Source organism: Streptomyces sp. NPDC005774 (assembly GCF_042871645.1).
In the GTDB taxonomy this organism is placed as follows: domain Bacteria; phylum Actinomycetota; class Actinomycetes; order Streptomycetales; family Streptomycetaceae; genus Streptomyces; species Streptomyces pratens.
In genome coordinates this window covers 1-57671 of the sequence record NZ_JBIAIV010000033.1, presented here as the reverse complement: position 1 = coordinate 57671, position 57671 = coordinate 1, and the positions used below count along the sequence as shown (strand labels likewise).

The window sequence follows — 57671 nt, the reverse complement described above, 5'->3', positions numbered from 1 at the left end:
CTTCCGCCCGGACCCGGATCTCCACACCGTCCGACGCGCCCACCCACAGCGGTGCGGTGGCGCCGCGGACCCGGCCCGAGGTGCGTTCGGCGGTCTCGGGGTCGGCCGCGTGGTCGGCGTTGTGGGTCTCGACGTCCTCCCAACCGGACCAGGCGCCGGTGTCCGCCGCGCGGGCGCGGACCTGGACCTGGCCGTGGAGTTCGGCGGTGGGGTCGTCCCAGATGACGCCGACGAGGGAGAAGTGCCGTACGGACTGCGGGGTGAGGCCGAACACGGCGGCGCCGGAGGCGCGGTCGGGGTCGAGGGGCCGCAGGGGCAGCGACTGGGTGCTGCCGGGGGTACCGGACCCGGTCGTCACCGCTGCGCGGGTGGCCGTCGGCACCGTCCCGCCCGGTCCCGCGGCCGCCGCGACGGCGGACGGGGCGAGGGGCAGGGCGAGTGCGGCCGCACAGGTGACGCCGATGGAGGAAGCGAGAGTTCTACGCATGCCCCTGAGCTTGGACATAGTCATACAAATCTGTCCATCGGGGAATTGACGGCCTGTCGGGATCCGTTCCCCCGAACCGGTGCCCCGTGCACTCGGTGCGCGCGGCCGTGCCCGCGTACGCTTGCGCGGGTGAACGCCACCGACCGCACCCCCGCCGACCTGCTGGGTTCCGCTCTCGCCGCGGACCCGGGACGCCCCCTGGTGACCTTCTACGACGACGCCACGGGCGAACGCGTCGAATTGTCCGTGGCCACCTTCGCCAATTGGGTGGCCAAGACCGCGAACCTGCTTCAGGACGAACTGGCCGCCGAGCCCGGTGACCGTGTGGCGCTACTGCTGCCCGCGCACTGGCAGACAGCCGTGTGGCTGCTGGCGTGCGCGTCGGTGGGCGTGGTCGCGGACGTGTCCGGCGACCCGGCGGCGGCCGAGGTCGTGGTGAGCGGGCCGGACACGCTGGAAAAGGCGCGGGCCTGCTCGGGCGCACGGATCGCGCTGGCCCTCAGGCCGCTCGGCGGACGGTTCCCGCAGCCTCCGGAGGGCTTCGCCGACTACGCCGTGGAGGTCCCGGGACAGGGCGACCGATTCGCACCGTACGTGCCGGTCGCCCCCGAGGCCCCGGCCCTGATCGTGGCGGGCCGGGAGTTCACCGGGGCCGAGGTGGTGCAGCGGGCCCGCGCGGAGGCGACGGAACTCGGGCTGACCGGGCCGGCGTCGCGCATCCTGTCGGGGCTGTCGTACGACACCTGGGAGGGTCTCCGCGCAGGCCTGTACGGGCCGCTGGCGACCGGCGGCTCGGTGGTGCTGTGCCGGAACCTGGACCGGGTCGGGGACGACGCCCTGGACAAGCGGGTGGAGAGCGAACGGGTCACCGCCATCGCCCGCTGACGGCCTGCCCGTCCCACCACTCCCCCCACACCCACACCCACCGACGGAACCGGAACAGGACCGGACCGGGGTCGGGTCGGACCGGACCGATCGCCCAAACCGAGCCCGCCGGACCATCCCCCGTCCGGCACACCCCCTCCCCCGTTCGGCTCAGCAGCATCCGCCGCCGCCGCGCATCCGGGTCATCGTCGTATCAGTGGCGTGCCCGGCACGCGGCAGGCGGCGCCTGCCGGGCACGCCGGACACCGCACGCCCCGACGCCCGTACGCCCCGTACACCGTCCCGTATATCCCTACGCCGTCCCGCAGTTCCGTATGCCGCCGCAAGCCGTCCCGTACGCAGTGAGGGGGTGGACCGGTCGTGAACGACACCGCAGGCGCGGACCCCGCGGGCGGGGGCACCCTCGGGCCGGGAGCGGGAGCCTCGGCGAGCGGGGCGGGGCTGCCGCGGCGCAGACGGCGGCGGTGGACGGCCGGCGCCGGGCTCGGTGTCGCGGCGCTGCTCGTCGTGACCGCCGGGGCCGGGTGGGCGGTGTACGTGAAGCTCGAGGGGAACATCACCGCGGACGAGGCGGCCGTGGCCGAGCTCGCGCGGTTCGAGAGGGAGCGGCCCACGGCGCTGGTCGAGGAGGCCCGGAACATCCTGCTGATCGGCTCGGACTCGCGGTCCGGGAACGAGAACGGCCGTTACGGCCGGGACCCGGGGACGGAGCGGTCCGACACCGTGATCCTGCTGCACCTGCCGGCGGGCCGGGGCAGCGCCACCGCGGTGTCCCTGCCCCGAGATCTGATGGTGGACGTGCCGGGTTGTCTGCGCGGGGACGGCACCCGCGCCGAGCCCGTGTTCACAATGTTCAACCAGGCATTCGAGCAGGGCGGTTCCGCCTGCGCCATCCGTACCGTGGAGAAACTCACCGGCATTCGCGTGGACCATCACATCGTCGTGGACTTCCACGGCTTCAAGGAGATGGTCGAGGCGGTCGACGGCGTCGAGGTGTGTCTGCGTGAACCCATTGACGACAAGGCGGCCGAACTGAAGCTGCCCGCGGGCCGGGTGACACTGAACGGGGAACAGGCCCTCGGCTATGTCCGCGCCCGCAAGTCTCTCGGTGACGGCAGCGATACGCACCGTATGGAACGTCAGCAGCGGTTCCTCGGAGCGCTCGTCAACAAGGTGAGTGGCAATGACGTTCTGCTGAATCCGGCCAAGCTGTATCCCGTTCTGCACGCGGCCACTTCGGCGCTGACGACCGACCCGAAATTGGCGAGTCTGCGCGGTTTGTACGAACTCGCCCGCGGGCTCCGCGACATCCCCACGGAACACGTGCAATTTCTCACCGCTCCCCGGGAGCCGTACACGAAAGACGCCAATCGGGACCAGCTTTCGCAGCCCGCGGCGGAGGAGCTGTTCGAGCGGTTGCGCAGGGACGCGCCGGTCACGGTCGCACAGAGCACGGCGCGGAGTTCCGCCACGGAATCCGAGTCCGGTGCTCCACCCGGGAATTCGGACGACATGGCGACGGAGGGTGACGGAAAGGTCACTCGGAATGAATCCGGGGGGCAGTCGGAGGAAGCGGCCGAAGCGGCTTCTCCCGCGCCGACGTTCTCCGGGAACACGGCCGCCGAGGATGCCTGCGCGTAAAGCCGGCTCTCAGGCGACTCCCAGGCTGTGAAGCTATGTCAACAGATATGAGCGAATTGCCCAGTTATATGGATGTGGAATGTGCCACGGGCGTCGCCGAAGGCCGTTCCGTGCCGTTAGTGTGAGCGCTCCCGGTGCGCGCGTTCCTGAGATTCACCCTGTAGTCGCGCACTGTGTGACCGACCGAGCGCCTGGGGGGAAAGGCGCCGCGTGGCACCGACGGAGGATTCAAACGACCGTGGACGCGCAAGGCCGTGGACGGGGCAGCGACATCGACCCCGCAGACCAGTGGGTACTCAATCCGGACACCGGCGATTACGAGCTGCGACTGAGCCATTCCGCACCGCAGCAGCCGGTCCCCTCTCCGCGTGGACCGCGTGCCTCCGGCGCGGCTCCAGGGGGCGGCGCGGCTCCGGGCAAAGGTTCCGGCGCCGACGCCCCGCGCGGTCGTACCGGTGCTCCCGGGCGTACGGCGGAGCGACCCGCCGGCCGCGGGACACCCGAGCCCGGGACACCTGAACGCGGGACACCCGAGCGCGGGGCACCCGAGCGTGAAGGGCCGCCGCGCAGGCGCCGGGACGCGCCCGAGGAGCCGTCGGCAGGCCGGCGCGGACGCCGACCGGTGAAGAAGAAGAAGTCGAAGGCCAAGAAGGCCCTGCTGTGGACCGGCGGGACGATGGCGTTCGTGGTGCTCGCCACCGCCGTGGGCGGCTATCTGTATCTGGAGCACCTCAACGGCAACATCGACTCGATCCCCGACGACGGCGCGAGCACCGGTGGCTTCCAGAAGGACAGGGCCATCAACATCCTGCTGATCGGCACCGACAAGCGCACCGGCGCGGGCAACGAGGGCTACGGTGACAAGAACAGCGCCGGGCACGCCGACACCACGCTCCTGTTGCACGTCTCCAAGGACCGCACGAACGCCACCGCGCTCAGCATCCCGCGCGACCTCATCGTCGACATCCCCGACTGCCCCACGACGATGGAGGACGGAACTGAGAAGACGATCCCGGGCTCCAGGGGCCGCTTCAACACCAGCCTCGGCCAGAACGAGCGCACGCCGAGCTGCACCATGCGGACGGTCACCGAGCTGACCGGGATCACTCCGGACAACTTCATGGTGGCGGACTTCAACGCGGTCAAGACGCTGACCACGGCGGTCGGCGGGGTCGATGTCTGTCTCGCCGAGGACGTCAACGACAAGGACTCCAAGCTCAACCTGTCCGCCGGCACGCACACCATCGAGGGTGAGGAAGCCCTGGCGTTCGTCCGCACCCGGCACGCGTGGGGCAACCAGGGCGACCTCGACCGCATCAAGGTGCAGCAGCAGTTCCTCGGCGCGCTGATGCGGCAGCTGAAGTCCAACGACACACTCACCAGCCCGACGAAGATGGTCAAGCTCGCGGAGGCAGGCACCGAGGCACTCACCGTCGACTCCCAGCTGGACAACATCAACAAGCTGAAGGACCTCGGTCTGGAGCTGGGCAAACTCAACATCAAGAACCTGGCGTTCATCACGCTGCCGGTGAAGGACAACCCCGTGGAGACGGTGAAGGCGACCGTCGTCGTGGACGATTCCAAGGCACCGGAGATATTCGACCTGATCCAGAACGACGTGTCGTTCACCGAGGTCAAGCAGCAGAAGAAGAAGGAGAAGGCCGCCGTCGCCGCCCGCCTCAAGGGCGCCAAGGCACCGGCCTCGGACGTCCGGGTACAGGTCCTCAACGGCGGTGGCCCGTCGGGCAGCGCCCAGGAGACCGTCACCTGGCTCCAGCTCACCGAAGGCGTCAGCAAGTCGGAGAACGCCGGCAACGCCGACGAGACGCTGAAGAAGACCACCCTCGAGTACGCGCCCGAGCAGGCCGACCAGGCCCGCCGCCTCGCCGACATCCTGGGCCTGTCCGGCTCAGGGATGAAGCCCGGCGAGAGCGTCACCAACTCCCAGGGGCTGCCCACGATGACGCTGACCCTCGGCAAGGACTTCAAGGGTGCGGGCGTCTCCCTGACCCCTCCGTCCAAGGCGTCGGACGACATCAAGGAGTCCACGTCCACGGCGGACAAGGTCGAGTGCGCGCAGTGACGCGACGCACATCGCGCATTGCGGTGCCTTGCGGTGCGGTGCCTTGCGGTGCGCGAGTGAAACCTCCGCGGATACGCCGGGTGACCCGACGGGCGGGCCCGTCGGGTGTCCTGCGGGGCGTGTGACGGACCCGTGCGCGGGGCGCCCGGACGGCGTGAGCCCTGCGGAGAACGGTGGCTCCATGACGCCATTTCCCCACCCAATGAGGCGGTTTACCCCTTTTTGTGGACGAGGAATTCGTCACTGACGCCCCGTCCCGCTCAGGTCGGCGGCTAGTGTGAACGCTCCAGTGCCCCGGCCGCGAGGACCGTTCTGGCGTCGCGCGCACGGTGGTGACCAGCACGCGCGGACACCCTCCGGAGGGGGGAGGGTGCCGTGTGGCCCCGACGGAGGATCGGACGAGCGTGGACGCGCAGAGCCGTGGGCGGGCGGACAATGTCGACCCCGCAGACCAATGGGTACTCAATCCGGCCACCGGTGAATACGAACTGCGACTGGGCCCTTCCGCACCGCAGTCACCTGTCCCCGGCCTCCGCAGAGGCTCCCCGTACACCGCGAACCACCCTGCCGGTCCCGGTGGCATGGGCCACCCGTACGGTGCCGTGCCCGGCGGTCCCCCGCGGGCACCCGGCCGCGAGGTCCCGCCGCCGCGGCGGCAAGGCGCCCCCGAGCCGCAGCCCGGACGGCGCTCGGGCCGGTCGGGGCAGCGGAAGCCGAAGGCGAGGAAGGCCCTGCTGTGGACCGGCGGGACGATGGCGTTCGTGGTACTCGCCACCGGCACGGCCGGCTACGTCTATCTGCAGCATCTCGAGGGCAACGTCAACACGACCGACGTCGGTGACGCGGGCTCGGGCAACTTCAGCAAGGACGAGGCCTTCAACATCCTCGTCCTCGGCACCGACAAGCGCACCGGCTCGGGCAACGACGGCTACGGGGACGCGGGCAGCGTGGGGCATGCCGACACCACGATTCTGCTGCACGTCTCCAAGGACCGTACGAACGCCACCGCGCTCAGCATCCCGCGTGACCTGATAGTCGACATCCCCGACTGTCCGACGAAACTGGAGGACGGGACGGAGAAGGTGATCCCGGGGCTGCCGGGCGCCCGCTTCAACCGGAGCCTCGGGGAGGACGGCCGGGATCCGGGCTGCACGATGCGCACGGTGGAGGAGGTCACCGGCATCAAGCCCGACCACTTCATGATGGCCGACTTCAACGCGGTCAAGACCCTCACCTCGGCCGTCGACGGCGTCGATGTGTGCGTGGAACACGCGGTGAACGACAAGCAGTCGAAGCTGGAGCTGCCCGTGGGCACGTCGAAGGTGGCGGGCGAGCAGGCCCTCGCCTTCGTCCGCACCCGGCACAGTTTCGGCAACGAGGGCGACCTCGACCGGATCAAGGTGCAGCAGCTCTTTCTGGCCTCGCTGATGCGCAAGATGTCCTCCAGCGACACCCTCACCAGCCCCACCAAACTGGTGAAACTGGCCGAGGCCGCCACCAACGCGCTGACCGTGGACACCGGCATCGGCAACGTGAGCACGCTCAAGGACGTCGCCCTGGAGCTGAAGAAGGTACCGCCGAAGAACATCTCGTTCACCACGGTGCCGGTGCGCGACAACCCCGCGGAGAAGGTGAAGGCGACCGTCGTCGTGGACGAGTCCAAGGCGCCGCAGCTGTTCGACGCGATCTCCGGCGACGTGTCGCTGACCGAGGTCGAGAAGAAGCGGGACAAGAAGAAGGCAGCCGTCGCCGCCCGCCTCCAGGGCACCAAGGCACCGGCCTCCGAGGTCCGGGTGCAGGTCCTCAACGGCGGTGCCCCGGCGGGCAGTGCGCAGCAGATGCTCAGCCGGCTCCAGCTCGACGAAGGCGTCAGCAAGTCGGAGAACGCCGGCAACGCCGACGAAAAGCTCAAGAGGACCACCCTCGAGTACGCGCCCGACCAGGCCGACCAGGCCCGCCGCCTCGCCACCATTCTGGGTCTGTCCGGTTCTGCGCTGAAGCCCGGCGAGAGCGTCACCAACTCCCAGGGGCTGCCCGCGATGACGCTGACCCTCGGCAAGGACTTCACGGGCGCCGGCTCACCGCTCGACGGCTCCGCGGCGGGGCCTTTGGACGTGGAGAAGTCCACGGCCGACAAGGTCGAATGCGCGAGCTGAGGCTCGACCGGGCCGCGTTCGGGGTCTCCTCAAAAGTTGTTGCCGTGGAATTGCGTTCCCAGGGCAACTGACAGGCCTGTCGTGCGTCTAACAAGAGCAGGACAGGCCAGTTCCATGAGGTGAGGAGTACCAAGGGGTGGGGAGGGCGACGGAAGTGACGCAGAGCGCCGCACGGAAGACGCTCCGCGACGACCGGCGTGACGCGGGCCCGGACGACGCCCCCTCCGGCGTCCCGGACGACGACGGCGGGAACGCGGCGGACGGTGACGACGACGGCGGGACGCCCACGTCGGACGGTGACGACGGCGGCATACCCGCGTCCGACGGCGGCATACCCGCGTCCGGCGATGGCGCGTCCGCCCCCGGTGGAGGCGGCCGTCGCCCGCGGCGCCGGATGCTCAAGTGGGTCGCCGCGGTCCTCGCGCTGTTCCTCTTCGGCGCGGCCGGGGCCGGCTACGTCTACTACCGGCACCTGAACGGCAACATCAAGCAGAACCCCCTGAACCTGGGGGACAACAAGGTCGCCGAGCCCACACCGAACGCCGCCGGGCAGATCCCGCTGAACATCCTGCTGATCGGCTCCGACGCCCGGGACAGCAAGGAGAACCAGGACCTCGGCGGCGCCCGCGAGACGTTCGGCGCGACACCGCTGGCCGATGTGCAGATGCTGCTGCACCTGTCCGCCGACCGGACCAACATGTCCGTGATCAGCATGCCCCGGGACACCCTCGTCCAGATCCCGAAGTGCACCGACCCCGAGGACGGGACGGTGTACGAGGCGAGCAACGGGCGGACGCTGACCAACCAGAGCCTCGGGCACGGCGGTCCGGGCTGCACCGTGGCCACCTGGCAGGAACTCACCGGCATCCACATCGACCACTTCATCATGGTCGACTTCGCCGGTGTGGTCGCCATGGCCGACGCCGTCGGCGGCGTTCCCGTGTGTGTGGACGCCAACATCCTCTCGCGCGACAGCCAGGGCCACGGCTCCGGGCTGAAGCTGCCCGAGGGTACCCACCCGGTCAAGGGCGAGCAGGCCCTGCAGTGGCTGCGTACGCGCTATGGCTTCGAGGACGGCAGCGACCTCGCCCGCGCCAAGGCCCAGCACATCTACATGAACTCGCTGGCCCGCGAGCTGCGCGAGAACGCCGACCTGAGCAACCCCAACACGCTGCGCAGGCTGGCCGAGGAGGCCACCCGGGCGCTCACCGTCGACCCCGGCCTCGACACCGTCAAGAAGCTGTACGACCTCAGCAACGAGCTGGGCGGGGTGGATCCGGAGCGCATCACCATGACCACGATGCCCAACCGGTACGTGGGGGCCCGCGTGGAGCCGACCGAGGACGCCGAGCAGCTGTTCCGGCTGGTCCGCGAGGACATCGCGCTGGACGGCAAGGACGAGAAGCCGGCACAGGCCGGGGAGGCCGCCGCGGAAGCGGCGATGGAGGAGCGGGGGACCTCGTCCGCCGAACCGGCCGCCGACGACGACAGGATCGCGGTCCAGGTCGTCAACGGCACCCGCACCGACACCCTCGGCGCGGCGTCCGGCCGCGCGAGCGCCGTGGCCGGGCTGCTTCAGGAGAAGGGGTTCACCGGCGCGACCGCCGACACCGCCGGCTCCCTGAGCGAGCAGCTGACGCTGGTGCGCTACCCGAGCGCCGACCTGAAGGGCAACGCCCTGCGGGTCGCCGAGTCGCTGGGCGTTCCGGAGAGTGCGGTGCGGCAGTCCACCGACGTCTCCGGTGTCACGCTCGTCGTCGGCGCCGACTGGCGTGAGGGGACGGCGTACAAGGCGCCCGCACAGGATTACACGATGCCCGAGTCGGCCAAGGCCCTCAACGGAGCGGACGACTCCGCCTGCATGGAAGTCAACCCGAACTACACCTGGTCCTGACCACGATCACGTCACGCGTGGCAGAGCGGACTCCGGCCGCCGCCTGCCCCTGCCCCTGCCCCTGCCCGACCTCATCGAACCGGGCCGGGCCCCTGAGGAATCGGCGACGAGGCTCCGTTTCCCATGGAACGCGCAGGTCGGAGCAGGGATCGTTCCTCCTGTGGTGGTCATGGGGCAAGGGGCGTAGGACTGAAGGACGGAGGCCGGTCCGCGGCCCCCGTCGTTTCCCTGGGAGGAATCATGACCCAGCAGTCTGCCGCCACGAGCCCCATGAGCAAGGAGATGCAGGACTGCGTCCAGGCGTGCATGGCCTGCCACAGCACGTGCGAGGAGACCATGAGCTCCTGTCTGCGGATGGGCGGCCAGGCCCCCGCGCAGATCATGGGGGCCCTCATGGACTGCGCCGACATGACCCGCATGTGCGCCGACATGATGATGCGCCGCTCGCCGCTGGCCGCCGAGATGTGCGCGATGTGCGCCGAGGCCTGTGACCTGTGCGCCGAGGCGTGCCTGTCCATGTCGGACGACGCGCAGATGATGCGCTGCGCGGAGTCCTGTCGCCGCTGCGCCGAGTCCTGCCGTGCCATGGCGGGCGCCACGATGTGACGCGCCGGACGCCGACGCCGGACGCCGGACACAGTTGAGGGCACCCCGCGGGGTGCCCTCGGTCGTTCTCCCGCCCCGCCCGCCCGTCCGGCGTCGGCTCCGTGGGGCTCAGTCGCCCTTGACGGTGACCTTCTCGTCGTTGTTCAGCTGGTTCACCAGCTGCTTGACCTTCGCCTTGTCCCAGAGCAGGTTGCCGCCCGAGGAACCCGCGAGGGGCATGTTCAGGGAGGTGCCGTCACCGCCGCTGACGCCCTTCATCGCCCAGAACATGCCGGCCAGGTCGAACAGGCCCATGTCCTCGTCGACGATCAGCGAGTCCAGACCCGCGCCCATGGTCGGGTACAGCTTGAACGGGTTCAGGACCGTGCCCGGCGTTGCCACCTGGCTGGCGAGGGCGGAGAGGAACTTCTGCTGGTTCTTCGTACGGTCCAGGTCGGAACCGGCCAGCGCGTACCGGGTGCGGACGAAGGCGAGGGCCTCCTCGCCGTTCAGCGTCTGCTTGCCCTTCTCGAAGTCGGCGCCGGACTTGGTGTCCTTGATGTCCTGCGGGATGTCCATCTCCACGCCGCCGACCGCGTCCACGATGTTCGCGAAGCCGGCGAAGCCGATCTCCACGTAGTGGTCGATGTGCAGGCCGGTGTTGAACTCGACCGTGCGGACCAGGAGTTCGGGCCCGTCCTCGGCGTAGGCGGCGTTCAGCTTCACCTGTCGGCCCGTGCCCTGGAACGTCTTGCCGGACTCGGAGCCCTTGAAGGTGGGTATCTCCACGTTCGAGTCGCGGGGCAGCGAGATCAGGGTGGGGCCGTTGCTGCCGGTGTGCAGGATCATCATGGAGTCCGTGCGCTTGCCCTCGGCGGACCCGGTGCGCAGCTTCTTCTTCTGCTCGTCGGTCAGCCCGGCCCGGCTGTCGGAGCCGACGATCAGGTAGTTGGTGCCCTCGCCCGCCTCCGGCCGGTCGAGCACGATGGACAGGTCGACCTCGCGGTTGAGCTTCGAGTCGGCCCAGAAGTAGGTGCCCACGGTCGTCACGACCAGCACGACCGCGACCGTGATCGACGTCAGCTTGATCCGGCGGCGCCAGTCCGGCGCGGGACGCTGCGCGTACCGGCCGTCGTCGCCCGGACCGCCGGGACCGCCGCCGCCCGGGGAGCCGTAGACCTGGCCCGTGTTGTAGTCGCTGTAGCCGCCGCCGTGCCCGCTGCCGTCCACGTACGACGGCTGCTGCGGCACCGAGCCGCCGTAGGCTCCCTGGCCGGGCGGGACCCCCGGACCGCGACGGACCTGGCGCATGACGCGGGCGCTCTCGGGCTGTGCGCTCGCACTCCCGCGTCCGTAGCGGGAGCCGCGGTTGTCGTTGGGCCGTGCCTCGGGCCATTCAGTCATGCGCAACAGTGTGCAGGTCCGGGGCGTGCGCCGTACCAGTCCTCGGCAAATAGGGGCAGCGCTGTTGCGAAGCTGACACAAATTCCCCGGCTGCCGCCTCGGCATAAGGTGGAGGCCATGACAGATCAGGCTCCGGCCCCACTCGCGGAGAGTCCCGACATTCCCGACATCCCGGGCAAGCCCGTCTCGGCGTCACGGACGACCCTCAGCCACATCATGACCCACAGCGACACCAACCTCCTGGGTACGGTGCACGGCGGCGTGATCATGAAACTCGTCGACGACGCGGCGGGCGCGGTCGCCGGCCGGCACTCCGGTGGCCCCGCCGTCACCGCCTCGATGGACGAGATGGCCTTCCTCGAACCGGTCCGTGTCGGCGACCTGGTCCATGTGAAGGCACAGGTCAACTGGACCGGCCGGACATCCATGGAGGTCGGTGTGCGGGTCCTGGCCGAGCGGTGGAACGAGTCCGCCCCGGCCACCCAGGTCGGCTCGGCGTACCTCGTCTTCGCGGCCGTCGACGCGGACGGCAAGCCGCGCCGCGTGCCGCCGGTGATATCGGAGAGCGAGCGGGACCGGCGCCGCAACCAGGAAGCCCAGATCCGCCGCACCCACCGCCTGGCCCGCCGCCGGGCGATCATGGAGCTGCGCGAGAAGCGGGCGGCGGACGGAATCGAGGACTGACAGTGAGGATGTGTGGTGGCTTCTCCGGTGGGTCTGACTCACGGACTGACCACTCGGCACCTCTCGCAGCCCCGGCGGTCCCCGCGGCCGCCGCGACCCCCACGGGGCCAGGATCCTTCCTCCGGACCGGGCCGGACCCCATGAGCCCGGCACGATCCGAACGTAGGGCCCCGGGCCCCGGGCCCTACGCGCAGCCCACCTCGTCACCCCGCACCACCCCGAACTCGTCCTTCCCGGGGTCCTCGGCCCGGACCTTGCGGACCTTCTCGAAGTCGGTACCGGCGATCACCCTCAGCGTCGCGCCCTGGCCCTTGACCGCGCGCAGTTCGCTGCCCGGCAGGGCGGCGGCGAGGGACTTCGCGGAGCGGTCCCAGCGGGGGTCGTAGGCGACGACGGTCCGCCGCACGGAGCGGTCCGCCGCGTTGACCGGAACCCGGGTGGTGCGGAAACCGGTGGCCGCGAGGGCCTCGTCCACGCGGCGGCCGAGGCCCTTCGCCTCCGTGCCGTTCTCGACCTGGACGCGGATCTGCCGGGGGTCCACCGGGACGCGCCGGGACGCGCCGGGCGACGGGGGTGCGGAGAGCGGCTTGTCCTCGCGCAGCGCCTCGAAGAGGTTCTCGGACTTCTCGGGGTCCCACTTCAGCGTCGATCCGATGCCCTTGACCATGTGTCCCGCCTTCTCGAGCGGCACGGTGGTGAACTCGGAGGAGGCGGGCGAGAAGTTCCGCATCGCCCGCCCCAGGTCCAGCAGTTCGCCGGTGCCGAAGCCCTTGTCGGCGCGGACCGAGCCGAGCACGGCACGGGTCACGTCCCGGAACTTCATCGGGTTCAGCAGAATCCCGGAGGACGTGGCCCGGTCCAGCAGTGCGGCCATGAAGTGCTGCTGCCGTTTCATCCGGCCTAGGTCGGCGGCGCCGTCAATGTGCCGGGCGCGCACGTACTGCAGGGCCTCGCCGCCCTCCAGGGTGTGCCGGCCGGCCGGCAGGTCGAGGCCGGTGTGACTGTCCTTCAGGGGTTCGGTGGTGCACAGTTCGACGCCGCCGACCACATCCACGGCCTTCATGAAGCTGGTGAAATCGAGCTCCAGGTAGTGGTCGATCTTCACCCGGGTCATCTTCTCCACCGTGCGCACGGTCAACTGCGGCCCGCCCTCCGCATACGCCGCGTTGAGCTTGACGGGATGCCCCTCGTGTTCCTCGCCGCTCACCTGGTCGGTGTGCGCGGGCGTCATGGCGTACGAGTCGCGCGGCAGGCTGACGACACCGGCGCGCTCCCGGTCCTCGGAGATGTGCACGATCATGATCGTGTCGGTGCAGTTGCAGGGCGCCCCGCCGAGCCGGTACTTCCGCCGCGCCTGAGCGCCGATCTCCTCGCGGCCGTCCGTGCCGACGAGCAGGATGTTCATGCCGTGGCCCGCCTCGGGGCGGTTCTTCATGTCCCGGAACGGGTCGACCCGGTCGATTCCCGCGTCGAGGCTGCTGACCACCGCGTGCCCGATCCCGGCCGAGGCGAGCACCAGGACCGACAGCGTGGTCACCGCCCGCGGGCCCCAGCGCGGTCTGCGGCGTCCCGGTGGGCGCGGTCCGCCCTCCCGTGGGGGCTGAGGTCGGCGCTGCGGCGCGGTGCGGGGCCGGGGAGGCCGTGACGACGCGGGCAAGAGGGACACCTCCGGACGAGGGCCGTGCGAGGGGACGCGAGAGGCGAACGGGCGGGCGGACACAGGGGCATATCGTGCTGTACGGGTTCATACCGGGCCATAAGCGAAATCGTGAGCACCGTAGGCCGATACGATCTGCGGCCCGGCGCAGCCGCACCCGGCACGCGCATCGCTGTCCCCCGTTCGCGGTAACGTGAGGCTCCTATGAACGCCAATCCCGACGTGCGGCTCCCCGCCGTTTCCGTGATCATGCCCGTGCTCAACGAGGAGCGGCATCTGCGTGGCGCCGTCCACGCGATCCTCGCCCAGGAGTACTCCGGCGAGATGGAGGTAGTGATCGCCCTCGGTCCCTCCACGGACCGCACGGACGAGATCGCCGCCGAACTCGTGGCCGAGGACCCGCGGGTGCACACCGTGCCCAACCCGACCGGCCGCACCCCGGCCGCCCTCAACGCGGCGATCGGGGCCTCGCGCCATCCGGTCGTCGTCCGCGTCGACGGGCACGGAATCCTTTCGCCGGGCTACATCGCCACCGCGGTAAGGCTCCTGGAGGAGACCGGCGCGCAGAACGTCGGCGGCATCATGCACGCCGAGGGCGAGAACGACTGGGAGCACGCGGTCGCCGCCGCGATGACGTCCCGGATAGGCGTCGGCAACGCCGCCTTCCACACCGGCGGCGCCGCGGCTCCCGCCGAGACCGTCTACCTCGGGGTGTTCCGGCGCGAGGCGCTGGAGCGGCAGGGCGGCTACAACGTGGAGTTCATCCGCGCCCAGGACTGGGAGCTGAACTTCCGTATCCGCGAGGCCGGCGGGCTGATCTGGTTCTCGCCGGAGTTGAAGGTGTCGTACCGGCCCCGGCCGAGCTTGCGGGCCCTGGCCAAGCAGTACAAGGACTACGGCCGTTGGCGGCACGTCGTCGCCCGCTACCACTCGGGTTCCATCAACCTGCGTTATCTGGCCCCGCCGACCGCTGTGTGCGCGATCGTGGTCGGGATCCTGGTCGGCGGTCTGCTCACCCCGTGGGGTTTCGTCGTGCCCGGCGGCTACCTCGCGGCGATCGTGCTCGGCTCGATACCCGCGGGCAAGGGTCTGCCGCTGAAGGCGCGGCTGCAGATCCCGGTGGCGCTGGCCACCATGCACATGTCGTGGGGCTGGGGCTTCCTCACCAGCCCGCGCTCGCTCGCGAAGAAGGTCATCGCCTCCCGCCGGCCCGCGGTCCACGCGAACACGGACGCGGACGCCGACGCCGACGCCCCGGCCTCCTGACCCGCGCTCAGCAGCGCGACAGGCCCCCTCCCGGACGCGAAAAGACCGATGGGGCGCCCGAGTACGTGTACTCGGGCGCCCCATCGGCTTTCCGTGCGCCAGGGGACGGGGTCAGGGAAGGTTCCTGGCCATCACGATCCGCTGGACCTGGTTCGTGCCTTCGTAGATCTGGGTGATCTTCGCGTCGCGCATCATGCGCTCGACCGGGTAGTCGCGGGTGTAGCCGTAGCCGCCGAGGAGCTGGACGGCGTCGGTGGTGACCTCCATGGCGACGTCGGAGGCGAAGCACTTGGCTGCGGCGCCCTGGAAGGTGAGGTCGGCATCGCCGCGCTGGGACTTGGCCGCGGCGGCGTAGGTGAGCTGGCGGGCGGCCTCGATCTTCATGGCCATGTCGGCGAGCATGAACTGGATGCCCTGGAAGTCGGCGATCGGCTTGCCGAACTGCTTGCGCTCCTTGACGTAGCCCTTGGCGTAGTCGAGGGCGCCCTGGGCGATGCCGAGGGCCTGGGCGGCGATGGTGACGCGGGTGTGGTCGAGGGTCTGCATCGCGGTGGCGAAGCCGGTGCCCTCCTCGCCGATCATGCGGTCCGCCGGGATGCGGACGTTGTCCAGGTAGACCTCGCGGGTCGGGGAGCCCTTGATGCCGAGCTTCTTCTCGGGGGCGCCGAAGGAGACGCCCTCGTCGGACTTCTCGACGACGAAGGCGGAGATGCCCTTGGAGCGCTTGGTGGGGTCGGTGACCGCCATGACCGTGTAGTACTCGGACTCGCCGGCGTTGGTGATCCAGCGCTTCACGCCGTTGAGGACGTAGTGGTCGCCGTCGCGGACCGCCTTGGTCTTCATGCCGGCCGCGTCGGAACCGGCGTCCGGCTCGGAGAGGCAGTACGAGAACATCCCGTCACCCTTGGCGAGCGGGGTCAGGTACTTCTTCTTCAGCGCCTCGGAACCGGAGAGGATCACCGGGAGGGAACCGAGCTTGTTCACCGCCGGGATGAGGGAGGAGGACGCGCAGACGCGGGCCACTTCCTCGATCACGATGACGGTGGCGAGCGCGTCGGCGCCCGCGCCGCCGTATTCCTCGGGCACGTGGACGGCGTGCAGGTCGTTCGCGAGGAGCGCGTCGAGCGCCTCCTGCGGGAAGCGGGCATCCTCGTCCACCGCTGCGGCGTGCGGCGCGATCTTCGCCTCGGCCAGCGAACGGACGGCGTCACGGAGCATGTCGTGCTCCTCGGACGGGCGGTACAGGTCGAAATCAGCCGATCCGGCCAAGGTCTCTCACTCCAAAGACGACGAGGTGCGACGGGAGGCGACGCTCCGATGATGCTAACTACTGTTAAGTAACTCCCATTTTAGAACTCCTGCTCCCGCCGCAGTGCGTGAGTTTGGTGACAACGGGACGGCTGTGAGGCCGCAATGAGCGGGAACGAGCGGGGTCGCCCCGTTCGGCGCGCCCGGGAGCCCCGGATATGCTCAGCCCGCACTGGCTTCCGTATACCCCTGGAGCACGCATGGCCCTCAAGATCACCGTGATCGGCACCGGTTATCTCGGTGCGACCCACGCGGCGGCCATGGCGGAGCTCGGGTTCGAGGTGCTGGGCCTCGACGTCGTACCGGAGAAGATCGACATGCTCCGGCGGGGCGAGGTCCCGATGTACGAACCGGGGCTCGAGGAGCTGCTGCGCCGGCACGTGGCGGGCATCGAGGGGTCCACCGGCCGGCTCCGGTTCACCATGGACTGGGCGGAGGTCGGCGAGTTCGGCGACATCCACTTCGTCTGCGTGAACACTCCGCAGCGGCACGGCGAGTACGCCTGCGACATGTCGTACGTCGACTCCGCGATCGCCTCGCTGGCCCCGCACCTCACCGGCCCCGCGCTGGTCGTCGGCAAGTCGACCGTGCCCGTGGGCTCGGCCGACCGGCTGGCCGCCTACCTGGCCGAGCACGCGCCGGCCGGCGAGGACGCCGAGCTGGCCTGGAACCCGGAGTTCCTGCGCGAGGGCTTCGCCGTCCAGGACACGCTGCACCCGGACCGGGTCGTGGTGGGGGTCAGGAGCGAGCGGGCCGAGAAGCTGTTGCGGGAGGTGTACGCGACGCCGGTCGCCGAGGGCACCCCGTTCGTGGTCACCGACTTCCCGACCGCGGAACTGGTGAAGACCTCCGCGAACTCCTTCCTCGCCACCAAGATCTCCTTCATCAACGCCATGGCCGAGCTGTGCGAGGCCACGGGCGGTGACGTGGCCAGGCTGGCCGAGGCCATCGGGTACGACGACCGGATCGGAGCCAAGTTCCTGCGCGCCGGGATCGGCTTCGGCGGCGGGTGCCTGCCGAAGGACATCCGGGCGTTCATGGCGCGCGCCGGTGAGCTGGGCGCGGACCAGGCGCTGACGTTCCTGCGGGAGATCGACTCGATCAACATGCGCCAGCGCGGCCGGATGGTGGAGCTGACCCGGCAGGCGCTGGGCGGCGGGGCCTTCCTGGGCAAGCGGGTGGCGGTCCTCGGCGCCACCTTCAAGCCGGACTCGGACGACGTACGGGACTCGCCGGCGCTGAACGTCGCGGGCCAGATACACCTCCAGGGCGGTCAGGTCACCGTGTACGACCCGAAGGGCATGGACAACGCCCGGCGCATCTTCCCGACCCTCGGGTACGCGGACTCGGCGACGGCCGCGGTGCGGGGCGCTGACGTGGTGCTGCACCTGACGGAGTGGCGGGAGTTCCGCGAGCTGGACCCGGCGGCACTGGGCGAGGTCGCGGCCCAGCGGCTGATCCTGGACGGGCGCAACGCGCTCGACGCCGAGGTCTGGCGCCGGGCCGGATGGCGCTACCGCGCGATGGGACGCCCCACCGCCTGACGGGCTCCGCGAACGCGGGCACCGAGTGAGGCCGATCGGCGGGTGACGCCGGTTCGGCCGAGGCTCAGTCGGCCGAACCGGCGTCTGCTTGCATTCTGCACCACGGGGCGGGTCCGGTGGTGCCGCTGTGACGCCTACGCCCTTCTCGGCTGCGGCTCCGTCGCCCGCTTCGGTTCCTGCCGCGTCCCGGCCGGCTGCGGCTGCGGCTGCTTCGAGCGGTAGCGGCGCATCTTGGCGCGGGCTCCGCACACCTGCATGGAGCACCAGCGGCCGCGTCCCGCGGGACTGCGGTCGTAGTACGCCCAGTGGCAGTCGGCGGCCTCGCAGGCCTTCAGCCTGGTCCACGTACCCGCCGCGACCGCTTCCGCCACGGCCGCCGCGACCCGGGAGAGCAGGGGCCCCCGGTCGACGGGTGCGAGGGCGGCGGAGCCGTCCGCCGGGTCGACGGTGACCACCAGGGGGGCCTGTGCGAGCAGCGTGCCGAGCGGGACGACCGCGCGGTGCGGCGGATGGCCGGCGTGGGCGAGCAGGGCCGCGCGCAGCGCCTCGCGCAGGGCGCGCGCCGACTCGACGCCGGCCTCGTCGCGCGCCTCGTCGCGCGCCGCGTCATCCGCCGTGAGCCCGAAGCGGGCGCGGCCGTCCGCCGTGTCCAGCGTGTCGGCGCCCGTCTCCAGGTCGAGCGTGTTGACCAGGTCCTGGACCAGGGCCAGCCCCGCGGGCGCGGCCGATCTCTCACTCATGTCCGGACGGTACCTCTCGCGTCCCCGTGCGTTTTCCCCTTGCGACGTTACCTCCTACGCGAGAGCATGCGGTAACGATTACCGGTTACTCGCCCCTACGGGTAACCGAGGGATTCGAGGAGGAAGTCATGCCTGTTGCCAAGGTGGGTGCCGTCGTCCTGGACTGCGCCGATCCGCGCGCGCTGGCCGGTTTCTACGCCGGACTGGTGGGCGGCACGATCAAGGACGAGGGCGACTGGGTGGACCTCCAGGTGCCCGGCGGGCCGGTGCTCGCGTTCCAGGAGGCCCCCGGACACGTACCGCCGCGCTGGCCGGCGCCGGACCACTCGCAGCAGTTCCACCTGGACCTGACCGTCGAGGACCTGGACGCCGCCGAGAAGGAGGCGCTGGCACTCGGCGCGAAGCCGCTGGAGACGGAGGACCGCTCGCGGACCTTCCGGGTTTACGCGGACCCGGCGGGACACCCCTTCTGCCTCTGCGCCTGCTGACACCGGGAGGACCCATGGCCGCCGTGGCCCGTCTGCGCTCCGTCGTCGACTGCCCCGAACCGCGCGAGCCGGCCCGCTTCTACGCGGCCGTCGGGGCGGCATGCCCGAGGAGGAGGACCCGGACCGGGTGGTGCTCCAGCTCCCCGCAGGGCCCCGCCTGGCCTTCCAGCGGGCGCCCGGGTACGGCCCGCCCGAGTGGCCGCGGGCCGACCACGGCTCACAGCAGTTCCACCTCGACTTCGACGCGGGCGGCACCTGGGAGGAGGTCGACGCGGCCGAGCAGAAGGTGCTGGCGCTGGGGGCGCGGGTGCTGGACCGGGAGGACGACGAGCGCAAGGACTTCCGGGTGTACGCCGATCCGGCAGGGCATCCGTTCTGCCTCTGCCGGATCGAGCAGCCGTAGCCTCGGCCTGTCTCAGCCGTTGCCGCTGCCGTCGAGGGACTCCAGGGTCGCGTTCGACGGGGCGGTGGTCGCCCGGAGCTCGCGGGCGGTGTCCTCGGCGGCGCCCAGCACCCGTACCGCGTTCTGCCAGGTCAGCTTGGCCAGATCGGTCCTGGACCAGCCGCGGTCGTGCAGCTCGGCAATGAGGTTCGGGTAGCCGGAGACGTCGCGCAGGCCGTCGGGGGTGAAGGCGGTGCCGTCGTAGTCGCCGCCGATGCCGAGGTGGTCGATGCCGGCGACCTCGCGCATGTGGTCCAGGTGGTCGGCCACCGTGGACACGGTGGCGACCGGGCGCGGGGTGGCCTCCTCGAAGGCGGCGTGCACCTTCATCGCCTCCGCGGTGGTGTCCAGGTGGTGGAAACCATGGGCGCGCATGTTGTCGTCGGCCTCGTTCGTCCAGTCGACGGCCGCCTGGAGCACGAACTTCGGTACGAACGTCACCATCGCGACGCCGCCGTTGGCGGGCAGCCGTTCCAGCACGTCGTCCGGGATGTTGCGGGGGTGGTCGCAGACCGCGCGGGCCGAGGAGTGGGAGAAGATCACCGGCGCGGACGTGGTGTCCAGCGCGTCCCGCATCGTCGTGGCGGCGACGTGCGAGAGGTCGACCAGCATGCCGAGCCGGTTCATCTCCCGGACCACCTCGCGGCCGAACGCCGACAGGCCGCCCACGCCGGGCTCGTCCGTCGCCGAGTCCGCCCAGGCCACGTTGTAGTTGTGGGTGAGGGTCAGGTAGCGCACCCCGAGCTCGTACAACCCGCGCAGGGTGCCGAGGGAGTCGGCGATGGAGTGGCCGCCCTCCGCCCCCATCAGGGAGGCGATACGGCCCTGTGCGCGTGCCGCCTCCATGTCGGCGGCGGTCAGCGCGGGCGCCAGGTCCTCGGGATGACGGGCCAGCAACTGCCGTACGCAGTCGATCTGTTCAAGGGTGGCCGGCACCGCGTCGGGCAGATCCGCGCGGACGTACACCGACCAGAACTGCGCGCCGACGCCGCCCGCGCGCAGCCGCGGGATGTCGGTGTGCAGGTGGGCGGTCTGGTCACCGGCGATGTCCAGAGCGTCAAGGTCGTAGCGGACCTTCTCGCGCAGCGCCCAGGGCAGGTCGTTGTGCCCGTCGACGACGGGGAACTCGGCCAGCAGCGCGCGGGCGGCCTCGAGTGACGCGGAGTCGAGTGACGCGGAGTCGGAAGACGTCATGGGGCTCACTTCCCGAAGCCGAAGCCGTTGCCGGAACCTTCGGTCCTGGCCCGCAGCCGTTTGCCCTTCTCCGTGGCCTGGTCGTTCAGCTCCTGCTGGAACTCCCGCATCCGGCCCAGGAGTTCGTCGTCGTGGGCGGCGAGCATGCGGACGGCGAGCAGTCCCGCGTTGCGGGCGCCGGCCACCGAGACGGTGGCGACCGGAACACCGGCCGGCATCTGCACGATGGAGAGCAGGCTGTCCATGCCGTCGAGGTGCTTCAGCGGCACGGGGACGCCGATGACGGGCAGCGGGGTGACCGAGGCGAGCATGCCGGGCAGATGGGCGGCGCCGCCCGCACCCGCGATGATCACCTTCAGCCCGCGGTCCGCGGCCTGCTCGCCGTACGCGATCATCTCGCGGGGCATCCGGTGCGCGGAGACGACGTCGACCTCGTGATCGATCTCGAACTCGTCGAGGGCCTTGGCGGCGGCCTCCATGACGGGCCAGTCGGAGTCCGATCCCATGACGATGCCGACTACGGGGCTGGGGCTCATTCGGTGATCGTGCCTCTCAGGTAGCCGGCTGCGTGACGGGCGCGTTCCAGCACGTCGTCCAGGTCGTCGCCGTAGGTGTTGACGTGGCCCACCTTGCGGCCGGGCTTCACGTCCTTGCCGTACATGTGGATCTTCAGCCGGGGGTCGCGGGCCATGCAGTGCAGGTACGCGGAGTACATGTCGGGATAGTCGCCGCCCAGGACGTTGACCATCACCGTCCACGGGGCGCGCGGGCGCGGGTCGCCGAGCGGGAGATCGAGGACGGCGCGGACGTGGTTGGCGAACTGCGACGTGATCGCGCCGTCCATGGTCCAGTGGCCGGAGTTGTGCGGGCGCATGGCGAGCTCGTTGACGAGGAGGCGTCCGTCGCGGGTCTGGAACAGCTCCACGGCGAGATGGCCGACGACGCCGAGTTCCTTGGCGATGGTGAGCGCCATCTCCTCCGCGCGCAGGGCGAGGTTCTCGTCGAGGCCGGGCGCGGGTGCGATGACCGTGTCGCAGACGCCGTTCACCTGACGCGACTCGACGACCGGGTAGGCGACGGCCTGGCCGTGCGGGGAGCGGACCACGTTGGCGGCCAGCTCGCGCACGAAGTCGACCTTCTCCTCGGCCAGCACCGGAACCCCGGCCCGGAACGGCTCGGCGGCCTCCTCGGCCGAGTCGACGACCCACACGCCCTTGCCGTCGTAGCCACCGCGGACGGTCTTGAGGACGACCGGGAAACCGCCCGCCCGTCGCCCGCCACCGTCCTTGCCGGAGGGCACGTCGTGCCCGCCCCTCTCGAGCTCTGCCGCGAAGGCGGCCACGTCCGCGGGATCCGCGACGATGCGGTGCCGCGGACAGGGCACGCCGATCGCGTCGAGCCGGGCGCGCATCACGCCCTTGTCCTGAGCGTGCACCAGCGCCTCGGGGCCGGGGCGGACGGGGATGCCGTCCGCCTCCAGGGCCCTGAGGTGCTCAGTGGGCACGTGCTCGTGGTCGAAGGTGATCACGTCGCAGCCGCGGGCGAACGCGCGCAGCGTGTCCAGGTCGCGGTAGTCGCCGACGACGACATCACCGACGACCTGCGCCGCGGAATCCTGCGGAGTGTCACTGAGGAGCTTGAACCTGATGCCGAGCGGGATGCCCGCCTCGTGTGTCATACGAGCGAGCTGGCCCCCGCCGACCATGCCGACTACCGGGAACGTCACTCCCCCAGGGTATCGGTCGAGCCATGGTGGCCGATTCCACGGCTGTCCCCGGCCTGTCCCCGGCCTGTCCGCGACCGTTCCCGGACGGGTGTGCGACCCGAATGTCCATTCCCGGGAAGATCGTGCGGACGGGTGGTTAGCATGGTCTGGTTGACGCCACCTCGGCGTTGCATCGACGCCACTCCACGGACGGGGGCCGGCACGACCATGGGACGCGGTTCCTCGGGGCATTCGACGGGCGCCCCGGCCCCGCGCGGCTCCATGCGGCAGCGCCTCGACCGGCTCGTCCGTGAAGCCGTGAAGTTCGGCGCGGTCGGCGGGGCGGGGCTGCTGGTCAATCTCCTCGTGTTCAACCTGGTCCGGCAGGTGACCGATCTTCCGGTGGTGCGGGCGAGCGTCATCGCGACCGTCGTCGCGATCGTCTTCAACTACCTGGGCTTCCGCTACTTCACGTACCGGGACCGCGGCAAGTCCGGACGCACCAAGGAGATGTCGCTGTTCCTGCTGTTCAGCGCGATCGGCCTGGTGATCGAGAACGGCCTGCTGTACACGGCGACCTACGGGTTCGGCTGGGACAGCCCGCTGCAGAGCAACATCTTCAAGTTCCTCGGCATCGGGGTCGCCACCCTGTTCCGGTTCTGGTCCTACCGCACGTGGGTGTTCCGTGCGCTGCCGGGGGCCGTGGCACCGGCAGCGGGTGCGCCGGCGGCCGGTCCCGTCGCGGAGGGCGGGCGCGGGCCCGCGGGAGCGCCCTCCCGGCAGCACGTGCCGTAGGCGCCGGGTCCCGGGCCTGGGCCGGCACCGGTGCGTACGCCCTCGTACTCCCTGTTCACCACACCGTTCACGGTCCCGTTCACCGCACCGTCTGGCGGTTGTCGTCCCGGGATTTCTGCGGCGGCGTGCGGGACAGGAACAGGCCGAAGACCGCAGGCTCGGCCTGGAGCATCTCCAGCCGGCCGCCGTCCGCCTCCGCGAGGTCGCGGGCGACCGCGAGGCCGATGCCGGTGGAGTTGTGGCCGCTGATCGCACGCTCGAAGATGCGGGCGCCCAGGTCGGTGGGGACTCCAGGACCCTCGTCCGTGACCTCGATGACGGCCTGGTTCCCGGTGACCCGGGTGCGCAGGGCGACCGTGCCGCCCCCGTGCATGAGCGAGTTCTCGATCAGCGCGGCCAGTACCTGGGCGACCGCGCCCGGCGTCCCGACGGCGCGCAGATGCCTCTTGCCGGAGGTGACGATCGCGCGGCCGGCGCTGCGGTAGGCGGGGCGCCACTCCGCGAGCTGCTGCTGGATCACCTCGTCGAGCTCGAAGGTGACGGCCGAGCCGGTCCGCGGGTCGCGGGAGTTGGTCAGCAGCCGCTCCACCACGTCCGTCAGGCGCTCCACCTGCGCCAGCGCGATCGTCGCCTCCTCCTTCACCGTCTCGGGGTCGTCGGTGAGGGTGATCTCCTCGAGCCGCATGGACAGCGCGGTGAGCGGGGTGCGCAACTGGTGGGAGGCGTCGGCGGCCAGCCGCCGTTCGGCGGTCAGCATGCGGCCGATGCGCTCGGCGGAGGAGTCCAGCACATCCGCGACCCGGTCCAGCTCGGGAACCCCGTATCGCCGGTGGCGGGGGCGCGGGTCGCCCGAGCCGAGGCGCTCGGCGGTCTCCGCGAGGTCGGTCAGCGGGGAGGCGAGCCGGTTGGCCTGGCGGACCGCCAGCAGTACCGCCGCGATCACCGCCAGCAGCGCCACCAGCCCGATGATCAGCAGGGTGCGGCCGACCTCACGGGTCACCGAGGAGCGCGGCTCCTGGACGGTGACCGTCTCGCCCTCCTCACCGGGCGCCGAGGCGCTGATGACGTCGCCCTCCGGCTTGTCACCGATCTCGATGGGCGCCCTGCCGGGCAGGCGTACGACGACGTAGCGGTCCTCGGCGACCTGGTCCCTGAGGACCGCCGCGGTGACCTTCTCCTCGACGAGCAGCCTGCTGTCGACGATGCTGGCGAGCCGTACCGCCTCGGACTCGACCCGTTCCCTGGCGCTTTCGGTGATCGTGCGGGTCTCCACGATCACCAGGGACACGCCGAACACGGCGATCACGACGAGCACCACGGCGAGCGTGGACTGGATCAGTCGGCGGCGCATGTCCTCATATCCGAACCGGAATCACGACGTACGGGGTGGGGGTTCAGCTCTTCTCGAAGCGGAACCCCACGCCTCGTACGGTCGCGATGTAGCGGGGGTTGGCCGCGTCGTCGCCGAGCTTCTTGCGCAGCCAGGAGATGTGCATGTCGAGGGTCTTGGTGGAGGACCACCAGGTGGTGTCCCAGACCTCGCGCATCAACTGGTCGCGGGTGACGACCCGGCCCGCGTCCCGCACCAGGACCCGCAGCAGGTCGAACTCCTTGGCGGTGAGCTGGAGTTCCTCCTCGCCCATCCACGCCCGGTGCGACTCGACGTCGATGCGCACCCCGTGCGTCGCGGGCGGCTGCTGCGGTTCGGTGGCACCGCGCCGCAGCAGGGCCCGTACCCGGGCGAGCAGTTCGGCGAGGCGGAACGGCTTGGTGACGTAGTCGTCGGCGCCGGCGTCCAGACCGACCACGGTGTCGACCTCGTCGGCGCGCGCGGTGAGGATCAGGATCGGGACCGTGTGACCGTCGGAACGCAGCCGGCGGGCGACCTCCAGACCGTCCATGCCCGGCAGTCCGAGGTCCAGCACCACCAGGTCGACGCCACCCTGCAGGCCTGCGTCGAGCGCGCTGGGTCCGTCCTCACGCACCTCCACCTCGTAGCCCTCCCGACGCAGGGCGCGGGCCAGCGGCTCCGAGATGGACGCGTCGTCCTCGGCGAGCAGTACACGGGTCATGGACTGATGGTAGTCCCGCACGGACACGGCCCGGGGTGTGATCACCCGCACCGGTTCTCATCCGGCGCACACCGGGTTCTCACGTCCGGGGCCTGGGGGCACGCCTGGGAGTGGCGGGGACGACCCCGGAGAGAACCTTCGATTGGGTGATCACGGTTCCCCCGGAGCCTGTGATCCCCGTCTCAAGTCCTTCCATAACGGGCACTGTCCTGCCGTATGGTGAACCAACGCCTGTTGCACCATGGGGGCCTTTGGCGCAGTTGACGCCGAAGGTCTCTTTTGCGTGCCGGTCGGCTTCGCGCCGGCCTCGTAAGAAATGACCTATGGCCGGGCCTCTACGCACATTGACGCGCGTAGAGGCGTGGATCCCGGTGGTCGCCGTCCCCCGCTCCGTGATCCGGAGCGGACTCCCCCAAGGGCGTGGGGTGGACGGCACGGCCCGCCGGTGCCGGCCGCCCCCCACCGGGCGCGTACCCGCTTGCGCGTCGCGTCCCGACCAGCAAGGAACGACCATGGCGTCCAGCCTGACGAAGGACTCGGTCTCACCCGGCACCCCCGGCTCCGAGAAGACCTTCTTCGGCCACCCCCGCGGACTGGCCACTCTCTTCATGACCGAGATGTGGGAGCGGTTCTCCTACTACGGCATGAGGGCCCTGCTCCCGCTGTACCTCGTCGCCCCGGGCGGCATGGGCCTGAACGCCGGCACGGCGACGGCCATCTACTCGGTGTACCTGTCGCTGGTGTACCTGCTCACGATGCCGGGCGGCTGGTTCGGCGACCGTGTTCTGGGCCCGCGCAAGACCGTCGCCCTCGCCGGCGCGATCATCATGCTCGGCCACCTGACGCTGGCCCTGCCGTCCGCCGGCACCTTCTACGCGGGTCTCGGCCTGGTCGCCCTCGGCTCCGGTCTGCTGAAGGCCAACATCTCCACCATGGTCGGCCAGCTCTACGACGGTCCGGACGACCCGCGCCGTGACGGCGGCTTCACCATCTTCTACATGGGCATCAACCTCGGTGCCTTCTTCTCGCCGCTGATCATCGGCACCGTCGGTGAGAGCGTCAACTGGCACCTGGGCTTCGCGCTCGCCGCGGTCGGCATGGGGCTCGGTGTGCTCCAGTTCCTGCTGGGCAGCCGTCACCTCGCCGCGCACTCCAGCGTCGTCCCCAAGCCGCTGTCCGCCGCGGAGAAGTCCTCCACGCTGCGCAAGGCCGCCCTCTGGGCCGGCGTCGCCGTCGTCGCCTACGCCGTCCTCGGCTTCTCCGGCAACTACACCCTGAACTGGATCCTGGTCCCGCTGACGCTGCTCGGCGTGATCATTCCGGTGCTGGTGCTGGTCCGGATCAAGCGCGACCGGGACCTGGACCAGGCCGAGCAGTCGAAGATGTCCGCGTACATCTGGTTCTTCGTGGCCGCGGCCATCTTCTGGATGATCTACGACCAGGGCGGCTCGACCCTGGCGCTCTTCGCCGGGTCGTCGGCCGAGAACAGCGTCTTCGGCTGGGAGTTCCCGGTCTCCTGGTACCAGTCGGTCAACCCGGTCCTGATCATGGCGATGGCCCCGGTCTTCGCCTGGTTCTGGCTGGCGCTGAACCGGCGCGGCAAGGAGCCCAGCACGATCGTGAAGTTCGGCTCCGGTCTGGTCCTGGTCGGCGCGTCCTTCTTCCTGTTCCTCGCCCCGCTGTCCATCGCCGAGGGCGGTCACAAGGCGGCGGCGATGTGGCTGGTGGCGATCTACTTCACCCAGACCGTCGGTGAACTGCTGCTCTCCCCGGTCGGGCTGTCGGTCACCACGAAGATGGCACCCGTGAAGTACGCCTCGCAGATGATGGGCGTGTGGTTCCTGGCCGTCACCGCCGGTGACGCCACCACCGGTCTGCTCTCCATCGCCGGTGTCGACCTGAACAAGCCGGGCGTCGTCGCGATGGAGGCCACCCTCGCCGTGGCCGCCGGTGTCGCGGTGTGGATGTACCGCAGCAAGGTCAAGGCACTGATGGGCGACGTCCGCTGACATCGCGCGCATGACGCCGTGAGGCATGGCGCCGTGAGTCCGTGACGCCGTGAGTCCGTGACGCCGTGAGTCCGTGACCCGGTCGGCTCGCCGCCGTCGCGGCCGCACTCACGAACCGGAGGGCTCCGCTTCCGTACGTACACGCTGCTGTACGTACGGAAGCGGGGCCCTCCGGGCATTCTCGCGGCGGATACGGACGGACACGGGCGGACACGCCGTGCGCACGGGCGGGGTGTGGAGCCGGCACCGGCGTCGGCTCCGCCGCGCGGGGACCGAGGCCACCGGCTCCGGTCCCGGGGGTGTACGCGGTCCGCCACGGCCGACGGCCCCGCGCGGAACACGGCAACCGGTACGGCCAGGAGGACCATGGCCCGCAAGAGGGTCCCTCCCCGGGGACGGGGCTCGGTCCCGGGGCCGAGCCTCCGCTGCGGGACGTGGACGCCGTGGACGTTCCGGCCTGGAGGACGGGGTCCTCCACGAGGACGTACCGGTGTCGCCGACGGTACGTTGCCTGACGCCGCATCGGATCCGATGGCCCGTCAAGGTACGCCGGGACATGAGGGAGGAAGAGAAGACACGGTGCGGACCGGATCTCTCACGATCCGGTGCACGTGCGGTGGGTGCGCGGTGGGTGCGCGCCGAGTGGAGTCCGGGAAGGCGAGGGCTCCGCCGGTCAGGCGGGCGCCCCGAGCTCCGCCCACACGGTCTTGCCCGCGACGCCCGGGACGCGTACGACGCCCCAGTCCAGGCAGAGCCGCTGGACGATGAACATGCCGTGCCCACCGGGCCGGCCCGCCTGGTGCGGGGTGCGCGGTGCCGGCTGCCCGGCGCCCCGGTCGGTGACCTCGAGCCGGATCACCTTGTTGTCGCAGACGATGCCCAACTGGTCCGGTCCCTCGGCGTGCAGGCAGGCGTTGGTGACCAGTTCGGACACGACGAGCAGGACGTCCTCGGCGGCGGCTCTCCGGTCGGCGGTGGCGGCGGGCAGCCAGCCCCACGCCTGCAGCGCCTGACGGGTGAAGTCACGGGCGAGGGGAACGACGCCGCTCTGGTCCTCAAAGCTCAGCCGGCGGCTCTGACGCCCTCCCGGTGAACCTGAGGGCCCCGACGCCTCCGGCGGTCCCGTCGACGCGGACGCCACTGCGGACTGCGCCCCGGACGGCGGCACGGCCACGTCCCCCTGGGGCGCGCTCGCCGTCGGCGCGCCGCCCCCGGGCACCCCGGAAACGCCGCCGGGCTCCGAACCGCGGTCGCCCGGCGGGTAGGGCCGGGTGGTGCTCATCAGCGCTTCACCTCACCGATTCACCAGTTCACCATTTCAAAAAAAATCCGTACTCATTCAGTCACACCGTGGGGTCGTCCGGTTCCCGGCATCCCCTTGAGCATGGCAGCGGACACATTCAGCTTGTCTCCTGCCCGAGGCGGCCGAGGCAACACCCCCGCGTTCGCACAAGAAAGGCGTAACGATCCGGGAACGGCTCGGAAGAGGGTCCGCGGAAAGAACCGCGGGGCGACACAGCGCTCGACGCAGCGGAAAAAGGACGCCCGTCCCACGGGCCCGCCGCGGGGTGGCGTCGCCTGCCCACGCGGTCATCCGGAACCGTCGGCCAGAGCCGCCTCGAGGCTGTCATGGAGGGTGAATACCGCTTCCGCCCCGGTGATCTCGAACACGCGTGCGACCACGGGCTGCATTCCCGCGAGGTGCACCCCGCCGCCGGCGGCGTCGGCCTTCAGCCTGGCGCCGAGCAGCACATTGAGCCCGGTGGAGTCACAGAACTCCAAGCCGGAGCAGTCGATGACAAGCCGCTTGAATCCCTTGGCGAGGCAGCTCTCCAGTGGCTCACGCAACAGATCGGCGGTGTGGTGATCCAACTCACCCGCCGGAGTCACGACGGCACTGGGGCCCTCTTCTCGCACCTCGACCAGAAGCCGGCCCGACTGTGCGCTGCCGACCGTCCCGCGGTCCATGCCGTCTCTCTCTCCCACCAGTCATGGCTACTACTGACGCTGCCGAACATTACGCCTTCCGGGCTCACTCCGACAGCCGAACAATCAGCAGTAAAAGGACATATGGCAACAGAGCTCACTTGCGGTGGGCCGGCGAAAACGGGTAGGGCTAGTAAAGACACGTACTCGACACGGTCGGCTTTGGAGGCGCCGCACACCGCAGTGCACGAAACGGCATCGGCAGCCATACGCCGAGAACGATGGAGGACATCATGTCACCCCGGCTCGACGCATCGCGTACCCAGAAAGCGACGTCGACACTCCCTCCGGAACATCTGGCTCCCATCGAGCAGGACGATGTGGGTGTCGTCCCGGACGACGATCTACTCGCCGGACTCCCCGAGATCCCCCCTTTTGACGAGGTGGGCCCGGTCGACGCGCGGGCGCTATCCAAGACCCTCTTCGAGCGGCTGGAGTCGCTGGAGGAAGGCACCCACGAGTACGCGTACGTACGCAACACGCTCGTCGAACTGAACCTGGCCCTGGTCAAATTCGCCGCCTCCCGCTTCCGCTCGCGCAGCGAGCCGATGGAAGACATCATCCAGGTCGGCACCATCGGTCTGATCAAGGCGATCGACCGCTTCGAACTTTCGCGCGGTGTGGAGTTCCCCACCTTCGCGATGCCGACCATCATCGGTGAGGTCAAGCGCTTCTTCCGGGACACCTCGTGGTCCGTGCGCGTACCGCGCCGACTCCAGGAGCTGCGGCTCGACCTGGCCAAGGCCGGTGACGAGCTGGCCCAGCTGCTGGACCGGTCCCCGACGGTGGGCGAACTGGCCGAGCGCCTGGGCATCTCCAGGGACGAGGTCGTCGAGGGCATGGCGGCGTCGAACGCCTACACCGCTTCCTCGCTCGACGCCCAGCCGGAGGAGGACGACGCCGAGGGCTCGCTGTCGGACCGGATCGGTTACGAGGACCACGGCCTCGAAGGCATCGAGTACGTCGAGTCGTTGAAGCCGCTGATCGCCGAACTGCCGCCGCGCGACCGGAAGATCCTCTCGCTGCGCTTCGTGGCCTGCATGACCCAGTCCGAGATCGGCGAGGAACTGGGTATTTCGCAGATGCACGTGTCACGGCTGCTGTCACGGACGCTGGTGCGGCTGCGCAAGGGGCTGACCATCGAGGAGTGACGGACGGCCGCGTCCGCGCCCTTCACTCCGTTCCCCCGACGACCCGCACTCGGCGCCCCGCACACCGCGCCACGCCCCGCACTCCGCGCCCCGTACTCCGCCGACGCCGGAGGCCCTCCCCGGGCCCTGGGTTCCGGCCGAGCGCGGGGCGCACCGTGTTACCCGGGGTCACCCCTTTCCCCTCGGGCCTTCTTCCTCCACTATGGGCACGCCCAAACCGGCTGGTATGTCAGGACGACGGGTCCGACGGCCAGGGGCTAGGAGGCGGTGCATGGCTCGGGGCGACGGAACCGTCGACGACGACGGGATCGGCGACGGACACCCAGGTGCGTACACGGATGCGTCCGACATCCGGCTGACCGAGATGCTGCGCGCCGACACCTCGGCCGCGTACGCGGCACTTCAGGAACTCCGCGCCCGGCACGGCCCGTCCGTGCTCGCCTACGCCCGCCGGTGCACCACGGGCGATGCCAGCGCACGTCAACTCGCCGCGCAGGCCTTCACCCACGCCGCCCGCGAGAGCGCCCGCGGCACCGATCCCGGCGGCCCTCTGCGCCATCAGCTCCTGCTGCTGGCCGTCCGGACGGCGGCGACCTGGGCCGCCGACGGGCGGGCCGGCGGGCTGGACGCCGGACTGCACCTCGTACTGAGCTCGTCCGGCACCGACGGCCCGGTCCCGTCCATGCTCGCCGCCTTCCGGACACTGCCGTACCGGGCACAGGGCCTCATCTGGTACGGGATCGTGGACCAGGAGCCCGCGGACCGTACGGCGACGCTTCTCGGCCTCACCCGTCAGGACGTGGCCTACGACACCCCGTCCGCACTGCAGTCGCTGGGCCAGGCCTGTCTGCGGTCCCGGCTGGCTGCCTCGGACGACCCCCGGTGCGCCGACTTCCGCCGGCTCATCGAGGAGTCGGTACGGCCCGACGGCCCCCGCGACAGCGCCGACCTGCACACCCACATGGCCCACTGCGGGCACTGCACCGCCGCGTACGAGGAACTGTGCGCCCTGCGGGACGAACCGCGCACCACCCTGGCCGAGGGGCTGCTGCCGTGGGCGGGCACGGCGTACACCGCACCGGCACCGGCCGGGCCGTCCGCCGGATCCGGTACCGCGGGCGGGACGTGGCCGGTGTCCCGGCGTCTGGTGCTGGCCTCGACTGCACTCGGCGTGGCCGTGGTGCCGCTGCTGCTCCTGCTGTGGTCACCGGACGGCACGCCGGCCGGGCACCCCTCGGAATCGGCCCCCACCGTGGCGGTCCCGCCGCCGGTGACCGTGACGGCCACGCCCTCACCGTCCCCCACCGCGTCCGCGACGCAGTCCCCCTCACCGTCCCCTTCGAAGACTTCGGGGACCAGGAAGCCCAGCCCTTCCCACCCGTCACGCCCCACGCCGTCCCCCACACCCGTACATCCGCCGCCGGGCGGCGCGTACGCGCAGGTGGTGAATCTGGCGTCGGGCCTGTGCCTGGACATCGACGGCGACCTGGAGAACCGCACGGACGTCGTCACGGCAGTCTGCGACTCCTCCCGCTCCCAGCGGTGGCGGGTCGATGCGGAGCGCGGTGTGCTGCAGTCCTACGCCGACTCCGACTACTGCCTGGACAGTCGTGGCGCGGTGAGCCGGGGCGTCGGCATCTGGGAGTGCGACTCGGTGGAGGGGAGCAATGGGCAGAACCTTCGCTTCGCCGTCGACGCCCGTGGAGTGATCCGCCCGGCCATCGCGCCGGACCATGCGACGTCGGCGGCCGGGGACGGCTCGGTGTCCCTGGGCAGGGAGGCGGGGCGGGCGGACCAGCGGTGGCGGGCCGGTGCCTGATCCCGCTGGTCAGAGCACGCGGACGCCGCGCCGCCATACGCCCGTGACCAGGGGGACGCCGGGGCGGTAGGCCAGGTGGACGTGGCTCGGGGCGTCGAGGAGGACGAGGTCGGCGCGGGCCCCGGGGACGAGCCGGCCGATGTCGGTGCGGCGCAGGGCCGCCGCACCGCCCGCGGTGGCCGACCAGAGGGCCTCGTCGGGCGTCATGCCCATGTCCCGCACGGCGAGCGCGACGCAGAACGGCACCGAGGACGTGAAGGACGACCCCGGGTTGCAGTCCGTGGACAGCGCGACGGTGACGCCCGCGTCGAGCAGCCTGCGGGCGTCCGGCCAGGCGGCCCGGGTGGAGAACTCGGCGCCCGGCAGCAGGGTCGCGACCGTACGGCCGCTGGCCAGGGCGTCGATGTCCGGGTCGGTGAGGTGGGTGCAGTGGTCCGCGCTGGCCGCGTCGAGTTCGACGGCGAGCTGCACGCCGGGGCCGTGGGTGAGCTGGTTGGCGTGGATGCGCGGGTGCAGGCCCTTGGCCCGGCCCGCGGTGAGAACGGCGCGCGCCTGGTCGCCGTCGAAGGCTCCCCGCTCGCAGAAGACGTCGATCCAGCGGGCGTGCGGCGCACACGCGTCCAGCATCCTTCCGGTGACCAGGTCCACGTAGCCGGCCGGGTCGTCGGCGTACTCGGGGGCGACGATGTGTGCGCCGAGGTAGGTGACCTCGTCGGTGTGGCGGGCGGCCAGCCGCAGGGCGCGGGCCTCGTCCTCGGGGGTCAGGCCGTAGCCGGACTTGGTTTCGATGGTCGTGGTGCCCTGGCGCAGCGCCTCGGTGAGGAAACGGGTCAGGTTCGCCTCGAGTTCCGCGTCGCTCGCGGCCCGGGTGGCGGCGACGGTGGTGCGGATACCGCCCGCGCTGTAGGGGCGGCCGGACATCCGGGCGTTGAACTCGTCGGTGCGGTCGCCCGCGAAGACCAGGTGGGAGTGCGAGTCGACGAAGCCCGGGATCACCGTCCGGCCCGCGGCGTCGACCCGGTTGTCAGTGGCGGGTGCTTTGCTTGATTCACCGGTCCACACGATGCGGTCGCCGTCGATGACGACGGCCGCGTCCCGGACCTGCCCGAGGGGAGACGTATCACCGAGGGAGGGATCGTTGGTGATCAGCGTGGCGATGTTGACGATGGCGGTGCTGCTCATGGCGTCCTCGTGGGTGGCGGGGGCGGGCGCGGTGTTGCGGCGGCCGGCGCTGTGCCGGCCGGCGTTCAGGTCCTCAGCGCCTCGACAGCGCGCGCGAGAGCGTGCGGCACATCGGGCACGAGGGTGTGCGCCCCTTCGCGTACGACATGTCGCCCCGCCACGATCGTGTGCCGTACGTCGGCCGCCGTCGCGGCGAATACGGCGGTCTCGGCGCCGAGCCTGTGTGGTGGCCCCGCTGTTCTGACCGACTCCAGCGTGAGGGTGGTCAGGTCGGCGAGGGCACCGGGTTCGATGGTGCCCGCCCGGTCCCAGCCGAGGGCGGCGTGACCGCCGGCGGTGGCCGCCCGCAGCAGTGCGTTCGCCGTCCAGTGGCCGCGGGTGCGGGTGCGCAGGCGCTCGTTCAGCTCCAGGGCGCGCGCCTCCTCCAGCAGGTCGATGACGGCGTGGCTGTCCGAGCCGAGGGAGAGTGGGGAGCCCCGGCGCTGGAGGGCGGCCGCGGGGCCGATGCCGTCGGCCAGGTCGCGTTCCGTCGTGGGGCACATGCAGGTGCCGGTGCCGCTGCCGCCGATGAGCGCGATGTCCTGGCCGGTGAGGTGCGTGTTGTGGATGCCGGTGGTGCGCGGTCCGAGCACGCCGTGGTCGGCGAGAAGGCGGGCCGGGGTGCGGCCGTACGCCTCCTGGCATGCCTCGTTCTCGGCGGTCTGCTCAGACAGATGCACATGCAGCGGGGCCCGCCGCTCCTGCGCCCAGCGTGCCACGGTCTCCAGCTCCCGGGCGGGCACGGCCCGTACGGAGTGGATGGCGGCACCGATCCGTGCGTGATCCCGTTCCTTGAGATCTGAACAGCGTTCGGCCCAGGCCTCGGCGGTGCCGTCGGAGAAGCGGCGCTGGTGGACGGTGGGTGGCTCTCCGAAGCCGGCGGACAGGTAGGCGGTGTCGAGGAGGGTGATGCGGACACCGGCCTCGGCGGCGGCCGCGATGAGTGCCTCCCCCATGGCGTTGGGCTCGGTGTACGGGGTGCCGCCGGGGGCGTGGTGCAGGTAGTGGAACTCGCCGACGGCGATGATGCCGGCGAGGGCCATCTCCGCGTACACGGCACGGGCGAGCCGGTGGTAGGTCTCGGGGGTCAGCCGGTCGGCGACCGAGTACATCACCTCGCGCCAGGTCCAGAAGGTGCCGGCACCGACCTGGACGGTGCCGCGCAGCGCGCGGTGGAAAGCGTGCGAGTGGGCGTTGGCCAGCCCGGGGAGGGTCAGCCCGCGCAGGATCTCCGCCCCCGGGGGCGGGGCGGGGACGCCCGTGGTGACGGCGGTGATGCGGCCGTCACCACCGCCGTCACCACGGACACCGACGGCCACGGTCACGCCCGGCTCGACCCGGTCGCCGAGCCAGGCATGCTCCAGCCAGAACGTCCGCCCGGAGGGCGCGGTGGACACAGAGGGCGCGGTGGGCACAGGGGCCCCGGTGGGCGCAGGGGGCGCAGTGGCTGTGGTGGTCCGGCCGGCCGTTGCGCTCGCTGTGGTGGCGCTGTCCTGTGTCACCTGTACACCAGTCCCTCCAGTACGTCGGCGAGTGCGGCCACCCCGGCCAGGCAGTCGTCCTCGGCCGCGTACTCGGCCGGGGAGTGCGAGACGCCCGTGGGGTTGCGCACGAACAGCATGGCGGTCGGAATGCTCGCGGAGAGGATCCCGGCGTCGTGTCCGGCCCCCGTGCCGAGGACGGGGACCCGGCCCGGTGCCGGGCCGGGGTCTTCGTCCCGGCACAGGATGCGGGCGAGTTCGTCGCGCAGGGCGTGGTCGAAGTCGACGACGGGTGTGTGGGACTCCCGGACCACGTCCAGGTCCACGCCGTGGGCAGCGGCGTGGTCGCGGGCCGCTTTCTCCACCCCGGCGACCACGGTGTCCAGGCTCGTCCGGTCGGCGGCGCGGGAGTCGAGCCAGCCGCGCACCAGGGAGGGGATGGCGTTGACGCCGTTCGGCTCGACGGCGATCTTGCCGAAGGTGGCGACGGCACCGGCGAGTTCGGCCTCGCGGCGGGCGGCGAGGACGGTCTCGGCATACGGCAGCATGGGGTCGCGTCGGTCGGCGAGACGGGTGGTGCCGGCGTGGTTGGCCTCGCCGCGGAAGTCGAACCGCCAACGGCCGTGCGGCCAGATGGCACTGGCGATGCCGATCCGGTCGCCGGACAGGTCGAGGGCACGGCCCTGTTCGACGTGCAGTTCGACGAAGGCGCCGATGCGGGCGAGCCGTTCGGGGTCGGCGCCGATGGCGTCGGGGTCGTGTCCGGCGGCCTCCATCGCCCGGGGCAGGGTGATCCCGTCGCCGTCGGTGAGGCGGTGCGCCCGGTCGCGGGTGAGCTGTCCGGCGGTGAGCCGTGAGCCGACGCAGGCGAGTCCGAAGCGGGCGCCCTCCTCGTCACCGAAGTTGACGATGCCGAGGGGGCGGTCGAGCGGTGTTCCTCTACGGCGCAGTTCGTCGAGGGCGGCGAAGGCGGAGACCACTCCGAGGGGGCCGTCGAACGCTCCGCCGTCCGGCACGGAGTCCAGATGGGATCCGGTGACGACGGCATCCCCGTCGGCGGGGTCGCCGAGCCAGGCCCACTGGTTCCCGTTCCGGTCCACGTCGAGCCGCAGTCCCCGCAGTGCGGCCTGCGCGGCGAACCAGGCCCGGCATTCGGCGTCGGCGCCGGTCCAGGCATAACGCCGGTAGCCGCCGGAGCCGGGATGACGGCCGAGAGGGAGCAGGTCACGCCACATCGCCTGGAAAGCGGGAGGCGTGGAGGCCCCGGTCACGCGTTCTCACCCTCGCGCCCCCCGCGCCCCCCGTGCTCCTCGGACCCCTCGGCCCCCTCGCGCATGGGTACCCGTACGCCCCGCTCCGCCGCGACCGAGTCCGCGAGGTCGTAGCCGGCGTCCACGTGGCGGATGACGCCCATCCCTGGGTCGTTGGTCAGGACCCGCCGGATCTTCTCGCCGGCGAGCCCGGTGCCGTCGGCGACCGTCACCTGGCCCGCGTGCAGGGAGCGGCCCATGCCGACGCCGCCGCCGTGGTGGACGGACACCCAGGAGGCCCCGGACGCCACGTTCACCATGGCGTTGAGCAGCGGCCAGTCGGCGATCGCGTCGGACCCGTCGAGCATGCCCTCGGTCTCGCGGTACGGGGAGGCCACGGAGCCGCAGTCGAGGTGGTCGCGGCCGATGACGACGGGGGCCGACAGTTCCCCGGAGGCGACCATGTCGTTGAACCGTTCGCCGGCCCTGTCCCGCTCGCCGTATCCGAGCCAGCAGATGCGCGCGGGCAGGCCCTGGAAGCGGACCCGTTCCCCGGCCAGGCGCATCCAGCGGGCGAGGGACGCGTTCTGCGGGGACTCGGCCTCGGGGAAGAGCTCGAGGACGGCCCGGTCGGTCTTCGCGATGTCGGCGGGGTCGCCGGACAGGGCGGCCCAGCGGAAGGGTCCCCTGCCCTCGCAGAACAACGGGCGGATGTACGCGGGCACGAAGCCGGGGAAGGCGAAGGCCCGGTCGTATCCGGCGAGTTGTGCTTCGCCGCGGAGGGAGTTTCCGTAGTCGAAGACCTCGGCCCCGGCGTCCATGAAGCCGACCATCGCCTCCACGTGCCGGGCCATGGACTCCCGGGCGCGGGCGGTGAAACCGGCCGGGTCCTTGGCGGCGGCGTCGGCCATGTCCTCGAAGCCGATTCCGGCGGGCAGGTAGGCCAGCGGGTCGTGGGCGGAGGTCTGGTCCGTGACGATGTCGACGGGGGCGTCCATGGCCAGCAGTCGCGGGACCACGTCGGCGGCGTTGCCGAGGACGCCGATGGACAGCGGGCGGCGGGCGTCACGGGCCTCGGTGGCCAGGCGGAGGGCGTGGTCGAGGGAGTCGGCCCTCACGTCCAGGTAGCGGTGCTCGATGCGGCGGTCGATGGCGCGCGGGTCGCAGTCGACGCAGATCGCGACGCCGTCGTTCATGGTGACGGCGAGCGGCTGGGCGCCGCCCATGCCGCCGAGTCCCGCGGTCAGGGTGACGGTCCCGGCGAGGGTGCCGCCGAACTTCTTCGCGGCGACGGCGGCGAACGTCTCGTAGGTGCCCTGGAGGATGCCCTGGGTGCCGATGTAGATCCAGGAGCCGGCGGTCATCTGCCCGTACATGGTCAGGCCGAGGGCCTCCAGGCGGCGGAACTCCTCCCAGTTGGCCCAGTCGCCGACGAGGTTGGAGTTGGCGATGAGGACACGCGGGGCCCATTCGTGGGTCTGCATGACGCCGACGGGGCGGCCGGACTGGACGAGCATCGTCTCGTCCTGCTTGAGGGTCCTCAGGGTGCGGACCATGGCGTCGAAGGAGCGCCAGTCGCGGGCCGCCTTGCCGGTGCCTCCGTAGACGACGAGCTGGTCGGGGTGCTCGGCGACCTCCGGGTCGAGGTTGTTCTGCAGCATGCGCAGGGCCGCTTCCTGGGGCCAGCCCAGGGTGCTCAGATCCGTGCCGCGCGGGGCGCGGACGGGGCCGCGGGGCGGCGCGGCGGGCCCGGTGCGGGCCCGGTGGGAGGAGACGGGCGGGCGGGGTCCTGACATGGTCTGCCTCCTGGTGGCGAGCTCCCGCGCTTACTACAGATATTCACACCTTCGCAGTCTGAATAGGGTCAGTCAATGCACGCGGCCGTGTCGGCGCGGAGCGCCGGACGGTGCTTGGCTGGAGGCATGGGCGCCGACGTGGGTACAGGCATGGGCATGGGCATGGGCACTGGAACGGGAGTCGACGGCGGGGCGCGGGAGACGGGCCACGGCGAGGACGACGGACAGGCAGCGGGAACGAGGCGGGCGGCTCGGCGGGACGCGGCGGTGCGGGCCGCCGTGGCACAGGGGCTGCTCGGTCCCGGTCATCCCCTGGTGGCGCTGCTCGACGTCACGGGCATCCGGGAGTCGGCGGCCGAGCTGCGGGAGGCCTTCGCGGCGGTGACACCGTCCGGCACCCCCGTGCTGCACGCCTTCGCGGTGAAGGCGACCCCGCTGGTACCGGTGCTGCGGCTGCTGCACACGGAGGGCATCGGGGCCGAGGTCGCCAGCCCCGGCGAGCTGGCGCTGGCACGGGCGGCGGGGGTGCCGCCGAAGCACACCGTGCTGGACTCACCCGCCAAGACACCGGCCGAGCTGCGGGAGGCGCTGGCGCTGGGCATCGCCGTCAACGCGGACAATCCGCAGGAGCTGGCGCGTATCGACGCCCTGATGTCCGACTCCCTGGCGCGGTCGGCCGGTATCAGCTCCCCCCTCGGCATCCGGGTGAACCCGCAGGTCGGCGGGGGCACCATCGAGGCGCTGTCCACCGCCACGGCGACCTCGAAGTTCGGTGTGGCGCTGCGCGACGAGGGGGCGCGGGAATGGGTCGTGCGGGCGTACCTCGACCGGCCGTGGCTGACCCGGCTGCACACGCACACCGGCTCCCAGGGCATCGCCCTGCCCCTGATGGCGAAGGGCGTGGCTCAGACGTACGCGCTGGCCGAGGAGATCAACCGGCGCGCGGGGCGGCAGCAGGTCGACACCGTCGACATCGGCGGCGGGCTGCCGGTCGACTTCACCTCCGACACGGCCGGCCCGACGTACACGCGGTACGCGCGGCTGCTGAAGGAGACGGTGCCCGGACTGTTCGACGGGCGGTACGGGCTGGTCACCGAGTTCGGGCGGTCGCTGCTGGCGAAGCACGGCACGGTGGTCGCCCGGGTGGAGTACGCCAAGAGCGTCGGCGGACGGGCGGTCGCGGTAACGCACGCGGGCGTGCAGGTGGCGACGCGCACGGTGTACACGCCGGCCGCGTGGCCGCTCAGGATCGCCGCGTACGACGCCGCGGGGCGGCCCAAGGAAGGGCCGGCGGTGGCGCAGGACGTGGCGGGACCGGCCTGTTTCGCGGGCGACCTGCTCGCCCGCGAGATCCCGCTGCCGCTGCTGGAGCAGGACGACCACGTGGCGGCGCTGGACACCGGCGCGTACGCCTTCGCCCACCACTACGGGTACAACTCGCTCCCCCGCCCGGCCGTCCACGGCTTCACCGCGCACCGCGCGAACGGCACGGGTGACGGGATCGCCTTCGCACTGGTGCGCCCGGCTCAGACCGCCGAGGAGATCGTGGCCGAATCGGGCGGCGCCCACGCCGACGCCCTGATCCCGTGACCGACCGGCCCTGACCGGCCCGGCCCGGCCTGACACGGGTCGGGCCGGGCCGGACCTGCATCAGGCCCGGTCGCATCAGGCCCGGCCAGGCCCCGCCAGATCGGGTCAGGCCGGGTCAGGTCAGGGCCGAGGCCCGGCGGCGGGCGCCGCCCGGCATCGCGTCGCCTGCCGCGATGCCGGTGGTCCGGTAGCCCTTGACCGCCTTGCCGGCCGGGCTGCTCGCACCGCCGCTCATCCAGTCGACGCGGACCCACAGCAGGGCCTCACCGGCCTCCTCCAGGCGGCCGATCCAGGACGCCTTCAGCCACAGGCCCACACCGCACCCGGCGAGCAGCAGACCGCCCGCCGCGGGGACCGCGAACGCGCTGCCCAGGGCGGCGAGGAAGCCGAGCAGCAGCCACCAGCGGTGCCGGCGGCGCCAGTTGCGCATGCTGACCGCCCGGTCCTGGAGCACGTCGTGCTTACCCGCCCGCACCGCCGGCCGGGCCAGTTCGCGGTATCGCCCGCGCCGTACGTACGCCACCACGGCGAGGGCCACGAGGAACAGCGCGGCACCGGCCGACACACCGATACGGCGGCCGGTCAGTCCCGGCACCAGTGCGCCGATGCCCGCCGCGAACACCCCCAGCCACCACAGCGGGGCGGCCCCGGCCCGTACGACCACGGCCACCCGAGCCAGCCCCTGTCCTCCGCGTCCTGCGCGCATCATGTCCTGCCTCCCGTCCCACTTCAGTGGAGCGTCCGTAGGGTCCGGAGCGCAGATTAGTGACTCGAGGTGAGAGAAATCTGAGATACCGGCAAGGAGCGGCACCTCGCCCCGCCGCTCCGGGTCCCGGCGTCATTCCACGAACAGGCCGCGCGTCACCGCCTTGGTGTCGAACTCCTCCAGACGGGCCTGGGCGCCGGGCAGGCCGTCGCACATCGCCTCCAGCAGCACCCGGCCCAGCAGCATCGGCGCGCACGCCGTGTCGAAGGCGAGCCCGGTGCCGACGGCGGCGGGCAGCAGCAGGTCGGAGACCTTGGCGACCGGTGCGAAGGCGGAGTCGGCGACGGTGACCACGGTCAGCCCCGTCTCCTTGGCATGGGTGAGGGCGTCGACGACCTCCCGGGGGTGCCGGGGCAGCGCGAAGCAGAGCAGGGCTGTGGCGCCGGCCGCGGCGGCGGCGTCGACGCGGTCGTGGAGCATGGTGCCGCCCTCGTTGAGCAGCCGTACGTCGGGGTGGACCTTGGCGGCGAAGTAGGCGAAGCCGTGGGCCTGTGCCGCCGCCGCGCGCAGCCCGAGCACGGGCAGCGGCCGGCTGCCCGCGAGGATCCGCCCCGCCCGCCGCACGGGCTCCGGATCGGCGAGCACCTCGGCCAGGTGCCGCAGATTCTCGATCTCGGCCTCGACGGCCTGCTGGTACTCGTTGTACGACCCGGCGTCCGGCGCCGGCGGTCCGGAGGGCACGACCTCGCGCAGATGCCGTCGCAGGGCCGGATAGCCGTCGAAGCCGAGGGCGACCGCGAACCGGGTCACGGAGGGCTGGCTGACCCCGGCCAGTTCGGCCAGTTCCACACTGGAGAGGAACGGTACGTCGGCCGCGCGGCGCACCATGCTGTGCGCGATGCGCCGCTGCGTCGGCGTCAGCCGGTGCCCCTCGAACAGCGCCTGCAGGCGTGCGGCAGGCCCCTCGGTGACACTCATGACGCGGCTCCCCCTCGACCTGATCACACGGCACTGATCACACGGCACTGATCACATGGCGCCGGCCGCACGGCTGTCCACCCGGCCCATTCACCGACCGCGCTTCCTGCATGCCGTTATACAGGCGAACGCCGGGCGCGCACGACCGGGACCGGGCAGGCCCCCGGCCGACAAGGGGGGCTATCCCCAGTGCAATGGGCGGCCGGGCTGCCTACCGTGGTCCGTATGACCGGAATGGATGCGCGGGACGCCGATCTGAAGAAGGAACTCAACGCCACCCTGCAGACCCGCAGGGAACTGGGCGACGAGTACGAGTCCGCGCTGGTCGACTCGTTCCTGGAGAAGGTCGACCAGCGCATCGACGACGCGGTGGAGCGCCGGGTGCGCCGGCAGCTCGCCGAGCAGCAGATGACGGTGGCCCGGGACTCCCGGTCGCCGAAGGCCACGGACACCTGGGGCGAGCGCTTCGGCTTCGGGATCGTCTCCCTGGTCCTGGCGGTGCCGCTGTCCGCCATCGGCGGCGGTGTGGCCCATCTGCCCGGCCTGCTGGTCGCCTGGCTGGGCATCGTCGGTGTGAACGCCGTCCAGGCGGCCCGCATCAACCCGGGCCTGTTCGGCCGCCGCAGGCAGCAGCGGCAGGACGACGCCTGGGAGGACTGAGCACGGGGGCTGAGTACGGAGGGCTGAACGCGGGGTCAGGGCGCGGGAGGCCGGACGGGATCAACGCGGGGACCACCGCACCCCCGTTGCCGGGGGGCGGGACGACGGTGGTCCCCGCGTAGCGACGCGGGCCGGTCGGGCCGGACTGCGCGCCTGGCGTCCATGGAGGTCCGGGAGCCGCTCCGGAGGTCCTGTGACGCCGTTCCCTGTCGGCCGGGAAGAGGAGAGCCTCCCCCAGCGCTGAACGCCTGGGAGGTACCCTCACCTGCCCCGCCGACAACGACCAATCTGCCGGACCGGTGTTAAGCGAGTGCTGCGCGCACGTGACACCCGCGTACCACTTCCGCGAAGTTCATGAAGATCACGTCACGGCCGGCTCGGCTCCCGGCACTCACGGCCGGGCCACCCGCCGTCGGCGGACGTCAACCGCCGGTCACTTCCCGTCCTTGGCGAGGAAGGAGAGCAGGTCCTGGCTGCTGACGACACCGGTCGGCTTGCCCTCGACCAGGACGATCGCCGCGTCGGCCTTGCCCAGCACGGCCATCAGGTCCGCGACCGGCTCACCGGAACCGACCTGCGGCAGCGGGGCGGACATGTGCTTCTCCAGCGGGTCGCCGAGCGAGGCCCTCTTGCTGAACAGCGCGTCCAGCAGCTCCCGTTCCACCACCGAGCCGACGACCTCGGCGGCCATCACGTCCGGGTGGCCGGCGCCCGGCTTGACGACCGGCATCTGCGACACGCCGTACTCACGCAGCACCTCGATGGCCTCCCCGACCGTCTCGTCGGGGTGCATGTGCACGAGGGACGGGATGTGACCGCCCTCCTTGTGGTCGAGGACGGCGCTGACGCGCGCGCTGGGGCCGGCGTCCTCGAGGAAGCCGTAGTCGGCCATCCACTCGTCGTTGAAGATCTTGCTGAGGTAGCCGCGTCCGCTGTCCGGGAGCAGCACCACCACGACGTCGTCCTCGCTGAGCCGCTCGGCCACCCGCAGCGCCGCGACCACGGCCATGCCGCACGATCCTCCGACGAGCAGGCCCTCCTCCTTGGCGAGGCGCCGGGTCATCTGGAAGGAGTCCTTGTCGGACACGGGGACGATCTCGTCCGCGACGGTCCGGTCGTAGGCGGTCGGCCAGAAGTCCTCGCCGACGCCCTCCACCAGGTAGGGCCGTCCGGAGCCGCCGGAGTAGACGGAGCCCTCGGGGTCGGCGCCGATGACCTGGACGCGGCCGTCGCTGGCGTCCTTGAGGTAGCGCCCGGTCCCGGAGATGGTGCCGCCGGTCCCGACCCCGGTCACGAAGTGGGTGATCTTCCCCTCGGTCTGCTCCCACAGCTCCGGGCCGGTGGACTCGTAGTGGCTGAGCGGGTTGTTGGGGTTGGAGTACTGGTCCGGCTTCCAGGCCCCCGGTGTCTCACGGACCAGCCGATCGGAGACGTTGTAGTACGAGTCGGGGTGCTCGGGGTCCACCGCGGTCGGGCAGACGACCACTTCGGCCCCGTACGCCCGCAATACGCTGATCTTGTCCATGGAGACCTTGTCGGGGCACACGAAGATGCACTTGTACCCCTTCTGCTGGGCCACGATGGCCAGGCCGACGCCGGTGTTGCCGCTGGTCGGCTCGACGATGGTGCCGCCCGGCTGCAGCTCTCCGCTCTTCTCCGCCGCTTCGATCATGCGCAGGGCGATGCGGTCCTTCACCGAGCCGCCGGGGTTGAAGTACTCCACCTTGGCCAGGACGGTCGCCCCGATGCCGTGGGTGACGTTGTTGAGCCTCACGAGCGGGGTGTTGCCGACGAGGCTGATCATCGAGTCGTGGAATTGCACCGTTGTCTCCGGATGCTGCAAAAGATGTGGTTGACGTAGTGATGCCAGCGTAGAGCCTGCTCCGGGCACTGACCCTGAGCCCGGCCCCCGGCGCCGTTTCCCCCGGACCGTTCACTCACCGCGAAGATTGGATCACGGTCCGTACGGGGCAAGCACTTGGTGTACGGCTGTGAGGCCGTACGGACGGCTGTGAGGCCGTACTGCTGTGCGGCTGTGAGGCGGTACCGCTGTACGGCTCGGAGGAGGTGGCGGCGAGGCATGACGAGGATGTCGAGGGCGAGGGTGGCCCGGCGGATCGCGGCCGGCGCCGCGTACGGCGGGGGCGGCATCGGCCTGGCCGGCGCGGCCGGCGTCGGGCTGCTGCTGGCCGAGGTCCGGCTGGCGCGACGCCGCGTGGGCAACGGCAGGAGCCCGCACGTACCGACCGCGGACGGCCTGTACGGCGCCGCCTACACGGTGCCCGGGCAGCCGGCGCTGCGGCTGACGATGCTGGGCGACTCCACGGCCGCCGGCCAAGGCGTGCACCGGGCCGGCCAGACCCCGGGCGCGCTGCTGGCCTCGGGGGTCTCGGCGGTCGCGGAGCGGCCGGTGGGGCTGAGCACGGTGGCGGTACCCGGGGCCTGCTCCGACGATCTGGACCGGCAGGTGACGCGGACCCTCGCGGATCCGTCCCGGGTGCCCGACATCTGCGTGATCATGGTCGGCGCGAACGACGTGACGCACCGCATGTCGCCCGCGCTCTCCGTCCGCCACCTGTCCGCGGCGGTGCGCCGGCTGCGTACGGCGGGGGCGGAGGTCGTCGTGGGCACCTGCCCCGACCTGGGCACGATCGAACCGGTCCAGCAGCCCCTGCGCTGGCTGGCCCGGCGGGCCTCCCGGCAACTGGCGGCGGCCCAGACGATCGGCGCGGTCGAGCAGGGCGGGCGCACGGTGTCGCTGGGTGACCTGCTCGGCCCCGAGTTCGCCGCGCATCCCCGTGAGCTCTTCGGCCCCGACAGCTACCACCCCTCCGCCGAGGGGTACGCCACGGCGGCCATGGCCGTCCTGCCGACGGTCTGCGCCGTCCTCGGTCTGTGGCCGGCCCAGGACGAGCGTCCCGACGCGGCGCGCCGCGAGGGCTTCCTCCCCGTCGCCCGAGCCGCGGCCGAGGCCGCCTCGGAGGCGGGCACCGAGGTCACCGCGGCCATGCCCGCGGGCCCGAGGGGCCCCTGGGCCCTGCTCAAGCGCCGGAAGCGCCGCCGGGTGCGGGAGCCGGAGCCGCAGGTCGCGGAGTCCGGGGAGCCCCAGACCCAAGCAAGCGCTTAGTAAGATGCGGCCAGTGTCACACCGCGCGCCCCGTGACCCCGCCACTACGTCCGGGTAACTTCCCAAGCAGCCCTGCCCGACCGCGCGGTATGCCCTCCCGCCGCCCGACCACCACCCCTCGACGAGGCGCTGCGCGCCGCCCCTTCCCTCAGGAGCCGTAATGCCCGAAGCCGTGATCGTCTCTGCCGCCCGTTCCCCCATCGGCCGCGCCTTCAAGGGCTCCCTGAAGGATGTGCGCCCGGACGACCTGACCGCCTCGATCATCCAGGCCGCCCTCGCCAAGGTCCCCGAGCTGGGCCCCGAGGACATCGACGACCTGATGCTCGGCTGCGGCCTCCCCGGCGGCGAGCAGGGCAACAACCTCGGCCGCGTCGTCGCCGTACAGATGGGGATGGACCACCTCCCCGGCTGCACCGTCACGCGCTACTGCTCCTCCTCCCTGCAGACCTCCCGCATGGCGCTGCACGCCATCAAGGCCGGCGAGGGCGACGTCTTCATCTCGGCCGGCGTCGAGACGGTCTCCCGGTTCACGAAGGGCAACTCCGACAGCCTGCCCGACACCCGCAACCCGTTCTTCGCCGAGGCCGAGGCCCGTACCGCCGCCGTCGCGGAGCAGGAGGGCACCACCTGGCACGACCCGCGCGAGGACGGCCTCGCCCCGGACGCCTACATCGCGATGGGCCAGACCGCCGAGAACCTGGCACGGCTGAAGGGCGTCACCCGCCAGGACATGGACGAGTTCGGCGTCCGCTCGCAGAACCTGGCCGAGGAAGCCCTCAAGAACGGTTTCTGGGAGCGCGAGATCACCCCGGTGACGCTGCCCGACGGCACGGTCGTCGCCAAGGACGACGGCCCGCGCGCGGGCGTCACCCTGGAGGGCGTCTCCGGCCTCAAGCCCGTCTTCCGCCCCGACGGCCTGGTCACCGCCGCCAACTGCTGCCCGCTCAACGACGGCGCCGCCGCACTCGTCGTCATGAGCGACACCAAGGCCCGCGAGCTGGGCCTGACCCCGCTCGCCCGGATCGTCTCCACCGGCGTCTCCGGCCTCTCCCCGGAGATCATGGGCCTCGGTCCGGTCGAGGCGTCCCGGCAGGCGCTGCGCCGCGCCGGCCTCACCATCGACGACATCGACCTGGCCGAGATCAACGAGGCGTTCGCCGCGCAGGTCATCCCCTCCTACCGCGAGCTCGGCATCCCGCTGGAGAAGCTGAACGTCAACGGCGGCGCCATCGCCGTCGGCCACCCGTTCGGCATGACCGGCGCCCGCATCACCGCCACGCTCATCAACTCCCTCCAGTTCCACGACAAGCAGTTCGGCCTGGAGACCATGTGCGTCGGCGGCGGCCAGGGCATGGCCATGGTCATCGAGCGCCTCAGCTGACCACCTCGGTCGGCCACCGTCGCGATGCCGGGAAGTAGCCGGGGCGGCACGTTCGGTGAAGCTGCGGCCCGGAACCCTTGCACCACCGGGGTTCCGGGCCGTTCCGTGATCCAATCTCCCCCAGGATGTGACCTATCTCCCTCGCAGCGGATATTCACGCAGGTCAGGGCCCCACCTCCCGCCAGCCTGGAAACCACACTCTGTCCGTTTCGTGACGTTACGCACTGACAGATGGTTAGTCCACCCTTCAAGCTGATGTAGGAAGTCGGGGGTCGACTTTGAACCGGGAGTACGTCAGTGAGCGCCATGCCGATCGCCCTGTTGGTCACCACGGCCGCAACCGGCGCCGTGGGCGTCGCCGTTCTGCGCAGCATTCTGGTGCTGCGCCGACAGGTCGCGGCCCTGCACGCCGAGCTGGTCAAGGACCGTGCCGCCGCCACGCGTGCGCTCCTGCCCGCCGCCCGCTCCGCCCACACGGACGAGATACGCACGGCCGTGGCCGAGGCTCTCGCGGAGGAACGGGAACGGGAACTCGCCGAGGCGCGGGCGTTCTGGGCCGCCCAGGAGGTGCGTGACATCTCCGACGCGCCGTCCCTGCTGGGTCTGGCCGACAGTGAGCTGTTCATGCCGCGGCAGACCGATTTCGTGGGTCTGGAACCGATGGCCGACCCGGGGGCCGACACCGACGAGTACGCCTCGAAGGACTTCGTCCAGGGCGGTACCCCCACGGAGTCCCCGGAACTGGCCGCGGCCCGCCGCCGGCACCCCTCGCACCCGGACTTCGTCCCGAACCCGTCACCGGTCGCGAACGACCACGAGCGCACCGTCTCCACGCTGGAGGAGCTGGCCTCCGCCGAGGTGGAACTGACCGACGTCCGCCCCGGCCCGCTGGGCACCCTGGACGTCTACGTCTTCGCCGACGGCACGACGCTGTGCATGACGCCGGGGCACCGGGAGACCGCGGAGCGGCTGGCCGCGGCCCTGCGGGAGGGCCGGGCCCCGTTCCTGCTGGGTGGTTCCGGCGTCTCGGGCGCGTACACGCTGACCTTCGCCTGCGGCGAGGAGAACGTCTACATCCTGGCGGACCGCGTCATCGCGTCCCTCTGAGCCTTCCGCGCGAGTCCTTCCGCGCGCTCCTTCCCCGCGGCCCTTCCGCGCGGCCCTTCCCCGCGGCCCTTCCGCGCGCCGGGCGTGTCCCTACACCCCGGCGCGCTTCTGCGCCTCCTCCACGAGCCTTAGCGCCTCTGCGACCTCTTTCTCGTTCTCCAGTGCGAGCGCCAGGTCGTGGCCGGCGACGGTGATCTGGTCGGCGGCGGCGAACATGCCCGCATCGGGCATCTCGCGGGGCTCGGTGCCCGGCTCCTCCAGACGCTGGGTCCACACCGCCAGTTCCCTGGCCAGGGCGAGCGCCTCGGCGGCGGCCCCCCGTTGCAGCCTGCTTTGCGGCGCGGCCCGCAGGCGGTCGGCGAAATGATCCACGGCACGGGTGAGGGGCGTCGTATCAACCACGCGGTGAGCGTACGCGGCACGACGGGCCTGTTGCCAACGGACGAACGGTCGGGCACGGTGACCTGAAGGACCGGCTCACACCCCTGCGCTGGAGGCGCCGATGTCCCAAGTCCTCTCCGAGGAGACCCATCGCAACATGCTCGCCCGCATCCCGCACTGCACCGGTCGTGAGATCTCCGACTGGCTGCGCACCGTCGAAGAAGAAGGCCCCTCCCTCTTCCGCTTCGAGGAGAAGGTCAGCTGGCTCCGCCATGAGTACGACCTGGCGTACGGCCATGCCAAGGCGATCGTCCACGAGTACGACCTGAGAAGGGCCGCGCGCAACCTGCGCTGAGCCCGCGCCCCGCCCACGACGACCCACCACTCACCCCTACCCACCACCACCCACCCTGTCCGCACCATGGCGAAGGGCCCCGGGTGAACCCGGGGCCCTTGCGTGTGTCCGCGTGGATCGGACGCGTCGGTCACCGACGCGCCGGCCGGTCGCTAATCGCTGCTGCTGAAGATCGCGATGAGCCTCAGGAACTCCAGGTAGAGCCAGACCAGCGTCAGCGTGAGACCGAAGGCGGCGAGCCAGGCCTCCTCGCGCGGGGCACCGTAGGCGAGGCCGTCCTCGACCTGCTTGAAGTCCAGGGCGAGGAAGCAGGCACCGAGGATGATGCCGATGACGCCGAACAGGATGCCGAGCGGGCCGCTGCGGAAGCCGAGGCCGTCACCGCCGCCGAACACCGCGAACAGCATGTTCACGGCCATCAGCAGGATGAAGCCGAGCGCGGCCGCCATCACGAAGCCGTAGAAACGGCGGTTGACGCGGATCCAGCCCGCCTTGTACGCCACCAGCACACCGGCGAAGACCGCCATGGTGCCGAGCACGGCCTGCATGGCCGCACCATCGGCGATGCGGTTGTCGACGACGCTGGAGATGACGCCGAGGAACACACCCTCGAACGCGGCGTACGTCAGGATCAGCGCGGGCGCGGCCTTGCGCTTGAAGGACTGCACGAGCCCCAGGACCATGGCGACCAGCGCGGCGCCGATGCCGATGCCGATGGACTGGGGGAGGTTGGCGTCGTCCACGGGCAGCAGGGCCCACGCGAGCGCGGCGAAGACGATGAGCACGCCGAGCGTGGTGCCCGTGCGCATGACGACGTCGTCGATGGTCATCCGGCCGGCGGTGGCGGGCGCCTGCGGCGGCGCGCCGTGCTGCACGTCCTGCTGGCCGTACGGCTTCTGCGCGTAGGGGTTCTGCGCGTACGGGTTGCCGGTGGGCTGCGCGTACGGGTTGCCCTGCGTGGCGACAGCGGGACCCCCGGCCTGCGGCGCGGTGTTGAAGCCCGCGTAGCCGTTGTCGCGGCTGAACCCCCGTCGCGAGAAGACCGGGTTTCTGCTCCTCATTTCACTCCTTCATAGCCACACAGCGCGGCTTTGGGCTCAAGAGTAATAGGTAGGCAAAGGAATGACCCTACTGCTTGGGAAGGATCTTTCCCTCGTCGTGCTGCACAACACGCTATGCGGCCACGCGATTCCCCTCACCGCGGGGGACCGAACCATGACCTGCCCGGGGACCTGCCCGGAACCGGCCGGAGATCACCCCCAGCCGCCCTCACTCCCGACGGCGTCCTCGTCAGCGCCTCCCCCGGCATCTTCCTCGCCGCCCTCCTCGCCGCCCTCCTCGATGCGGCCCTCGACGCAGCCCTCGACGATCACATGCCGGCCGGAGACGTCGAGGACGGGTCCCGGTACCGGGACCCGCACGGGCGCCGCGCCGCTCCGGCCCTTTCCGTGGCCGCCCTGCACCAGCGCGGAGCCCCTTGCCGCACCCGACCACCCCGAGCACGACGGCCCCCGCGACCGGCATCCGCAGCCAGGCCGAACCAGTCATGTCTCCCACCCCCGCGGAACCGACTCTTCACTCAACGCCTACGTACGCACACTTTCCGTGCGGCACCTTCGCCTCGGCAACGCCGATACACATCGGCCCCCGCAACGGATTCGTCCGTCCGCGAGAGCCTCACCAGCGGGAGCACGGCAGCCCCCGGGATCGACCGGCACCATACCGGCCATTCGGTGGCCCGCCCCGAGGAAGGCGGAGACCTCGCCCGGAATCTCGAGCATGCGGCGCATCTCTCCGAGGCCGTGCTCGCCGGCCGGCACGGGGTGTGGGGAGCGTCCGCCGGGCAGGGAGAAGGGAGGAACGGGAGAAGTCGGGCACCGGTCGGACGGAAGCGGTGGTGTCACGGGGAACGGGGCGGGAGGCGGACAGGAAGCCAGCGGTGGAGCCTGGCGGCGTTCGAGCGGATCGGCGGGAGAGAGGCCGTGGCGAGCGTTGCGGAACGGATGCTGTTGGTGATGCCCGGGGAAGGGCTCGTGCGGTCGGCCGTGGCCGCCGGGTTCGACCTGTGGGCGGTGGTGGGGCCGCTGGAGGCGCTGCCGGGCACGGTCCCCCTGGAGCGGCTGCTCGTCACCGGTCCGGTCGGGGTCGCCGACGGGACCCTGCACGGCCTGCTGACCTGGCTCCTACGGCGGTACGGCATCGGACAGCTGATGTGCGGGCCGGGAGCCGGGGACGACGTCCGGGCCGTCGTACGGCGGGTGCGGCGGGAGCGGGAGGGGTTGCTGTGGCAGGACCCGGCCGCCGCGCGGCTGAAGGACCCCGTGGCGTTGCGGAGGCTGCTGCGCGAGGCGTCCTGGCCCCCGGTGCGCGCGGAGGAGGCCGACGGAGTCGCCCGGGCCCGGGCCGCCGCGGAGCGGATCGGGCTGCCACTCACCATCAAGTCCCGCGACGCCGGGGGCCGGTGGGGCAGCCCCGCCTTCGTGCGGGACGGGACGGCGCTCGCCCTGTGGGCCGAGACCGCGGCTGACGGCGCGCAGCTCGTCGAGGAGTTGCTCCTCGGGCCCCGCTACCGGGTGGAGACGCTTTCGCTGGGCGGAATGCATCACGTGGTGAGCGTGGCGCGGGAGGGCACGGGCCCGCCCGGCGCGTCGGACGAGGTGTCCTGGGTGCGGTCCTGTGTGCGGGAACTCCTCGACCTCGCCGGGTTCTCCGAGGGTGCGCTGCGCACCGACACCGTGCTGACCACGGACGGGCCACGGGTCGCGTACTGCGCCGACGGGGGGCTGTGAGCAGCCTTGTCGGTCCCGCGCGGGCGGGAACGACAAGGGACCGGATCGGGAACCGCCGCCGGAAACATCGCCGACGTCGAGAGCGGGCAGCACTGCCGGCCACCGCCAACTACCCCTGGGGGACGGGAAATATGCGTACGAAGGCAGCGGCACTGATCGGAATGCACGCGGCGTTGGTCCTGGCACTCGGACTGGGCACCGCGGTGGCCGCCACGGACCTTCCGGCCGGGGCCGCCGAGCACCAGGTGGTGGCCAGCGACGTCGGCCCGCACTAGGCCCGCACCAGGGCTCTCGACCCGCGGCGTTGTGCACGCGGCTGATCGGAGGGTGGCCGCCGAGGTGGCGAGGTGCGGTGCCGGGCGTCGCCCGCCCGGCGGGGACGGTCGGCCACCGGCTGGTGTGCCGCCGTGGCGCAGCTCTCCGAGGACACCTTCACGCGGGCGCCCCGTGATGACCTTGAGTTCCAGTGGTCGTCGGGCGGGGCGCCCTCGTGTCGGAGGCGCGGAGCCGTCCACGGGCGGGTGTTCAGCGTTCCGCGGGAGGACGGGCCAGGCCCAGGCGGGTCAACAGGGCGTTGGCGGCTGCTTGGTGGGTGCTCGCCTCCGGGGCGCCCAGTTCGCGTGCCGCGCTCGCCATACCCGACAGCGCGTGCCACTCCTCGGCACACAGCCGGGCCCGAGTGGCACTGCGGTGGGCCTGTTCGTGCAGCGCGCGGGCCGTCCCGTGGGCGCCGGCGTGGAAGTGGAAGCGAGCGACGACGTTCTGGGTCTTGGCGCGGCGCAGCGGGGCGTCGGTCTCGGTGGCCAGGGCCAGGGCACGGGCGGCGAACCCGTGACCGGCCCCGGTGTCACCGAGGAGCTGGGCGACCCGGGCGGACAGGGCGAGCATCAGGGCCGTGTCGCCGACCGGGACCCGCTCGTCGCACAGCGCGCGGGCCCGGGCGAGGCTCTCCCCGGCGGCGCTCGCGTCCCCCAGGCCGACCTCGGCGAAGGCGAGGTCGGTCAGGGAGGTCACCTGGTTGTTGAGATAGCCGAGGCGCAGGGAGATCCCGGCGGCCTCCCGGGCTGCCTCCGCGGCCTCGGCATGGCGGCCGAGCTCCTCGTAGACCGTGCTGAGCGTGCACAGGACGTCCGCCTGGTTGCGTTCGGCGCCCAGTTCCAGCGCCAGCGCCAGCGAGCGGCGCAGGTGGAAGAGGGCGGGTTCGTAGCCGGCGCCGGTGGCGTGCAGGATTCCGAGGACGCTGTCGGCGTGCGCCTCGGTGAGGCGGTTGCCGGCCTGTACGGCCGCCTCGCGGGCCTCCGTGACCGTCTCGATGCCTTCCTTCAGCAGGCCGAGCTTCCAGCAGGCCACGCCCAGGTTCGACAGGCTGCAGCTGAGCAGCCACAGGTCGCCGGTGCGGCGCGCGGCGGCCGCGGCGGTGCGGGCGACCTCCGCGTACTCGGTGAAGTGGCCGCGGGCGTTGAGGTGGAAGACCAGGTTGCGGGCGAGGACGGCGATGTGCCGGTCGAGGCCCCGGCCGGAGGCCAGCGCGGTCGCCGCGATCAGGCCCTTGTGCTCCAGGGCGAACCAGCGCCGGGCGGCGTCGGCGTCGCCCAGCGGGGGCAGTTCGCCCTCGTACGGGGGGAGTTTCGTCGGGTGCCGCATGCGGCCCGGGAAGAGGACCTGGCAAGCGGCCTCGGTCGCCGAGACGTAGTAGCCGAAGAGGCGTTCCGTGGCGGCCGCCTCCTCCTCCTCGGAGGTGGGCAGTTCGCGGGCGAAGCTGCGCACCAGGTCGTGGAAGGTGTACTGGCCGATGTCGGGCTGCTGGAGCAGGTGGACGTCCAGCAGGTGCTCCAGCAGGTCCTCCGCGTCGAACAGGTCCAGGCCGAGCAGGGCGGCTGCCGCGTGGGCGTCGATGCGCGCGCCGGGGTGCATCGCCAGCACCCGGAGCGCGGTGCGGTGCCGCTCGGTCATCGCCAGGTAGGACAGACGCAGGGTGGCCGCGACCCCCCGTTCTCCGGAGGTGAGCTCGACCATCCTGCGGGTCTCGTCGCGCAGTCGGTCGACCAGATAGGCCAGTGTCCAGCGGGGCCGGTTGCGCAGCCGGGCCGTGGCGATCCGCAGCGCCAGCGGGAGGTGGCCGCAGCGTTCGATGAGTTCGGCGGCCGCGTCCGGCTCGGCGGCGACCCGGTCGGCGCCCAGCGTCTCGGCGACCAGCGCGGCGCTGTCCTCGGGCGGCAGCAGGCCGAGGGAGAGCCAGGAGGCGCCGTCCAGGTGGACCAGCCGGGCCCGGCTGGTGATCAGGACCAGGCAACCGGGGGCGGCGGTCAGCAGCGGGTGCAGCTGGGCGGCGTCGACGGCGTTGTCCAGCAGGAGCAGCACACGCCGGCCGACGAGGGAGGACCGCCACAGTGCTGCGCGGCTCTGGAGGTCCGTCGGGATGCGCTCGCCCGGGGTGCCGAGCATGCGCAGCAGGACGTCCAGCGCGGTCTCGGGCCGCATCCCCTCCTCACCCGGCGTGAAGCCGCGCAGGTCGAGGTGGAGCTGGCCGTCCGGGTAGTCGCCGGCGAGCTGGTGCGCGGCGTGGACGGCGAGGGAGGTCTTGCCGCTACCGCCCATGCCGTCGAGGGCGACGATCCGGGTGCGGTACTCCCGGGCGGGGTCGGTGGCGAGCTCGATGATGCGGGCGAGTTCGGTACGCCGTCCGGTGAAGTCGGAGAGGTCGTAGGGAAGGGTGCAGGGGGCCTTTGGCGGCTGGGGGGAGGGAGGCCCGGGGGTGCCGACGGGCACGGGGGCAGTGGTGCCGGCCGCCCCGGCCGTGCCGGTGCCCCCGTGGTCCCCGGCACGCGCGGCAGGCCCGGTGCTTCGGCCGCTCCCGGCGCTCCCCGTGCCTCCTGCGCTCCCGGCGCTCCCGGCGCCTTCCGTACCGACGGCCTCGCCATGCCCGTCCACGCTTCCCCCGGCCCCGGTCCCGGCCCCGGTCCCGGCCGCCCCGGCAGCCCTCGCGAGTCCGGCCCTCCCGCCCTGGCCCCGGCGCCCGACGGAAGCACACTCACGGCCGGCCCTCCGCAGGGACGGTTCGGCAGACGGTAACGGTCCCCGGGCCGGAAGGAGGTCCACGCTGTCGCGCAGCATGTCCTCGTACAGTCCGGCCAGGTGGGGGCCGGGGTCGACACCGAGTTCCTCCGCCAGAAGGGCGCGGACCCGGCCGTACTCCTCCAGGGCCTCCGCCTGCCGCCCCGAGCGGTACAGGGCGAGCATCAGCTGGCCGCGCAGGGTCTCGCGCAGCGGGTGGGCTGCGACGAGATCCCGCAGATCGGCGACGAGCACCTTGCCGTCTCCGCGCGTCAACCGCAGCGCGAACAGCTGCTCGGCCGCGGTGACCCGGCGTTCCTCCAGGATCGCGGCGGCCGCGTCGATCACCGCCGCGCCGGTCCCGGCCAGGACGGGCCCGCGCCACAGGGCGAGCGCCGCGGTCAGTTCCCGCACGGCGTCCGGGATCCGGCCGGCGGACTCGGCGGACGCGGCGGAACGCAGATGGGCGCCGAACTCCAGCAGGTCGAGCCGGACGCCGGCGAGCGCGGCACGGTAGCCGGGGCCGTCGGTGACGATCACCTCGCTGCCGCGTGGAATGCGCCGGCGCAGATCCGCGACCGCTTTGCGGACCTGGTGGCCGGCGGTGGCCGGCGGGTTCTCCTCCCAGGCCGCCTGGACCAGCCGGGACACCGGGACCAGCCGGCCGGGTTCGAGCAGCAGCGTCGCCAGGACGCGTTCCTGGATGGTGCCGCTCAGCCTGAGCCTGGTCCCCTGCGACCAGCCCTCCAGTGGGCCGAGCAGCAGGAAGCACAGTCCCCGCGCCGGGGCCGCCCCGTCCGCCGGGCGTTCGCGGGCCGACCGCGTGTCCGCGTCGCCGGACGACGGGCGGAACGGGCCGTCGTCCACGGCTCTGTGCCCGCCATTCCTCGCATGCATGAGTGTCATTCGGCTCCCCCGCCCCCGTGCCCCGTCCCCCGACCGGGGATTCGGGCAAGCCGGATCATAAACGCTCGTTCGGGTGTGCGGTACGGGGGCGACGAAAACGGCGGCGGTACCGCACCGGGAGGGGAACGGGAACGGCCCGCCGGAGTCTGCGGGAACAGGCAGCAGACGGCGGAGACCTGCGGCGACCCCGCGGCGCACCGCCCCGATCCCCGAGGAGAGTGAGCGTGGGCAGGCCGGAGAAGCCGTTGACGCAGGACGCCGGACCGACCACCGTCTTCGCCCGGGAGCTGCGCCGGCTCCGGTCCGGGGCGGGCTCCCCCAGTTACCGGGAGCTGGCGAAGCGGGCACTGTTCTCCGCTTCGGTGCTCTCGGACGCGGCGGCCGGCTACCGGCTCCCCAGTCTTCAGGTGGCGCTCGCCTTCGCCGAGGCGTGCGGCGGGGACCGTGCGGTGTGGGAGCGGCGCTGGCGGGAGGCCGCGCGGGAGACGGGCCACGAGGGCCGGCCGGCCGCCGGGGTCGTGCACCGGGTGCCGGAGACGCGGCTGCGGGCCGCCGCGGTACGGGCGCAGCCGCCGACGCCCGCCCAGCTCCCCACGGAGCCGCGGCCGCCGGTCGGCCGGACCCGGCTGCTGGGCCGGGCGCGGATGCTGACCGGCCCGGCCGACGGGCCCGTCCCGCCCCTGCTGGTCCACGGCCAGACCGGCGTCGGCAAGTCGGCGTTCGCGCTGCGTCTGGCTCTCGAACTGGCGGCCGGCCTGCCGGACGGCCGGCTGTACGTGAACCTCGGCCCGGCCGCGGACGACCGCGAGGGCGCGGCCAACATCGCGGGCAGCCTGTTGCGGACGCTCGGTTTCGCACCGGAGCAGGTCCCCGAAGACCCAGGGCAGCGGGTGGGCCTGTACCGGTCGGTACTGCGGGAGCGGCGGCTGCTCGTGGTGTTCGACGGGGTGCGCCGGGAACGTCAGGTGCGCGAGCTGCTGGTGGCCGCCCCGCACTGCCGGATCGTCCTGACCGCCCGGTCCCGGCTGCTCGGCCTGGACGGGATACGGCGCCTCGCGCTGCCCGTGCTGGACCGGGACGAGTCGATGGAGCTGCTCGCCTCGGTACTCGGCCGGGAGCGGCTCGCCGCCGTCCCGCGGGCGGGCCTGGTGCTCGCCGAGGCCTGCGGCGACCTGCCGCTCGCCCTCACCCTCGCCGCGCGTCGGCTGGCGGCCCGCCCGGCGGCCCTGCTCACCGAAGCGATCACCGAACTGGTCGCCGACCCGCAGCTGTTCGCCCGGCTGCGGGTCGGCGACGAGGACCTCGCCGAACGTTACGAAGACGCCTACCGCCGGCTCACCCCGGACGCCCGTCTCGTGCTGCGGCGGTTCGCGACGACCCGGACCGCGCCGTCCGTGGACACGGTGGCCCACGAGTCCGTGACCGCGCTCGCCCGCTCTCTGGAACGGGACGCGGGCACCGTCGAGGACCTCCTCGAGGACCTCGTCGACGCCGGGCTGCTGGAGCGGACCGACGTGACCGGGCAGTACGGACTCCCGCCGCTGGTGAGGCAGTTCGCACGTGCACAGGCGGATCCGACGGCACACGAACCCGTACCCGGTACCGCGCGGTGCCGTTCCCACGTCCTGACAGGAGACGCCCGAGGATGACCGACACGACCACCGACATCACCGCCCCCACGAGCCCCACCACCCCCGTGGCCGCCCTCGCCGAGGAGACCATCGGGCTCATCGCCGCCGAGGACCCGCTGGACGACGCCCTGGAAGGGTGCCCTGAAACCGTCGGACGGCTCGCCGACCCCTGCGAGGAGGCACAGTCCGCGTTGCGGGAGCGGGCGTCGGGGCTGGCCCGGCGGGCGCGGCAGGCGCCGGTCGCTGACGCCGGGGAGGAGGTGACCCGGGCCGTGATCGTCCAGCAGGCGTCGGCCGTCGCCGGCCGGCTCGGGGCCCGGTTGATCGAGCACACCGTCGCCGACTACCAGACCTCGCCGATCGGCCGGCTCCTCGGTTCCCTGCCCGAGGTGCGTCCGGCGGGCGAGGAACAGGAGCGCGGGCACCTGGAGCGGCTCGCGGGCGTCCCGGAGTACCTGGCGCAGGCGGCCGAGCGGCACCGCGCGGGGACGGCCGCCGGGCGGCTGCCGGTCGCCGAGCGGGTCCGTACGGCCGTCGCCCGGCTCGACTCCTACCTCGCCGACCCGGCCGGGGATCCACTGCGCGCCGTACCGCTCGCGAAGCGGCATCACGCCGAGCGGGACCGGCTGATCGACGAGCGGGTGCGGCCGGCGTTCGCCGCCTACCGGGAGGTGCTCGACACCGAACTCGCTCCGCGCGGGCGGTCGCAGGAGCGGCCCGGGCTGTGCCATCTGCCGGACGGCGAGGAGCACTACGCCACGCTCGCCCGCGTCCACACCACCACCGGCCGCTCTCCCGGGGAACTGCACGACGCGGGCGTCGGGTTGCTGGCCGGTGTCGAGGAGGAGTACGCGCGGGTGGGGGCGCAGGCGTTCGGGGGCTCGCCGACCGCCGCCGAGGTGCGCGAACGGCTGCGGTCCGACGCCCGGTTGCGGTGGAGCGGTGCCGACGAGATGCTCTCGGCCGCCCGTACGGCCGTGGGGGGGGGCGGCGGGGGCGCGCCCCCCCCGGGGGGGGGGGGGCCGGGGGGCGCCCGGGGGGGGGGCGGGCCGGGGGGGGCGGGGGGGCCCCCCGCCCGGGGCAAGCCCGCCCCCCCGGCCCGGGGGCGGCCCGGCCCCCCCCGTCACGGGCCGCACACGGGCACCGGCCCCCGCCCGGGGGGGGGGGGGGCCGGCCCCGGAGGGTCCTGCCGTCGGGGAGCGCGCCGGTTCACGGGCGTGCTCCCCTCGGCGGGAGCCTCGGCCCGGTGGGCGTCGGCTCCTC

The 57671-nt window shown here is 72.0% G+C and carries 47 protein-coding genes and 1 pseudogene (1 of these 48 running past the window's edge); 25 read left to right on the top strand and 23 right to left on the bottom strand.

Translation table 11 applies throughout. From position 1 onward, the window contains the following. Positions 1-487 carry the 5' end (the start) of an N-acetylmuramoyl-L-alanine amidase gene (locus ACFYQA_RS26190; protein ID WP_388922474.1) on the bottom strand. It extends 1085 nt beyond the left edge of the window, so only the first 487 of its 1572 coding nucleotides appear in the window; its start codon is at positions 485-487; its stop codon lies beyond the left edge, outside the window. A 129-nt stretch (positions 488-616) separates the two neighbouring features. Between ACFYQA_RS26190 and ACFYQA_RS26185 the strand changes: the two genes are divergently transcribed. From ACFYQA_RS26185 to ACFYQA_RS26160, 6 genes are all read left to right on the top strand, one after another. After that, positions 617-1372 carry a TIGR03089 family protein gene (locus ACFYQA_RS26185; RefSeq protein WP_388922471.1) on the top strand — a complete coding sequence of 252 codons (756 nt, stop codon included), beginning with the start codon at positions 617-619 and terminating at the stop codon, positions 1370-1372. Between the two features lie 360 nt (positions 1373-1732). After that, positions 1733-3013, top strand: a complete 1281-nt coding sequence (locus ACFYQA_RS26180; protein WP_388922468.1) for an LCP family protein — start codon at positions 1733-1735, stop codon at positions 3011-3013. A 238-nt stretch (positions 3014-3251) separates the two neighbouring features. Continuing rightward, on the top strand, positions 3252-5096 hold the full coding sequence (locus tag ACFYQA_RS26175) for an LCP family protein (protein ID WP_388922465.1): 1845 nt from the start codon (positions 3252-3254) through the stop codon (positions 5094-5096). A gap of 404 nt (positions 5097-5500) precedes the next feature. Then, positions 5501-7252 (top strand): LCP family protein, encoded by a 1752-nt coding sequence (locus ACFYQA_RS26170; protein WP_388922462.1) that lies wholly within the window; start codon positions 5501-5503, stop codon positions 7250-7252. A gap of 154 nt (positions 7253-7406) precedes the next feature. Beyond that, positions 7407-9146 (top strand): LCP family protein, encoded by a 1740-nt coding sequence (locus ACFYQA_RS26165; protein ID WP_388922459.1) that lies wholly within the window; start codon positions 7407-7409, stop codon positions 9144-9146. A gap of 240 nt (positions 9147-9386) precedes the next feature. Continuing rightward, entirely contained in the window at positions 9387-9752 is a 366-nt protein-coding gene (locus ACFYQA_RS26160) for a four-helix bundle copper-binding protein (protein ID WP_388922456.1), read from the top strand. A 108-nt stretch (positions 9753-9860) separates the two neighbouring features. On the opposite strand, the gene ACFYQA_RS26155 is transcribed toward ACFYQA_RS26160, so the two are convergent. Continuing rightward, the gene (locus ACFYQA_RS26155) at positions 9861-11135 is read right to left on the bottom strand and encodes an LCP family protein (RefSeq protein WP_388922453.1); all 1275 of its coding nucleotides are present in this window, start codon (positions 11133-11135) and stop codon (positions 9861-9863) included. 117 nt (positions 11136-11252) lie between these two features. Between ACFYQA_RS26155 and ACFYQA_RS26150 the strand changes: the two genes are divergently transcribed. Then, complete coding sequence (locus ACFYQA_RS26150; RefSeq protein WP_388922450.1) at positions 11253-11819, top strand: acyl-CoA thioesterase; 567 nt, start codon at positions 11253-11255, stop codon at positions 11817-11819. Between the two features lie 184 nt (positions 11820-12003). Here the strand turns inward: ACFYQA_RS26150 and ACFYQA_RS26145 are convergent, their stop codons facing one another. Continuing rightward, positions 12004-13485: an LCP family protein gene (locus tag ACFYQA_RS26145; RefSeq protein WP_388922447.1), complete on the bottom strand. Its 1482-nt coding sequence runs from the start codon at positions 13483-13485 to the stop codon at positions 12004-12006. 195 nt (positions 13486-13680) lie between these two features. Between ACFYQA_RS26145 and ACFYQA_RS26140 the strand changes: the two genes are divergently transcribed. Then, complete coding sequence (locus tag ACFYQA_RS26140; RefSeq protein WP_388922444.1) at positions 13681-14742, top strand: glycosyltransferase family 2 protein; 1062 nt, start codon at positions 13681-13683, stop codon at positions 14740-14742. A gap of 111 nt (positions 14743-14853) precedes the next feature. On the opposite strand, the gene ACFYQA_RS26135 is transcribed toward ACFYQA_RS26140, so the two are convergent. Further along, positions 14854-16011 (bottom strand): acyl-CoA dehydrogenase, encoded by a 1158-nt coding sequence (locus ACFYQA_RS26135; RefSeq protein WP_388922441.1) that lies wholly within the window; start codon positions 16009-16011, stop codon positions 14854-14856. A gap of 239 nt (positions 16012-16250) precedes the next feature. On the opposite strand from ACFYQA_RS26135, the gene ACFYQA_RS26130 reads away from it, so the two are divergent. Continuing rightward, positions 16251-17594 carry a UDP-glucose dehydrogenase family protein gene (locus tag ACFYQA_RS26130; protein ID WP_388922438.1) on the top strand — a complete coding sequence of 448 codons (1344 nt, stop codon included), beginning with the start codon at positions 16251-16253 and terminating at the stop codon, positions 17592-17594. Between the two features lie 134 nt (positions 17595-17728). Here the strand turns inward: ACFYQA_RS26130 and ACFYQA_RS26125 are convergent, their stop codons facing one another. After that, positions 17729-18334: a CGNR zinc finger domain-containing protein gene (locus ACFYQA_RS26125; RefSeq protein ID WP_388922435.1), complete on the bottom strand. Its 606-nt coding sequence runs from the start codon at positions 18332-18334 to the stop codon at positions 17729-17731. Between the two features lie 128 nt (positions 18335-18462). Between ACFYQA_RS26125 and ACFYQA_RS26120 the strand changes: the two genes are divergently transcribed. Further along, the gene (locus ACFYQA_RS26120; RefSeq protein ID WP_388922432.1) at positions 18463-18822 is read left to right on the top strand and encodes a VOC family protein; all 360 of its coding nucleotides are present in this window, start codon (positions 18463-18465) and stop codon (positions 18820-18822) included. A gap of 14 nt (positions 18823-18836) precedes the next feature. Further along, a pseudogene (locus tag ACFYQA_RS26115) lies at positions 18837-19225 on the top strand (VOC family protein). Between the two features lie 12 nt (positions 19226-19237). On the opposite strand, the gene ACFYQA_RS26110 reads toward ACFYQA_RS26115, so the two are convergent. The 3 genes from ACFYQA_RS26110 to ACFYQA_RS26100 are packed head-to-tail and all read right to left on the bottom strand — an operon-like array spanning position 19238 to position 22184. Continuing rightward, positions 19238-20458 carry a dipeptidase gene (locus ACFYQA_RS26110; protein ID WP_388922429.1) on the bottom strand — a complete coding sequence of 407 codons (1221 nt, stop codon included), beginning with the start codon at positions 20456-20458 and terminating at the stop codon, positions 19238-19240. Positions 20459-20463: 5 nt separating this feature from the next. Continuing rightward, positions 20464-20994, bottom strand: coding sequence for a 5-(carboxyamino)imidazole ribonucleotide mutase (purE, locus tag ACFYQA_RS26105; RefSeq protein WP_386400458.1), 531 nt, complete (start codon positions 20992-20994; stop codon positions 20464-20466). Next, positions 20991-22184, bottom strand: coding sequence for a 5-(carboxyamino)imidazole ribonucleotide synthase (locus tag ACFYQA_RS26100; protein WP_388922425.1), 1194 nt, complete (start codon positions 22182-22184; stop codon positions 20991-20993). The genes purE and ACFYQA_RS26100 overlap by 4 nt, the downstream gene beginning before the upstream one ends. Positions 22185-22391: 207 nt before the next feature. On the opposite strand from ACFYQA_RS26100, the gene ACFYQA_RS26095 reads away from it, so the two are divergent. After that, the gene (locus ACFYQA_RS26095) at positions 22392-22958 is read left to right on the top strand and encodes a GtrA family protein (RefSeq protein WP_388922422.1); all 567 of its coding nucleotides are present in this window, start codon (positions 22392-22394) and stop codon (positions 22956-22958) included. 79 nt (positions 22959-23037) lie between these two features. Here the strand turns inward: ACFYQA_RS26095 and ACFYQA_RS26090 are convergent, their stop codons facing one another. Together ACFYQA_RS26090 and ACFYQA_RS26085 are read right to left on the bottom strand one after the other, a co-directional pair. Next, the gene (locus tag ACFYQA_RS26090; protein ID WP_386400455.1) at positions 23038-24309 is read right to left on the bottom strand and encodes an ATP-binding protein; all 1272 of its coding nucleotides are present in this window, start codon (positions 24307-24309) and stop codon (positions 23038-23040) included. Positions 24310-24352: 43 nt separating this feature from the next. Next, positions 24353-25030: a response regulator transcription factor gene (locus tag ACFYQA_RS26085; protein ID WP_055592785.1), complete on the bottom strand. Its 678-nt coding sequence runs from the start codon at positions 25028-25030 to the stop codon at positions 24353-24355. A gap of 512 nt (positions 25031-25542) precedes the next feature. On the opposite strand from ACFYQA_RS26085, the gene ACFYQA_RS26080 reads away from it, so the two are divergent. Beyond that, complete coding sequence (locus ACFYQA_RS26080) at positions 25543-27039, top strand: oligopeptide:H+ symporter (protein ID WP_388220493.1); 1497 nt, start codon at positions 25543-25545, stop codon at positions 27037-27039. A 673-nt stretch (positions 27040-27712) separates the two neighbouring features. Here the strand turns inward: ACFYQA_RS26080 and ACFYQA_RS26075 are convergent. Continuing rightward, positions 27713-28321, bottom strand: coding sequence for an ATP-binding protein (locus tag ACFYQA_RS26075; RefSeq protein ID WP_388922418.1), 609 nt, complete (start codon positions 28319-28321; stop codon positions 27713-27715). 308 nt (positions 28322-28629) lie between these two features. Further along, complete coding sequence (locus tag ACFYQA_RS26070; RefSeq protein WP_055604918.1) at positions 28630-29007, bottom strand: STAS domain-containing protein; 378 nt, start codon at positions 29005-29007, stop codon at positions 28630-28632. Between the two features lie 239 nt (positions 29008-29246). On the opposite strand from ACFYQA_RS26070, the gene ACFYQA_RS26065 reads away from it, so the two are divergent. Further along, positions 29247-30176, top strand: a complete 930-nt coding sequence (locus tag ACFYQA_RS26065) for an RNA polymerase sigma factor SigF (RefSeq protein ID WP_388922415.1) — start codon at positions 29247-29249, stop codon at positions 30174-30176. 271 nt (positions 30177-30447) lie between these two features. Then, positions 30448-31995, top strand: a complete 1548-nt coding sequence (locus ACFYQA_RS26060; protein WP_388922412.1) for a ricin-type beta-trefoil lectin domain protein — start codon at positions 30448-30450, stop codon at positions 31993-31995. Between the two features lie 9 nt (positions 31996-32004). Here the strand turns inward: ACFYQA_RS26060 and hutI are convergent, their stop codons facing one another. The 4 genes from hutI to hutU form a co-directional block, all read right to left on the bottom strand. Continuing rightward, complete coding sequence (hutI, locus tag ACFYQA_RS26055) at positions 32005-33177, bottom strand: imidazolonepropionase (protein ID WP_388922409.1); 1173 nt, start codon at positions 33175-33177, stop codon at positions 32005-32007. A 65-nt stretch (positions 33178-33242) separates the two neighbouring features. Continuing rightward, on the bottom strand, positions 33243-34613 hold the full coding sequence (locus ACFYQA_RS26050) for a formimidoylglutamate deiminase (protein WP_388922406.1): 1371 nt from the start codon (positions 34611-34613) through the stop codon (positions 33243-33245). Positions 34614-34714: 101 nt separating this feature from the next. Then, on the bottom strand, positions 34715-35932 hold the full coding sequence (locus ACFYQA_RS26045) for an allantoate amidohydrolase (protein WP_388922519.1): 1218 nt from the start codon (positions 35930-35932) through the stop codon (positions 34715-34717). Between the two features lie 32 nt (positions 35933-35964). Then, complete coding sequence (gene hutU, locus ACFYQA_RS26040; RefSeq protein ID WP_388922403.1) at positions 35965-37743, bottom strand: urocanate hydratase; 1779 nt, start codon at positions 37741-37743, stop codon at positions 35965-35967. Between the two features lie 162 nt (positions 37744-37905). On the opposite strand from hutU, the gene ACFYQA_RS26035 reads away from it, so the two are divergent. Continuing rightward, positions 37906-39333, top strand: a complete 1428-nt coding sequence (locus ACFYQA_RS26035; protein WP_388922516.1) for a diaminopimelate decarboxylase — start codon at positions 37906-37908, stop codon at positions 39331-39333. A gap of 115 nt (positions 39334-39448) precedes the next feature. Here the strand turns inward: ACFYQA_RS26035 and ACFYQA_RS26030 are convergent, their stop codons facing one another. Continuing rightward, positions 39449-40042, bottom strand: coding sequence for a hypothetical protein (locus ACFYQA_RS26030; RefSeq protein ID WP_388922400.1), 594 nt, complete (start codon positions 40040-40042; stop codon positions 39449-39451). 129 nt (positions 40043-40171) lie between these two features. Further along, on the bottom strand, positions 40172-41017 hold the full coding sequence (locus ACFYQA_RS26025) for a MurR/RpiR family transcriptional regulator (protein ID WP_388922397.1): 846 nt from the start codon (positions 41015-41017) through the stop codon (positions 40172-40174). Positions 41018-41251: 234 nt separating this feature from the next. Between ACFYQA_RS26025 and ACFYQA_RS26020 the strand changes: the two genes are divergently transcribed. Continuing rightward, positions 41252-41677: a hypothetical protein gene (locus ACFYQA_RS26020; RefSeq protein ID WP_386400539.1), complete on the top strand. Its 426-nt coding sequence runs from the start codon at positions 41252-41254 to the stop codon at positions 41675-41677. Between the two features lie 433 nt (positions 41678-42110). Here ACFYQA_RS26020 and ACFYQA_RS26015 read toward each other — a convergent pair whose 3' ends face one another. Continuing rightward, positions 42111-43499 carry a cystathionine beta-synthase gene (locus ACFYQA_RS26015; RefSeq protein ID WP_388922394.1) on the bottom strand — a complete coding sequence of 463 codons (1389 nt, stop codon included), beginning with the start codon at positions 43497-43499 and terminating at the stop codon, positions 42111-42113. 258 nt (positions 43500-43757) lie between these two features. On the opposite strand from ACFYQA_RS26015, the gene ACFYQA_RS26010 reads away from it, so the two are divergent. The 3 genes from ACFYQA_RS26010 to ACFYQA_RS26000 all read left to right on the top strand — a co-directional run bounded on the left by ACFYQA_RS26010 (position 43758) and on the right by ACFYQA_RS26000 (position 47292). Beyond that, positions 43758-44804 carry an SGNH/GDSL hydrolase family protein gene (locus tag ACFYQA_RS26010; RefSeq protein WP_388922390.1) on the top strand — a complete coding sequence of 349 codons (1047 nt, stop codon included), beginning with the start codon at positions 43758-43760 and terminating at the stop codon, positions 44802-44804. Positions 44805-44964: 160 nt separating this feature from the next. After that, complete coding sequence (locus tag ACFYQA_RS26005) at positions 44965-46185, top strand: acetyl-CoA C-acetyltransferase (RefSeq protein ID WP_388922387.1); 1221 nt, start codon at positions 44965-44967, stop codon at positions 46183-46185. 297 nt (positions 46186-46482) lie between these two features. After that, positions 46483-47292, top strand: a complete 810-nt coding sequence (locus tag ACFYQA_RS26000; RefSeq protein WP_388922384.1) for a hypothetical protein — start codon at positions 46483-46485, stop codon at positions 47290-47292. Between the two features lie 90 nt (positions 47293-47382). Here ACFYQA_RS26000 and ACFYQA_RS25995 read toward each other — a convergent pair whose 3' ends face one another. Continuing rightward, positions 47383-47694 carry a hypothetical protein gene (locus ACFYQA_RS25995; protein ID WP_388922381.1) on the bottom strand — a complete coding sequence of 104 codons (312 nt, stop codon included), beginning with the start codon at positions 47692-47694 and terminating at the stop codon, positions 47383-47385. A 100-nt stretch (positions 47695-47794) separates the two neighbouring features. On the opposite strand from ACFYQA_RS25995, the gene ACFYQA_RS25990 reads away from it, so the two are divergent. After that, complete coding sequence (locus ACFYQA_RS25990) at positions 47795-48028, top strand: DUF4287 domain-containing protein (RefSeq protein ID WP_388922379.1); 234 nt, start codon at positions 47795-47797, stop codon at positions 48026-48028. Between the two features lie 152 nt (positions 48029-48180). On the opposite strand, the gene ACFYQA_RS25985 is transcribed toward ACFYQA_RS25990, so the two are convergent. Next, positions 48181-49089, bottom strand: a complete 909-nt coding sequence (locus ACFYQA_RS25985) for a Bax inhibitor-1/YccA family protein (RefSeq protein ID WP_388922375.1) — start codon at positions 49087-49089, stop codon at positions 48181-48183. Positions 49090-49281: 192 nt separating this feature from the next. Beyond that, the gene (locus ACFYQA_RS25980; RefSeq protein ID WP_388922372.1) at positions 49282-49491 is read right to left on the bottom strand and encodes a hypothetical protein; all 210 of its coding nucleotides are present in this window, start codon (positions 49489-49491) and stop codon (positions 49282-49284) included. A 519-nt stretch (positions 49492-50010) separates the two neighbouring features. Here ACFYQA_RS25980 and ACFYQA_RS25975 point away from each other — a divergent pair. Further along, positions 50011-50817, top strand: coding sequence for a hypothetical protein (locus tag ACFYQA_RS25975; RefSeq protein WP_388922369.1), 807 nt, complete (start codon positions 50011-50013; stop codon positions 50815-50817). 131 nt (positions 50818-50948) lie between these two features. Next, entirely contained in the window at positions 50949-51092 is a 144-nt protein-coding gene (locus ACFYQA_RS25970; RefSeq protein ID WP_388922366.1) for a hypothetical protein, read from the top strand. A 250-nt stretch (positions 51093-51342) separates the two neighbouring features. Here ACFYQA_RS25970 and ACFYQA_RS25965 read toward each other — a convergent pair whose 3' ends face one another. Beyond that, positions 51343-54768: a BTAD domain-containing putative transcriptional regulator gene (locus tag ACFYQA_RS25965; RefSeq protein ID WP_388922363.1), complete on the bottom strand. Its 3426-nt coding sequence runs from the start codon at positions 54766-54768 to the stop codon at positions 51343-51345. A gap of 233 nt (positions 54769-55001) precedes the next feature. On the opposite strand from ACFYQA_RS25965, the gene ACFYQA_RS25960 reads away from it, so the two are divergent. Then, complete coding sequence (locus tag ACFYQA_RS25960) at positions 55002-56426, top strand: NB-ARC domain-containing protein (RefSeq protein ID WP_388922360.1); 1425 nt, start codon at positions 55002-55004, stop codon at positions 56424-56426. Next, on the top strand, positions 56423-57671 hold a 1249-nt coding region (locus ACFYQA_RS25955; protein WP_388922356.1), incomplete at its 3' end, for a DUF885 family protein. The genes ACFYQA_RS25960 and ACFYQA_RS25955, both read left to right, overlap by 4 nt.

Coding starts and splice junctions, on each gene's coding strand:
- ACFYQA_RS26025 (WP_388922397.1), bottom strand. CDS start 41,017: ATGAGTGTCACCGAGGGGCCTGCCGCACGCCTGCAGGCGCTGTTCGAG.
- purE (WP_386400458.1), bottom strand. CDS start 20,994: ATGAGCCCCAGCCCCGTAGTCGGCATCGTCATGGGATCGGACTCCGAC.
- ACFYQA_RS26020 (WP_386400539.1), top strand. CDS start 41,252: ATGGATGCGCGGGACGCCGATCTGAAGAAGGAACTCAACGCCACCCTG.
- ACFYQA_RS26030 (WP_388922400.1), bottom strand. CDS start 40,042: ATGATGCGCGCAGGACGCGGAGGACAGGGGCTGGCTCGGGTGGCCGTG.
- ACFYQA_RS26085 (WP_055592785.1), bottom strand. CDS start 25,030: ATGACCCGTGTACTGCTCGCCGAGGACGACGCGTCCATCTCGGAGCCG.
- ACFYQA_RS26125 (WP_388922435.1), bottom strand. CDS start 18,334: ATGAGTGAGAGATCGGCCGCGCCCGCGGGGCTGGCCCTGGTCCAGGAC.
- ACFYQA_RS26140 (WP_388922444.1), top strand. CDS start 13,681: ATGAACGCCAATCCCGACGTGCGGCTCCCCGCCGTTTCCGTGATCATG.
- ACFYQA_RS25970 (WP_388922366.1), top strand. CDS start 50,949: ATGCGTACGAAGGCAGCGGCACTGATCGGAATGCACGCGGCGTTGGTC.
- ACFYQA_RS25985 (WP_388922375.1), bottom strand. CDS start 49,089: ATGAGGAGCAGAAACCCGGTCTTCTCGCGACGGGGGTTCAGCCGCGAC.
- ACFYQA_RS26045 (WP_388922519.1), bottom strand. CDS start 35,932: ATGTGGCGTGACCTGCTCCCTCTCGGCCGTCATCCCGGCTCCGGCGGC.
- ACFYQA_RS26090 (WP_386400455.1), bottom strand. CDS start 24,309: ATGCGCCGCCGACTGATCCAGTCCACGCTCGCCGTGGTGCTCGTCGTG.
- ACFYQA_RS26150 (WP_388922450.1), top strand. CDS start 11,253: ATGACAGATCAGGCTCCGGCCCCACTCGCGGAGAGTCCCGACATTCCC.
- hutI (WP_388922409.1), bottom strand. CDS start 33,177: ATGAGCAGCACCGCCATCGTCAACATCGCCACGCTGATCACCAACGAT.
- hutU (WP_388922403.1), bottom strand. CDS start 37,743: ATGTCAGGACCCCGCCCGCCCGTCTCCTCCCACCGGGCCCGCACCGGG.
- ACFYQA_RS26160 (WP_388922456.1), top strand. CDS start 9,387: ATGACCCAGCAGTCTGCCGCCACGAGCCCCATGAGCAAGGAGATGCAG.
- ACFYQA_RS26155 (WP_388922453.1), bottom strand. CDS start 11,135: ATGACTGAATGGCCCGAGGCACGGCCCAACGACAACCGCGGCTCCCGC.
- ACFYQA_RS26120 (WP_388922432.1), top strand. CDS start 18,463: ATGCCTGTTGCCAAGGTGGGTGCCGTCGTCCTGGACTGCGCCGATCCG.
- ACFYQA_RS26035 (WP_388922516.1), top strand. CDS start 37,906: ATGGGCACTGGAACGGGAGTCGACGGCGGGGCGCGGGAGACGGGCCAC.
- ACFYQA_RS26005 (WP_388922387.1), top strand. CDS start 44,965: ATGCCCGAAGCCGTGATCGTCTCTGCCGCCCGTTCCCCCATCGGCCGC.
- ACFYQA_RS26075 (WP_388922418.1), bottom strand. CDS start 28,321: ATGAGCACCACCCGGCCCTACCCGCCGGGCGACCGCGGTTCGGAGCCC.
- ACFYQA_RS26080 (WP_388220493.1), top strand. CDS start 25,543: ATGGCGTCCAGCCTGACGAAGGACTCGGTCTCACCCGGCACCCCCGGC.
- ACFYQA_RS26065 (WP_388922415.1), top strand. CDS start 29,247: ATGGAGGACATCATGTCACCCCGGCTCGACGCATCGCGTACCCAGAAA.
- ACFYQA_RS26130 (WP_388922438.1), top strand. CDS start 16,251: ATGGCCCTCAAGATCACCGTGATCGGCACCGGTTATCTCGGTGCGACC.
- ACFYQA_RS26060 (WP_388922412.1), top strand. CDS start 30,448: ATGGCTCGGGGCGACGGAACCGTCGACGACGACGGGATCGGCGACGGA.
- ACFYQA_RS26070 (WP_055604918.1), bottom strand. CDS start 29,007: ATGGACCGCGGGACGGTCGGCAGCGCACAGTCGGGCCGGCTTCTGGTC.
- ACFYQA_RS26095 (WP_388922422.1), top strand. CDS start 22,392: ATGGGACGCGGTTCCTCGGGGCATTCGACGGGCGCCCCGGCCCCGCGC.
- ACFYQA_RS25990 (WP_388922379.1), top strand. CDS start 47,795: ATGTCCCAAGTCCTCTCCGAGGAGACCCATCGCAACATGCTCGCCCGC.
- ACFYQA_RS26110 (WP_388922429.1), bottom strand. CDS start 20,458: ATGACGTCTTCCGACTCCGCGTCACTCGACTCCGCGTCACTCGAGGCC.
- ACFYQA_RS26010 (WP_388922390.1), top strand. CDS start 43,758: ATGACGAGGATGTCGAGGGCGAGGGTGGCCCGGCGGATCGCGGCCGGC.
- ACFYQA_RS25965 (WP_388922363.1), bottom strand. CDS start 54,768: ATGCATGCGAGGAATGGCGGGCACAGAGCCGTGGACGACGGCCCGTTC.